The 54,772-nt window shown below is 64.7% G+C and carries 56 protein-coding genes and 1 tRNA gene (1 of these 57 cut by a window edge); 31 read left to right on the top strand and 26 right to left on the bottom strand.

From position 1 onward, the window contains the following. From istB to MOE34_RS18925, 3 genes are all read right to left on the bottom strand, one after another. Positions 1–693 carry the 5' portion of an IS21-like element helper ATPase IstB gene (istB, locus tag MOE34_RS18935; protein ID WP_160788246.1) on the bottom strand. 120 nt of this gene lie to the left of the window's left edge, so 693 of the gene's 813 nt are visible here — the first part of the coding sequence; it begins with the start codon at positions 691–693; its stop codon lies beyond the left edge, outside the window. Beyond that, positions 683–2,209 carry an IS21 family transposase gene (gene istA, locus MOE34_RS18930; RefSeq protein ID WP_160788247.1) on the bottom strand — a complete coding sequence of 509 codons (1,527 nt, stop codon included), beginning with the start codon at positions 2,207–2,209 and terminating at the stop codon, positions 683–685. Before istA ends, istB begins: the two co-directional genes overlap by 11 nt. Before the next feature lie 220 nt (positions 2,210–2,429). Further along, a tRNA-Gly gene (locus MOE34_RS18925) sits at positions 2,430–2,504 on the bottom strand. A gap of 217 nt (positions 2,505–2,721) precedes the next feature. Between MOE34_RS18925 and MOE34_RS18920 the strand changes: the two genes are divergently transcribed. From MOE34_RS18920 to MOE34_RS18905, 4 genes are all read left to right on the top strand, one after another. Then, on the top strand, positions 2,722–3,231 hold the full coding sequence (locus MOE34_RS18920) for a prolyl-tRNA synthetase associated domain-containing protein (protein WP_160787194.1): 510 nt from the start codon (positions 2,722–2,724) through the stop codon (positions 3,229–3,231). Between the two features lie 58 nt (positions 3,232–3,289). Next, on the top strand, positions 3,290–4,252 hold the full coding sequence (trxA, locus tag MOE34_RS18915; protein WP_160787193.1) for a thioredoxin: 963 nt from the start codon (positions 3,290–3,292) through the stop codon (positions 4,250–4,252). Positions 4,253–4,378: 126 nt separating this feature from the next. Next, positions 4,379–5,059 carry an LON peptidase substrate-binding domain-containing protein gene (locus tag MOE34_RS18910; RefSeq protein ID WP_160787192.1) on the top strand — a complete coding sequence of 227 codons (681 nt, stop codon included), beginning with the start codon at positions 4,379–4,381 and terminating at the stop codon, positions 5,057–5,059. A 10-nt stretch (positions 5,060–5,069) separates the two neighbouring features. Next, positions 5,070–5,258: a Trm112 family protein gene (locus MOE34_RS18905; RefSeq protein WP_160787191.1), complete on the top strand. Its 189-nt coding sequence runs from the start codon at positions 5,070–5,072 to the stop codon at positions 5,256–5,258. On the opposite strand, the gene MOE34_RS18900 is transcribed toward MOE34_RS18905, so the two are convergent. Beyond that, positions 5,255–6,475, bottom strand: a complete 1,221-nt coding sequence (locus tag MOE34_RS18900; RefSeq protein ID WP_242224134.1) for a ubiquinone biosynthesis hydroxylase — start codon at positions 6,473–6,475, stop codon at positions 5,255–5,257. The genes MOE34_RS18905 and MOE34_RS18900 overlap by 4 nt on opposite strands. 110 nt (positions 6,476–6,585) lie before the next feature. Here MOE34_RS18900 and tesB point away from each other — a divergent pair, with 110 nt between their 5' ends. The 6 genes from tesB to MOE34_RS18870 all read left to right on the top strand — a co-directional run bounded on the left by tesB (position 6,586) and on the right by MOE34_RS18870 (position 13,929). Then, on the top strand, positions 6,586–7,470 hold the full coding sequence (gene tesB, locus MOE34_RS18895) for an acyl-CoA thioesterase II (protein WP_160787190.1): 885 nt from the start codon (positions 6,586–6,588) through the stop codon (positions 7,468–7,470). A gap of 206 nt (positions 7,471–7,676) precedes the next feature. Then, entirely contained in the window at positions 7,677–8,027 is a 351-nt protein-coding gene (locus MOE34_RS18890) for a P-II family nitrogen regulator (RefSeq protein ID WP_160787189.1), read from the top strand. A gap of 66 nt (positions 8,028–8,093) precedes the next feature. Then, positions 8,094–9,419 (top strand): ammonium transporter, encoded by a 1,326-nt coding sequence (locus tag MOE34_RS18885; RefSeq protein ID WP_380735252.1) that lies wholly within the window; start codon positions 8,094–8,096, stop codon positions 9,417–9,419. A gap of 206 nt (positions 9,420–9,625) precedes the next feature. Next, positions 9,626–12,295 carry an FtsK/SpoIIIE family DNA translocase gene (locus MOE34_RS18880; RefSeq protein ID WP_160787187.1) on the top strand — a complete coding sequence of 890 codons (2,670 nt, stop codon included), beginning with the start codon at positions 9,626–9,628 and terminating at the stop codon, positions 12,293–12,295. Positions 12,296–12,392: 97 nt separating this feature from the next. Beyond that, complete coding sequence (locus MOE34_RS18875) at positions 12,393–13,067, top strand: outer membrane lipoprotein carrier protein LolA (protein ID WP_380735240.1); 675 nt, start codon at positions 12,393–12,395, stop codon at positions 13,065–13,067. A 55-nt stretch (positions 13,068–13,122) separates the two neighbouring features. Continuing rightward, positions 13,123–13,929, top strand: coding sequence for an exodeoxyribonuclease III (locus tag MOE34_RS18870; RefSeq protein ID WP_160787185.1), 807 nt, complete (start codon positions 13,123–13,125; stop codon positions 13,927–13,929). A 3-nt stretch (positions 13,930–13,932) separates the two neighbouring features. Here the strand turns inward: MOE34_RS18870 and MOE34_RS18865 are convergent, their stop codons facing one another. Then, positions 13,933–14,388: a cyclic nucleotide-binding domain-containing protein gene (locus MOE34_RS18865; RefSeq protein ID WP_160787184.1), complete on the bottom strand. Its 456-nt coding sequence runs from the start codon at positions 14,386–14,388 to the stop codon at positions 13,933–13,935. A gap of 20 nt (positions 14,389–14,408) precedes the next feature. Next, a complete protein-coding gene (locus MOE34_RS18860; protein WP_160787183.1) occupies positions 14,409–15,092 on the bottom strand; it encodes a response regulator transcription factor in 684 nt (227 codons plus the stop codon). Between the two features lie 277 nt (positions 15,093–15,369). Here MOE34_RS18860 and MOE34_RS18855 point away from each other — a divergent pair, with 277 nt between their 5' ends. Then, positions 15,370–16,200 (top strand): aldo/keto reductase, encoded by an 831-nt coding sequence (locus MOE34_RS18855; protein ID WP_160787182.1) that lies wholly within the window; start codon positions 15,370–15,372, stop codon positions 16,198–16,200. Positions 16,201–16,267: 67 nt separating this feature from the next. On the opposite strand, the gene leuC is transcribed toward MOE34_RS18855, so the two are convergent. From leuC to rplS, 4 genes are all read right to left on the bottom strand, one after another. Next, positions 16,268–17,677, bottom strand: a complete 1,410-nt coding sequence (gene leuC, locus MOE34_RS18850; RefSeq protein WP_160787181.1) for a 3-isopropylmalate dehydratase large subunit — start codon at positions 17,675–17,677, stop codon at positions 16,268–16,270. 242 nt (positions 17,678–17,919) lie between these two features. Beyond that, on the bottom strand, positions 17,920–18,735 hold the full coding sequence (locus tag MOE34_RS18845; RefSeq protein WP_160787180.1) for an amino acid ABC transporter permease: 816 nt from the start codon (positions 18,733–18,735) through the stop codon (positions 17,920–17,922). A 9-nt stretch (positions 18,736–18,744) separates the two neighbouring features. Then, the gene (locus tag MOE34_RS18840) at positions 18,745–19,542 is read right to left on the bottom strand and encodes a transporter substrate-binding domain-containing protein (protein ID WP_160787179.1); all 798 of its coding nucleotides are present in this window, start codon (positions 19,540–19,542) and stop codon (positions 18,745–18,747) included. Between the two features lie 148 nt (positions 19,543–19,690). Then, positions 19,691–20,209, bottom strand: coding sequence for a 50S ribosomal protein L19 (rplS, locus tag MOE34_RS18835; protein WP_160787178.1), 519 nt, complete (start codon positions 20,207–20,209; stop codon positions 19,691–19,693). A gap of 299 nt (positions 20,210–20,508) precedes the next feature. On the opposite strand from rplS, the gene MOE34_RS18830 reads away from it, so the two are divergent. Beyond that, the gene (locus tag MOE34_RS18830; protein WP_160787177.1) at positions 20,509–21,255 is read left to right on the top strand and encodes a sulfite exporter TauE/SafE family protein; all 747 of its coding nucleotides are present in this window, start codon (positions 20,509–20,511) and stop codon (positions 21,253–21,255) included. Here MOE34_RS18830 and trmD read toward each other — a convergent pair. The 5 genes from trmD to ffh form a co-directional block, all read right to left on the bottom strand. Further along, positions 21,237–21,932: a tRNA (guanosine(37)-N1)-methyltransferase TrmD gene (gene trmD, locus MOE34_RS18825; protein WP_160787176.1), complete on the bottom strand. Its 696-nt coding sequence runs from the start codon at positions 21,930–21,932 to the stop codon at positions 21,237–21,239. The genes MOE34_RS18830 and trmD overlap by 19 nt on opposite strands. Before the next feature lies 1 nt (position 21,933). Next, positions 21,934–22,509, bottom strand: a complete 576-nt coding sequence (gene rimM, locus MOE34_RS18820; protein WP_160787175.1) for a ribosome maturation factor RimM — start codon at positions 22,507–22,509, stop codon at positions 21,934–21,936. A gap of 167 nt (positions 22,510–22,676) precedes the next feature. Continuing rightward, complete coding sequence (gene rpsP, locus MOE34_RS18815; RefSeq protein WP_160787174.1) at positions 22,677–23,042, bottom strand: 30S ribosomal protein S16; 366 nt, start codon at positions 23,040–23,042, stop codon at positions 22,677–22,679. A 31-nt stretch (positions 23,043–23,073) separates the two neighbouring features. Further along, entirely contained in the window at positions 23,074–23,394 is a 321-nt protein-coding gene (locus MOE34_RS18810) for a chorismate mutase (RefSeq protein ID WP_160787173.1), read from the bottom strand. A gap of 10 nt (positions 23,395–23,404) precedes the next feature. Continuing rightward, positions 23,405–24,946, bottom strand: a complete 1,542-nt coding sequence (gene ffh, locus MOE34_RS18805) for a signal recognition particle protein (RefSeq protein ID WP_160787172.1) — start codon at positions 24,944–24,946, stop codon at positions 23,405–23,407. A gap of 313 nt (positions 24,947–25,259) precedes the next feature. Between ffh and dapF the strand changes: the two genes are divergently transcribed. From dapF to MOE34_RS18785, 4 genes are read left to right on the top strand one after another with little or no spacing between them, the layout of a single operon-like run. Next, positions 25,260–26,159 carry a diaminopimelate epimerase gene (gene dapF / locus MOE34_RS18800; protein WP_160787171.1) on the top strand — a complete coding sequence of 300 codons (900 nt, stop codon included), beginning with the start codon at positions 25,260–25,262 and terminating at the stop codon, positions 26,157–26,159. Beyond that, the gene (gene mtaB, locus MOE34_RS18795; protein WP_160787170.1) at positions 26,156–27,445 is read left to right on the top strand and encodes a tRNA (N(6)-L-threonylcarbamoyladenosine(37)-C(2))-methylthiotransferase MtaB; all 1,290 of its coding nucleotides are present in this window, start codon (positions 26,156–26,158) and stop codon (positions 27,443–27,445) included. The genes dapF and mtaB overlap by 4 nt, the downstream gene beginning before the upstream one ends. Positions 27,446–27,457: 12 nt before the next feature. Further along, entirely contained in the window at positions 27,458–29,005 is a 1,548-nt protein-coding gene (ftsY, locus tag MOE34_RS18790) for a signal recognition particle-docking protein FtsY (protein WP_160787169.1), read from the top strand. Continuing rightward, a complete protein-coding gene (locus tag MOE34_RS18785; protein WP_160787168.1) occupies positions 29,002–29,652 on the top strand; it encodes a septation protein A in 651 nt (216 codons plus the stop codon). The genes ftsY and MOE34_RS18785 overlap by 4 nt, the downstream gene beginning before the upstream one ends. 3 nt (positions 29,653–29,655) lie before the next feature. Here the strand turns inward: MOE34_RS18785 and MOE34_RS18780 are convergent, their stop codons facing one another. The 5 genes from MOE34_RS18780 to MOE34_RS18760 form a co-directional block, all read right to left on the bottom strand. Further along, positions 29,656–30,516: an RNA polymerase factor sigma-32 gene (locus MOE34_RS18780; RefSeq protein WP_160787167.1), complete on the bottom strand. Its 861-nt coding sequence runs from the start codon at positions 30,514–30,516 to the stop codon at positions 29,656–29,658. A 242-nt stretch (positions 30,517–30,758) separates the two neighbouring features. Continuing rightward, positions 30,759–31,328: a CarD family transcriptional regulator gene (locus MOE34_RS18775; protein WP_160787166.1), complete on the bottom strand. Its 570-nt coding sequence runs from the start codon at positions 31,326–31,328 to the stop codon at positions 30,759–30,761. A gap of 372 nt (positions 31,329–31,700) precedes the next feature. Further along, a complete protein-coding gene (fdxA, locus tag MOE34_RS18770; RefSeq protein WP_160787165.1) occupies positions 31,701–32,039 on the bottom strand; it encodes a ferredoxin FdxA in 339 nt (112 codons plus the stop codon). Positions 32,040–32,230: 191 nt separating this feature from the next. Further along, on the bottom strand, positions 32,231–32,650 hold the full coding sequence (locus tag MOE34_RS18765) for an RNA-binding S4 domain-containing protein (RefSeq protein WP_160787164.1): 420 nt from the start codon (positions 32,648–32,650) through the stop codon (positions 32,231–32,233). A gap of 3 nt (positions 32,651–32,653) precedes the next feature. Continuing rightward, complete coding sequence (locus tag MOE34_RS18760; RefSeq protein WP_160787163.1) at positions 32,654–35,665, bottom strand: helicase-related protein; 3,012 nt, start codon at positions 35,663–35,665, stop codon at positions 32,654–32,656. A 347-nt stretch (positions 35,666–36,012) separates the two neighbouring features. Here MOE34_RS18760 and MOE34_RS18755 point away from each other — a divergent pair, with 347 nt between their 5' ends. Continuing rightward, positions 36,013–36,561, top strand: coding sequence for a hypothetical protein (locus MOE34_RS18755; RefSeq protein ID WP_160787162.1), 549 nt, complete (start codon positions 36,013–36,015; stop codon positions 36,559–36,561). Positions 36,562–36,579: 18 nt separating this feature from the next. On the opposite strand, the gene thpR is transcribed toward MOE34_RS18755, so the two are convergent. Together thpR and MOE34_RS18745 are read right to left on the bottom strand one after the other, a co-directional pair. Further along, positions 36,580–37,161 (bottom strand): RNA 2',3'-cyclic phosphodiesterase, encoded by a 582-nt coding sequence (gene thpR, locus MOE34_RS18750; protein ID WP_160787161.1) that lies wholly within the window; start codon positions 37,159–37,161, stop codon positions 36,580–36,582. Positions 37,162–37,243: 82 nt separating this feature from the next. Continuing rightward, complete coding sequence (locus tag MOE34_RS18745) at positions 37,244–37,888, bottom strand: arylesterase (protein WP_160787160.1); 645 nt, start codon at positions 37,886–37,888, stop codon at positions 37,244–37,246. Between the two features lie 59 nt (positions 37,889–37,947). Between MOE34_RS18745 and MOE34_RS18740 the strand changes: the two genes are divergently transcribed. The 6 genes from MOE34_RS18740 to ispG all read left to right on the top strand — a co-directional run bounded on the left by MOE34_RS18740 (position 37,948) and on the right by ispG (position 45,729). Continuing rightward, positions 37,948–38,661, top strand: coding sequence for an ABC transporter ATP-binding protein (locus MOE34_RS18740; protein WP_160787159.1), 714 nt, complete (start codon positions 37,948–37,950; stop codon positions 38,659–38,661). Further along, complete coding sequence (locus tag MOE34_RS18735) at positions 38,658–41,210, top strand: ABC transporter permease (protein WP_160787158.1); 2,553 nt, start codon at positions 38,658–38,660, stop codon at positions 41,208–41,210. Before MOE34_RS18740 ends, MOE34_RS18735 begins: the two co-directional genes overlap by 4 nt. 190 nt (positions 41,211–41,400) lie before the next feature. Next, a complete protein-coding gene (locus tag MOE34_RS18730; protein WP_160787157.1) occupies positions 41,401–42,144 on the top strand; it encodes a Bax inhibitor-1/YccA family protein in 744 nt (247 codons plus the stop codon). Between the two features lie 156 nt (positions 42,145–42,300). Continuing rightward, on the top strand, positions 42,301–43,065 hold the full coding sequence (locus tag MOE34_RS18725) for a DeoR/GlpR family DNA-binding transcription regulator (protein WP_160787198.1): 765 nt from the start codon (positions 42,301–42,303) through the stop codon (positions 43,063–43,065). 77 nt (positions 43,066–43,142) lie between these two features. Beyond that, a complete protein-coding gene (locus MOE34_RS18720; protein ID WP_380735225.1) occupies positions 43,143–44,348 on the top strand; it encodes an MFS transporter in 1,206 nt (401 codons plus the stop codon). Between the two features lie 127 nt (positions 44,349–44,475). Further along, on the top strand, positions 44,476–45,729 hold the full coding sequence (gene ispG, locus MOE34_RS18715) for a flavodoxin-dependent (E)-4-hydroxy-3-methylbut-2-enyl-diphosphate synthase (RefSeq protein WP_160787155.1): 1,254 nt from the start codon (positions 44,476–44,478) through the stop codon (positions 45,727–45,729). Here the strand turns inward: ispG and MOE34_RS18710 are convergent, their stop codons facing one another. From MOE34_RS18710 to MOE34_RS18700, 3 genes are all read right to left on the bottom strand, one after another. Beyond that, a complete protein-coding gene (locus MOE34_RS18710; RefSeq protein WP_160787154.1) occupies positions 45,730–46,374 on the bottom strand; it encodes a LysE family translocator in 645 nt (214 codons plus the stop codon). A gap of 115 nt (positions 46,375–46,489) precedes the next feature. Then, the gene (hisC, locus tag MOE34_RS18705; RefSeq protein WP_160787153.1) at positions 46,490–47,545 is read right to left on the bottom strand and encodes a histidinol-phosphate transaminase; all 1,056 of its coding nucleotides are present in this window, start codon (positions 47,543–47,545) and stop codon (positions 46,490–46,492) included. A 4-nt stretch (positions 47,546–47,549) separates the two neighbouring features. Further along, the gene (locus tag MOE34_RS18700) at positions 47,550–48,467 is read right to left on the bottom strand and encodes a polyprenyl synthetase family protein (RefSeq protein WP_160787152.1); all 918 of its coding nucleotides are present in this window, start codon (positions 48,465–48,467) and stop codon (positions 47,550–47,552) included. Positions 48,468–48,567: 100 nt separating this feature from the next. Here MOE34_RS18700 and mtgA point away from each other — a divergent pair, with 100 nt between their 5' ends. From mtgA to MOE34_RS18680, 4 genes are all read left to right on the top strand, one after another. Beyond that, entirely contained in the window at positions 48,568–49,350 is a 783-nt protein-coding gene (gene mtgA, locus MOE34_RS18695; protein WP_206366686.1) for a monofunctional biosynthetic peptidoglycan transglycosylase, read from the top strand. Between the two features lie 71 nt (positions 49,351–49,421). Continuing rightward, positions 49,422–50,069, top strand: a complete 648-nt coding sequence (locus MOE34_RS18690; protein ID WP_160787150.1) for a glutathione S-transferase family protein — start codon at positions 49,422–49,424, stop codon at positions 50,067–50,069. Between the two features lie 146 nt (positions 50,070–50,215). Next, a complete protein-coding gene (gene rpmF / locus MOE34_RS18685) occupies positions 50,216–50,401 on the top strand; it encodes a 50S ribosomal protein L32 (RefSeq protein ID WP_119257782.1) in 186 nt (61 codons plus the stop codon). Between the two features lie 156 nt (positions 50,402–50,557). Further along, positions 50,558–50,965 (top strand): hypothetical protein, encoded by a 408-nt coding sequence (locus MOE34_RS18680; RefSeq protein ID WP_160787149.1) that lies wholly within the window; start codon positions 50,558–50,560, stop codon positions 50,963–50,965. Positions 50,966–51,047: 82 nt separating this feature from the next. Here MOE34_RS18680 and phaR read toward each other — a convergent pair whose 3' ends face one another. After that, positions 51,048–51,626 (bottom strand): polyhydroxyalkanoate synthesis repressor PhaR, encoded by a 579-nt coding sequence (gene phaR / locus MOE34_RS18675; RefSeq protein WP_160787148.1) that lies wholly within the window; start codon positions 51,624–51,626, stop codon positions 51,048–51,050. Between the two features lie 293 nt (positions 51,627–51,919). On the opposite strand from phaR, the gene MOE34_RS18670 reads away from it, so the two are divergent. The 4 genes from MOE34_RS18670 (at position 51,920) to MOE34_RS18655 (ending at position 54,761) form a co-directional block, all read left to right on the top strand. After that, complete coding sequence (locus tag MOE34_RS18670; RefSeq protein WP_160787147.1) at positions 51,920–53,101, top strand: acetyl-CoA C-acetyltransferase; 1,182 nt, start codon at positions 51,920–51,922, stop codon at positions 53,099–53,101. A gap of 87 nt (positions 53,102–53,188) precedes the next feature. Next, complete coding sequence (locus MOE34_RS18665) at positions 53,189–53,914, top strand: beta-ketoacyl-ACP reductase (RefSeq protein ID WP_160787146.1); 726 nt, start codon at positions 53,189–53,191, stop codon at positions 53,912–53,914. Between the two features lie 77 nt (positions 53,915–53,991). Further along, a complete protein-coding gene (locus tag MOE34_RS18660) occupies positions 53,992–54,300 on the top strand; it encodes a 4a-hydroxytetrahydrobiopterin dehydratase (RefSeq protein WP_160787145.1) in 309 nt (102 codons plus the stop codon). 71 nt (positions 54,301–54,371) lie between these two features. Further along, positions 54,372–54,761 carry a YkvA family protein gene (locus MOE34_RS18655; protein ID WP_160787144.1) on the top strand — a complete coding sequence of 130 codons (390 nt, stop codon included), beginning with the start codon at positions 54,372–54,374 and terminating at the stop codon, positions 54,759–54,761. The last annotated feature ends 11 nt before the right edge of the window (positions 54,762–54,772 follow it).

The following is a 54,772-nucleotide window of genomic DNA, read 5'->3' as shown; positions in this document are numbered from 1 at the left end:
GCAATGATGGGTGAGCCGGTCGAGCAGCGCGGTTGTCATCTTGGCATCGCCGAAGACACTGGCCCATTCGCTGAAGCTCAGGTTGGTGGTGATGATGACGCTCGTGTGCTCATAGAGCTTGCTCAGCAGATGGAACAGCATCGCACCGCCTGAAGCACTGAACGGCAGATAACCGAGCTCGTCGAGGATGACGAGATCGGAGTGTGCCAGGCGGTTGGCGATCTGGCCTGAGCGACCTTGGGACTTCTCCTGCTCGAGCGCGTTGACCAGTTCCACGGTCGAGAAGAACCGAACCCGCTTGTGATGATGTTCGATGGCCTGGACACCGATGGCCGTGGCGATATGCGTCTTGCCCGTGCCGGGACCGCCGACCAGGACAATGTTGTTGGCGTCGTCCAGGAAGTCGCAGCGATGAAGCTGACGGGCCAGCGCCTCGTTGATCTCACTGCTGGTGAAGTCGAAGCCGTTCAGGTCACGATAGGCTGGAAAGCGTGCCGTCTTGAGCTGGTAGGCCGTCGATCGAACTTCACGTTCCGCGGTCTCCGCCTTGAGGAGCTGCGACAGGATCGGGATTGCCGCCTCGAATGCCGGCGATCCCTGCTCGGTGAGTTCGCCGACGGCCTGGGCCATGCCGTGCATCTTCAGTTGCCGCAGCATGATGACGACAGCGCCGCTTGCTGGATTATGACGCATGGCGGGCCTCCGTCTTTCTCAGCGCATCGTATCGTTCGACATTGGCCTTGGGCTCGTTGACGAGCGTCAGGGCCTGAGGTGCATCGATGGTGGGCGGTGTGAAGGATTTGCCGTCGACGAGGCGATGCAGCAGGTTCAGCACGTGGGTCTTCGTGGGGACGCCGGACTTCAGCGCCATGTCGACCGCCGATAGCACGGCCTGTTCGTCGTGCTGGAGAACAAGGGCCAGGATATCGACCATCTCGCGGTCGCCACCCGGCTTCTTCAGGAGGTATTGCTGCAAGGTCCGGAACGCGTCCGGTAGCTCGGCAAAGGGTGCACCGTTGCGAAGCGCGCCTGGCTTGCGTTGCACGACCGCCAGATAGTGCCGCCAGTCGTAGATCGTCTGTCCCGGTCGGTCGTGAGAGCGATCGATGACGCGACGATGCTCGCAGACGATCTGGCCTTCCGCAGCAACCACGACACGATCCGGATAGACCCGCAGGCTCACCGGTCGATTGGCGAAGGATGCCGGCACGCTGTAGCGATTGCGCTCCAGATGGACGAGGCAGGTTGGCGTGACCCGCTTCGTATACTCCACGAAGCCGTCGAACGGACGGGTAACAGGCATCAATGCCAAAGCTTCCTCAGCCCAGATGTCGGCAATGGTGCCGCGCATCTGTCCGTGTGGGGTCTTTGCCCAGAATTCCTTGCACCGAAGCTCCAGCCAGTCGTTCAGGGCATCCAATGATGGAAAGCGCGGAACAGGTTGGAAGAAGCGATGACGCGCATCCTGAACATTCTTCTCGACCTGCCCTTTCTCCCAACCAGACGCGGGATTGCAGAACTCCGGCTCGAATACGTAGTGACTGGCCATCGCCAGGAAACGGACATTGACGTCGCGCTCTTTCCCGCGGCCGACCTTGTCGATCGCCGTGCGCATGTTGTCGTAGATTCCGCGGCCGGGGATGCCGCCGAAGACCCGGAATGCATGATTATGGGCATCGAACAGCATCTCATGCGTCTGCAGGAGATAGGCCCGAACGATGAAGGCGCGGCTGTAGCTCAGCTTCGTGTGCGCCACCTGCAGTTTGGTGCGCTCATTGCCGATGATGGCCCAATCTTCCGACCAATCGAACTGGAAGGCTTCGCCGGGGTCAAACGCCAGGGGCACATATGTCCCGCGGCCCGTCGTCTGCAATTCTCTCTGCCGATCATCACGCCATTCCCGAGCAAATGCCGCAACCCGATTGTAGGAGCCCTCGTAGCCAAGGCTCATCAGATCGGCATGCAACTGCTTCATCGTCCGCTTCTGCTTGCGGTTCTTCTTGGATTCGCTCTTCAGCCAGGCAGACAACCGATCAGCAAAAGGATCAAGCTTGCTTGGCCGCTCCGGGACTTTGAACTTCGGCTCCACGCCGTCCAGGCGCAGGTATTTGCGGATGGTATTCCGGGACAGGCCAGTCCTGCGGCAAATCTCCCGGATCGATAGTTCTTCTCGAAAATGCCAGCGTCGGATCACGCTCAATAACGCCATGTCGATCACTCCATAGCCCCCGCTGAAAACATGCGAGGGAAGGTTGGAACATGGGTCAATTCTCAATGGAAATATCAGGCCACGCCGGGTCAGTTCTCAGTGGCAATCAACACCGTGTGGTAACCGCGCTCCCTTCCACCGTTTCCGCGCCTAGCGATTTCCACCGCGCCAAAACGCACAAAAGCCCCGGCGAACCGAGGCTTCGAAACTTTGGAAAGAATGGAGCGGGTGAAGCGATTCGAACGCTCGACCCCAACCTTGGCAAGGTTGTGCTCTACCCCTGAGCTACACCCGCTCATCGTCGACGGCCTGGGGTAGTTCGTGGCCGAAGGTCGCTGCGTTGCGGCGACGGGCGGTATATGGCCTAAGCCATTTTCAAATGCAACAGGGAAATGTCGGATTTTGAAGAAAAAATTGCGGCGCCTTTCGAAGGCCCGGTTTCTCAGGTGGTTGCGTGCGGGCGGGCGAAGCCCTAAGCAGCGGGCGGAGTTATTCGGGACAGGAAACGGGACATGAGCGAAGCGCAGCCGAAGACGGACAAGGATCTTTTTCAGTTTCTCGACGGGCTGGGCATCGCCCATGCGACGAAGGAACATGCGCCGGTCTTCACCGTCGCCGAATCCGTGGCGCTGCGCGACGAGATTCCGGGCGGCCACACGAAAAACCTCTTCGTGAAGGACAAGAAGGACAACTACTTCCTGATGACCGTCGAGGAACATGCCTCGGTGGACCTCAAGACGATCCACACCGTCATCGGGGCGGCAAGCCGCGTTTCCTTCGGCAAGCCGGAGAAGCTGATGGAATATCTCGGCGTCATTCCCGGCGCGGTCACGGCCTTCGGCGTGTTCAACGATGCGGGCGGGAACGTGAAGATCATCATCGATGCGGACCTGATGGAATACGACACGATCAACTGCCATCCGCTGCGCAACGACGCGACCACCTCGATCGGCTCGAAGGACCTGCTACGCTTCATCGAGGCGACGGGGCATGAGCCGCTTGTCTTGAAAGTCACGGCCTGACATACGATTTCTGGCCCAGACACGCATTTGACGGCGCTTTGCGCCACAGGAGAGACCCATGAGCGCAGGCGACAACCCCTATGCACCGTCCTATGGCGGGCAGATGAACGTTTCGGCGAGCTATGGCGGCGCGGCACCGGCGGGCGACCTGATCAAGGACACGACCACGGCGAATTTTTCGCGTGACGTGCTGGAGGCTTCGCGCCAGCAGCCGGTGCTCGTCGATTTCTGGGCGCCCTGGTGCGGCCCGTGCAAGCAGCTCCAGCCGATTATCGAGAAAGTCGTGGGCGAGAGCGCCGGACGGGTGAAGCTCGTCAAGCTCAACATCGACGACCATCCCTCCATTCCCGGCCAGCTCGGCATCCAGTCCATTCCCGCCGTCGTCGCCTTCGTCGGCGGCCGGCCGGTGGACGGCTTCATGGGCGCGGTGCCGGAAAGCCAGATCCGCGCCTTCATCGACAAGATCGCCGGCCCCGCGGGCGCCGACGAGAAGGCCGAGATCGAGGCCATGCTGGCCGAAGCAAAGACGCTCTTCGACGCGGGCGACCTTGCCGGCGCAGCCGATCTCTACGGCGCGCTGCTGCAGGCCGACCCGGAAAACGCCGCGGCGCTTGCCGGCATTGCCGAATGCATGATCGCCGTCGGCCAGCCGGACAACGCCCGCCAGGCGCTCGGCAACCTGCCGGAAGCGCTTGCCGCCGACCCGGCCGTCGCCGCGGTCGTCAAGAAGCTCGACCAGATCGAGGAAGCCCGCAAGCTCGGCGATCCGGCCGCGCTCGAACAGGCGCTGGCGCTGAATGCGGACGACCATGCCGCGCGGCTCAACCTTGCGAAGATCCGCAATGTCGAGGGCGACCGCCACGCGGCGGCCGATCATCTGCTCTACATCATGAAGCGCGACCGCGCCTTCGACGACGACGGCGCGCGCCGGGAACTGCTGCAGTTCTTCGACGTCTGGGGTGCCAAGGACCCGGCGACGATCGCCGCCCGCCGCAAGCTGTCGTCGATCCTGTTCTCCTGAGGCTTTTTTCAAACCCATGGCGCGGCGTCCCTTGAGAAACGCCGCGCCTACCCCACATTCGGGGGAGGGCGCGATGACGAGAGGCGGGAAACATTTCGCCGCGCCGCGAATCGGGAAGGCAATGCCATGCAGGTGGGAAACGCGCGTTATCTGAAGCCGGAGGATCTGCCCGAGGCCGTCCCCGTCTTTCCGCTGACGGGCGCGCTGCTCCTGCCAGGCGGCCAGCTTCCCCTCAACATCTTCGAGCCGCGCTATCTTGCCATGTTCGACGACGCGCTCGCATCGCATCGGCTGGTCGGCATGGTGCAGCCGGTCTTCGGCGAGCATCGCGCGGAGGACCAGACCGGCGAGACGCCGGCGCTCTGCCAGGTCGGCTGTCTCGGCCGCATCACCTCCTTTGCCGAAACCGGGGATGGGCGCTACATCGTCTCGCTCACCGGCATCTGCCGCTACAGGCTGCTTGAGGAGGTGCGGGGCGGCAAGGCCTATCGCAGTTTCCGCATCGCCCCCTTCATCGCCGATCTTTCCGGCAAGGACGATGAGCAGAGCGTCGACCGCGAGGCGCTGCTTGCCGCCTTCAAGGCCTATCTCGACGCCAACAAGCTGGAGGCGGACTGGGAGAGCGTGGAGCGCGCCAGCAACACGACGCTGGTCAATTCCATGTCGATGATGTCGCCCTACGGCCCGGCGGAAAAGCAGGCGCTGCTGGAAGCGCCCGACCTCAAGACGCGGGCGGAAACGCTGATCGCCATCACCGAAATCGTTCTGGCGCGCAGCTATGGCGACGTCGATACGCGGCTGCAATAGGGTCTATGCCATGGATGCCAGCACCAGCCGGGTCGATCCCAAAATGCTTGAACTTCTCGTCTGCCCGCTGACCAAGGGGCGGCTGGTCTATGACGCCAAGGCCGGGGAGCTCGTCTCCGAGAAGGCCAGGCTCGCCTATCCGATCCGTGACGGGATTCCGATCATGCTGATTTCGGAAGCGCGCGAGATCAAGGACTAGATCCTCTGTCCCACCAGCATGCGCGGATGGCCGTTGCCGGTCGTGCCCTCGGCTTGCCGGATGAAGAAGGATTTCAGGCCCGGCAGGCGGTCGACGACGCCGAGGCCGACGTCGCGCAGCACGCGCAGCGGCGTCATGTCGTTGGAGAAGAGGCGGTTCAACACGTCCGTGGTCATGCCCATGCGGACCGTGTCGAAGCGGCGCCAGGTCTCGTAGCGCTCCAGCACCGAAACGGCGCCGATATCGAGGCCGAGGCGGTCGGCTTCCACGATGGTTTCGGCGAGCGCCGCCACGTCCTTGAAGCCGAGATTGAGGCCCTGGCCGGAAATCGGGTGGATGCCGTGGGCGGCGTCGCCCGCCAGCGCAAAGCGCGGGGCGACGAAGGCGCGGGCGAGCGTCAGGCCGAGCGGGAAGGCGCGGCGGCCGTCGACGACCTTCAGCGCGCCGAGCTTGTGGCCGAAGCGGCGCTCCAGTTCTTCCTCGAAGACGAGGTCGTCGCTCTCCACGAGACGGCGGGCATCCTCCGTGCGCTCGGTCCAGACCAGGGAGGAGCGATTGCCGGTGAGCGGCAGGGTGGCGAAGGGGCCGGCGGGCAGGAAGTGCTCTTCCGCCGTGCCTTCGTGCGGGCGCTCATGCTGGAGCGTGGTGACGATGCCGGACTGGCCGTAATCGAAGCGCACCGTCTTGATGCCGGCCATGTCGCGCAGCTTCGAGCGCACGCCGTCGCAGGCGACGAGAAGGCGCGTCTGGCGTTCCGTGCCGCCGGAAAGGCTGACGGTGGTGGAATGCTGGCCGGTCGCAAAGCCTTCCACCGAGGTGGACCAGCGAATCGAGACGCCGAGGGCTTCCGCCTGCTTCAGCAGGCCGGCGGTGATGGCGCGGTTCGGCACCATATGAGCGAAGGGCTGGCCGTCGTCACCGGAGCCGGCGCCCTCGAAGGTGAGGAAGACGGGGCGGACGGGATCGGCGGTGCGCGAATCGGTGATGACCATGCGGCGGATCGGCTCCGCCTCCGGCTCGATCTCGTTCCAGATGCCGAGCACGTCGAGCAGATTGCGCGCGGCGGCGACGATGGCGAAGGCACGCTCGTCCTTGCGCCAGGCGTGGTCCGGCGCAGCGTCCACCACCTCGACGGCTAGGTGCGGCGCGGCCTTCTTGACGGCAACGGCCAGCGAAAGGCCGACATAGCCGCCGCCGGCGACGAGGACGTCGAGCATCTGGGCTTCGGGCATGGCGGTCTCCACGGCGCTTGAGGTCTTTCCTTCCCCTATATAGAGGAGGAGGAAACGCTTTCCTACCTCGGGTCCAAGACAGGAGCCACGTCCAAATGTCGCGCCAGACCGCCAATCCCGCCATGGATGCCCTTCTTCGGACGCTCGATATCGAGCGGCTGGAAACCCGGCTGTTTCGCGGAGAAAGCCCGCAGGTTGGCTGGCAGCGGGTGTTCGGCGGGCAGGTGATCGGCCAGGCGCTCGTAGCCGCCACGCGCACGGTGGAGCAGGAAAACCGCTTCGTACATTCGCTGCACGCCTATTTCGTGCGGCCGGGCGATCCCTCCGTGCCGATCCTCTACGACGTGGAGAATATCCGTGACGGCGGCTCCTTCGCCACGCGCCGCGTCGTCGCCATCCAGCATGGCAAGCCGATCTACTTCATGACCGCGTCGTTCCAGGATGATGAGGACGGCTTCGAGCACCAGACGGCGGTGCCCGACGTGCCGCCGCCGGAAAAGCTCATCGGCGAGGCGGAGCTGAAGGAGCAATTCATGGCCGCCGCCCCGCCGCATATCCGCGCCTATTGGGAACGGCCGCGGCCCATCGAGCTGCGCCCCGTTTCGCTGACGCATTACCTGTCCTCGGAAAAGCTCGATCCGCACCAGAACATCTGGGTGCGCACGACCGGGCCGGTGCCGGCCGACCGGCACCTGCAGGCGGCGGTCCTCGCCTATCTTTCCGACATGACGCTGCTCGACACCTCGCTCTTCGCCCATGGCACCTCGGTGCTCGACCGCTCGCTGCAGGTGGCGAGCCTCGACCATGCCATGTGGTTCCATCGCCCGCCCGTTCTCGACGACTGGCTGCTCTACAGCCAGGACAGCCCCTCGGCCTTCGGCGCGCGCGGCATGACGCGGGGCGCGATCTACACCCGCTCCGGCACGCTCATCGCCTCCGTCGCCCAGGAAGGGCTGATTCGGAAAAAGGCAACTGGCTAAATTTTACGCGATAGTTCGATAGCGACTATTTTTTGAGCATGTGCGGCGGTGATTTTTTGCACTGCAGCATGACTGTCATTTTTATCGATTTAAATTCAGTGATTTAGCCAAGGCGTTCGAATCTGGCACGCCCCTTGAATGTGTATCTCCAGTCGTTGGTTGCCAACGGCCAGAGAGATGGCCCCGGCTGGGGACAAGCACGAAGGATGGGAAACCAGATGAAAATCGTAATGGCCATTATCAAGCCGTTCAAACTCGATGAGGTGCGCGAAGCCCTCACCGCCGTCGGCATCCAGGGCCTGACCGTGACCGAAGTGAAGGGTTACGGCCGCCAGAAGGGGCATACGGAAATCTATCGCGGCACCGAATATGCCGTCAGCTTCCTGCCGAAACTGAAGATCGAGATCGCCGTCGCCAGCGACCTCGTCGACCGGGCCGTGGAGGCGATCGCCGCCGCTGCCAAGACCGGCCAGATCGGGGACGGCAAGATCTTCGTCTACGCCATCGACCATGCCGTGCGCATCCGCACCGGCGAAACCGATACCGAAGCGCTCTAAGCAACCGGCCTTTCAGGGAGCCTTTTCAACATGTCCGCATTCACGTTTACCCGCATTCTCCCCCGCATGGCCGCCGGCGCGACAGCCGCGCTTCTCCCGGTCATCGCCTTCGCGCAGGAAGCTGCGCCGGCCGCCACCGAGGCCGCTGCCGCCGCGCCCGTTCCGGACAAGGCGGATACCGCCTTCATGTTCCTTGCGACGTTGCTCGTCTTCTTCATGCTGATCCCCGGCCTTGCCCTGTTCTACGGCGGCCTGGTGCGCACCAAGAACATGCTGTCCGTGCTCATGCAATGCACGGTCATCGGCGCGCTGATGATGATCGTCTGGGTGACCTACGGCTATTCCTTCGCCTTCGGCGGCTCGACCAGCCCCTATTTCGGCGGCTTCGCCAAGGCGTTTCTCACCGGCGTGACGGTCGAAAGCACCTCGGCGACCTTCACCGACGGCGTCGTCATCCCGGAATATATCTTCATGCTGTTCCAGATGACCTTCGCCGCGCTGACGCCGGCGCTGATCATCGGCGCCTTCGCCGAGCGCATCAAGTTCTCCGCCGTCATCCTCTTCACGCTGCTGTGGTCCACCTTCGTCTACTTCCCGATCGCCCACATGGTCTGGGACGGCAACGGCCTGATCTTCAACATGGGCGCGCTCGATTTCGCCGGCGGCACCGTCGTGCATATCAATGCGGGCGTGGCAGGCCTTATCGGCGCGATCATGGTCGGCAAGCGCACCGGCTTCGGCAAGGACATGATGGCGCCCCACTCCATGACGCTCACCCTCGTCGGCGCCGCCATGCTGTGGTTCGGCTGGTTCGGCTTCAATGCGGGCTCCAACCTCGAGGCCTCGGGCGGTGCGGTGCTCGCCACCGTCAACACCTTCGTCGCGACGGCCGCCGCGATCCTCGCCTGGTCGGTGGTGGAAGTCTTCACCCGCGGCAAGGCCTCGCTGCTCGGCGCGGCCTCGGGCATGATCGCCGGCCTCGTCGCCGTCACCCCGGCTGCCGGCTCCGTCGGCCCGTTCGGCGCCATCGTGCTCGGCCTCATCGCCTCACCGGTCTGCTACTTCTTCGTCGCTGTGGTGAAGAACAAGTTCGGCTATGACGACACGGCCGACGTCTTCGGCGTCCATGGCGTGGGCGGCTTCATCGGCGCGCTCGGTACGGGCATCTTCACCGCGCCGTCGCTCGGCGGCACGGGCGGGGCGGATTTCTCCATCGCCTCGCAGTTCATGACGCAGCTCACCGCCGTCGCCATCACCATCGCCTGGTGCGCCGTGGTCTCGGCGATCCTCTACAAGATCGTCGATCTCACCGTGGGCCTGCGCGTCTCCGTGGAAGCCGAACGCGAAGGCCTCGACCTCTCGTCGCACGGCGAAGCGGCCTACCACTCGTAAAAGCCTTTGGCGGCTGCCGGCCGCCACGCACCGCCTTGGCCCGAACTCCGGTTCGGGCCCTTTTTCATTTACCGCACAGAAACCATGATCCGCCGCCGCATGGTTAACATGGCATTAAGCCTTCCTTCGTAGGGTTCACAGTCAGGCACATTCCGCGATTCGGGCGGAAGCCGTGCGATTCCTTGCGTGGACGATAGGCTGTACCCATGAGCAGAAGCATTTCGGCAGGACTGGACAACCGGCACGACCGTTTCATTCTGTCGGCCTTCGTCTGGCGGCAGGTTCAGGTCCTTGTCGGGCTGTGCATCTTCCTCGGCCTTGCGCTCGCCATCGCTGCGCTCTCCACCTGGAACGTCTCGGACCCCAGCCTCTCCTATGCCTCCAGCGGCGAGCCGGCCAATATCCTCGGCTATCCGGGGGCCGTCTTTGCCGATCTCTTCATGCAGTTCTTCGGCCTTGCCAGCGTGATCGCGTTGCTGCCCGCCGTCGCCTGGGGTCTGGCCATGGTCGGCGGCCGGCGCTTCAGCCGCGTGCCGCAGCGCGCGGCCGCCTGGCTCGGCGGGGCGATTCTTGCGTCCGCCGCGCTCGCCTGCGTGCCCGGCCCGGTGACGTGGCCGCTGCCGACCGGCCTCGGCGGCGTCTTCGGCGACATGATCCTGCGGTTCCCGGCGCTCTTCACCGGCGCCTATCCGACCGGCATGTTCGCCACCGTCATCGGCAGCATCATCGCGCTGCCGGCCGTCTGGCTGATGGTGTTCAGCGCCGGCCTGATCGGTGGCGGCGCCATCGACGACGAGGAGGATTTTGCCCCGGTTCCGGCGCAGAACCGCAGCCGTGCCGCTCAGGACGAGGACGACGAGGATGACGGCCGGGAAGGCCCGCTCACCGTGCTGGCCGGTGCGATGACCCATGCCTGGTATACCGGGCAGGCGCGCGTGCGCCGCATCTTCGGCCTCTCGAACCAGCGCCGCAAGGCGCGCGGCATCGAGCAGCCCTACGATTTCAACGAGGACGAGTTCGGCACGCTGAACGAACCGGTGCGCGCCCGCGCCGCAAGCCGCACTGCCGAGCGCGTCGAACCCTCCATGGACGGCCGCCGCGCCGTCTCCACGCCGTCGATCTCGCTCGACGACGACCTGCCCTTCGACATGGACGACGAGCCGCTTGCCCGCCCGAGCGGCATCCTGCCGGACGAGGACGCCGACGACATCGCCGCCGACTGGGCGCCCCGCCGCGCGCCGGCCCGTCAGGCGGCTCCCGCCGCGGGCGCCCGCGTCGTTGCTCCCGCCGCCCGGCCGAAGCCCGGCCAGCGCGCCGACCGCGAGGCGCAGACCTCCTTCGTCAGCCCGGACGGTTTCCAGCTTCCGCCGATCCACCTGCTCGCCGAACCCAAGGGTCAGGTGCGCGATACGACGCTTTCCGCCGATGCGCTGGAGCAGAACGCCCGCATGCTGGAAGGCGTGCTGGAGGACTTCGGCGTCAAGGGTGAGATCATCCATGTGCGCCCCGGCCCGGTCGTCACGCTCTATGAGCTGGAGCCGGCCCCGGGCATCAAGTCCTCCCGTGTCATCGGCCTTGCCGACGATATCGCCCGCTCGATGAGCGCCATTGCCGCCCGCGTCGCCGTCGTGCCGGGCCGCAACGCCATCGGCATCGAATTGCCGAACCAGAGCCGCGAGACTGTCTTCCTGCGCGAACTCATCGCCAGCCGCGATTTCGAGACCTCGAAGGCCCGCCTCGCCATGGCGCTCGGCAAGACGATCGGCGGCGAGCCGGTCATTTCCGACATCGCCAAGATGCCGCATCTGCTGGTCGCCGGCACCACCGGCTCGGGCAAGTCGGTGGCCATCAACACCATGATCCTGTCGCTGCTCTACCGCCTGAAGCCGGAACAGTGCCGCCTGATCATGATCGACCCGAAGATGCTGGAACTCTCCGTCTATGACGGCATTCCGCATCTCCTCTCCCCCGTCGTCACCGACCCGAAGAAGGCCGTCGTCGCCCTCAAGTGGACGGTGCGCGAGATGGAGGAGCGCTACAAGAAGATGTCGAAGATCGGCGTGCGCAACATCGACGGCTTCAACAGCCGCGTCGAGCAGGCGCTCGCCAAGGGCGAGACGATCACCCGCACCGTGCAGACCGGCTTCGACCGCCAGACGGGCGAGGCGATGTACGAGACGGAGGAATTCGATCTCCAGCCGATGCCCTATATCGTCGTCATCATCGACGAAATGGCCGACCTGATGATGGTCGCCGGCAAGGACATCGAGGGCGCGGTGCAGCGGCTTGCCCAGATGGCGCGCGCTGCCGGCATCCATGTCATCATGGCGACGCAGCGCCCGTCCGTCGACGTCATTACCGGCACGATCAAGGCCAACTTCCCGACGCGCATCTCCTTCCAGGTGACGTCGAAGATCGACAGCCGCACCATTCTCGGCGAACAGGGTGCCGAACAGCTCCTCGGCATGGGCGACATGCTCTACATGGCCGGCGGCGGGCGCATCCAGCGCGTGCATGGCCCGTTCGTCTCGGACGGCGAGGTGGAGGCGGTGGTCGCGCATCTGAAGACGCAGGGCGCGCCGCAATATCTCGACGCCATTACCGAGGACGACGACGAGGACGGCGAGGGCGGTCACGGCCCGGCCGGCACCGCCAACCTCGACGATTCCGACGATCCCTACGACCAGGCGGTGGCCGTGGTGCTGCGCGACGGCAAGGCGTCCACCTCCTATATCCAGCGCCGCCTCGGCATCGGCTACAACCGTGCGGCCTCGCTGATCGAGCGCATGGAGAAGGAGGGCCTGATCGGCCCCGCCAACCACGCCGGCAAGCGCGAGATTCTCGTGCCGACGGAAGACGAGATTACGGGACGATGACCGGGAACGCGGGGCCTTCCGCCGCGTTTCATCCGGCACGTCACGCGTTGCGGGCCGATGCCATTATGGCGCCGCCTTTGGCTCGCATGACAGACGCATGAAGGAGACCGACATGATCCGATCCGAACACGGCCGTGCGAGCGGAACGCTGACCCGCCGCGGCTTTACCGGCCTTATGGCCTTCGCGCTCGCGGCCGGCCTTTCCGTGCTCGCGCCCGCCGACGCTTCCGCGCAGGCCGGCGGCACGGCGCAGAAGATCGCCGACCACTTCGCTTCCGTGAAGACGATGATGGGCGAGTTCGTGCAGTTCGGCCCGCGCGGCGAGCAGACCGGCGGCAAGTTCTACATCGACCGCCCCGGCAAGATCCGCTTCAACTACGAGGATCCCTCGCCCATGCGCGTGATCGCCGACGGCAAGTCCGTCGTCATCGGCAATCGCAAGCTGAAGACCTGGGATATCTATCCGCTCTCCAAGACGCCGCTGAACCTTCTCCTTGGCGACAAGATCGACCTTTCCACCAAGATGGTGCGCGGCGTGAAGGAAGAGGCGGACCTGACGACCATCGTGCTCGGCGACAAGAACATGTTCGGCGATTCGACCATCACCATGATGTTCGACCCGAAGACCTACGACCTGCGCCAGTGGACGATCACCGACGCGCAGGGCAAGGACACCTCCGTGATGATCTTCAACGTCAAGACCGGCGTGCCGCTCGACGAGAAGGTCTTCTCGATCCCCTATGACGAAATCCGCAACCGCGGCGGCAAGTGATTCCACTTCGCCGTAAAATGCTCTAAGACCCCCGGACGATATTCCGGGGGCAGGCATGGCACTTTCGATCGCGACGTGGAACATCAACTCCGTGCGGCTGCGCATGCCGCTCGTCGAGCATTTCCTGAAGACCTATTCGCCCGACATCCTGTGCCTGCAGGAAACCAAGTGCCCGAACGACCAGTTTCCGTCGAAGCCCCTGAAGGCGCTCGGCTACGAGCATATCGTCATGCATGGCCAGAAGGGCTATCACGGCGTCGCCACCGTTTCGCGCCTGCCGCTGACGGAGATCGTCGAGCGGCGCGACTATTGCGGCGTCGGCGATGCGCGGCATGTCTCGGTGGTCTTCCATCATGGCGGCAAGTCGATCCGGGTGCACAATTTCTATGTGCCGGCCGGCGGCGACGAGCCGGACCGCACGATCAATCCGAAATTCGGCCACAAGCTCGATTTCATCGAGGAGATGAAGCTGCTCCATGCGGAAGCCGAGGCGGGCATCTCCTCCATCCTCGTCGGCGACCTCAACATCGCGCCGCTGGAGCATGACGTCTGGTCGCACAAGCAGCTCCTGAAGATCGTCAGCCATACGCCCATCGAGACCGAAGGCCTGATCGACGTGATGACCAAGGGCGCCTGGGTGGACCTGATGCGCCGCAAGGTGCCGGCGGAGGAAAAGCTCTATACGTGGTGGAGCTACCGCTCGGCCGACTGGCAGGCCGCCAACAAGGGCCGCCGCCTCGACCATATCTGGTCCTCGGCCGATCTCGACCCGCACCTTTCCAACATTTCGGTGGTCCGCGAGGCGCGCGGCTGGGAGCGGCCGTCCGACCACGTTCCGGTCATCGCGGAATTCGATTTCTGAGTTTCAGGCGAAGCGGCCGGCAAGGCCGCGCATCTGGCTGATCATCGCGGCCAGATTCTCGCGGATACGGGCGTCGACCAGCACGGCGACGTCCGGATATTCCTCCAGCATGCGCCGGAAGAGCGGACGGTTGATGCGGATGACCTCGCTGTCCTCCAGCGCCACCGCCGTATATTTGCGCTCGACGGCGGAGATCATGGCAAGTTCCGACAGGAGCGTGCCGGACCCTGCGGTGCCCTCGTCGCGCGTCGCGCCGTCGCGCAGCGTCGAGGTGAGCTGGAACGCGCCATAGGCGACAACGAAGCCGCAATCGGCCGAGGTGCCCTCGCGAAACAGCGTCTGCCCCTCGACCAGCCGCCGGCGTTCCGCACCGAAGGCCATCAGGCGCAGCTTGTCGTCGGCAAGGCCCGCAAAGAGCGGGACCTTGGAAAGCAGGGCGATGTCGTCGCTGAGGGCCACGGCGGGCGCTCCTTACTGAATTACGGAACGATCTTGTAACCGCCGTTCTCTGTCACGAGAATCTCGGCATTGGAAGGGTCCCGCTCGATCTTCTGGCGCAGACGATAGACATGGGTCTCCAGCGTGTGGGTCGTGACGCCCGAATTGTAGCCCCAGACCTCTTCCAGCAGCACGTCGCGCGTGACGACCTTCTGGTCGGCGCGGTAGAGATAGCGGATGATCGCCGCTTCCTTCTCGGTGAGGCGGATCTTCTGGCCGTTTTCCAGCGTCAGCAGCTTCTGGCCGGGCTTGAACGTATAGGGACCGACGGTGAAGGTGGCGTCCTCGCTGCTCTCGTGCTGGCGAAGCTGCGCGCGGATGCGCGCGAGCAGCACGGCGAAGCGGAAGGGCTTCGTCACATAGTCGTTGGCGCCGGCTTCCAGACCGAGGATCGTGTCCGAATCGGTGTCATGGCCGGTCAGCATGATGATCGGCGCCTTGAAGCCGCCCTTGCGCAGGAGCTTCACCGCCTCGCGGCCGTCCATGTCCGGCAGGCCGACATCCATGATGAGAAGGTCGATCTGGTTCGCCCGCGCGGTCTGGATGCCCTTGCCGGCCGTCGTTTCCTCGAGCGTTGCGAATTCCTCGTAGAGCGAAAGCTGCTCGACGAGCGTCTCGCGGAGGTCGTTGTCGTCATCGACAAGAAGGATGGTGCGGGATGTCATGCTTTACCTCTCGGCATTCCTACGGAAAGTAAGGGAACTGGCGCTTTTGGCAAGCCCGCCTGTGACTTAGCCAGATACCTTGCCGCATGGCGCGAATATGGCGGACGGGGCGATGCGGATCAAATTCTCCTGAACAGTGCGTGAAGGCGATCCCCGCGGCATCCTTTGAAATGCGGCGACGCGAACCTATATCAGCCTCGACCGTCGCCCGGCTGCAAGGCGCTACGGGAAACCCCACGGGTTCAAGCACGCCATTCCTTTTCATGGAGACATTCTTATGAGCGATCAACCGACGATCCTGTTTCACGACGGCAACAGCATTCCGCAGGTGGGCCTCGGCGTCTGGCAGACCCCGAACGACACGGCCGTGACGGCCGTCAAGGCGGCACTTTCGGCCGGCTACCGGCATGTCGATACGGCGGCGATCTACGAGAACGAGGCCGGCGTCGGCGAGGGCATCCGCGCTTCCGGCATCGCCCGGTCCGAAATCTTCCTGACGACGAAGCTCTGGAACTCCGATCAGGGCTACGATTCGACGCTGAAGGCCTTCGACGCCAGCCTCAAACGCCTCGGCACCGATTATGTCGACCTCTACCTCATCCACTGGCCCGCGCCGAAGCGCGACGAGTATGTGGCGACCTGGAAGGCCTTCATCCAGCTCCAGAAGGAGGGCCGCGCCCGCTCCATCGGCGTTTCCAACTTCTACCCCGAGCACCTGCAGCGCGTGATCGACGAGACGGGCGTGACGCCGGTTATCAATCAGATCGAGCTGCATCCCGATTTCCCGCAGAAAGAGGCGCGGGCCTATCACGAAAAGCACCGCATCGTCACCCAGTCCTGGAGCCCGCTCGGGCAGGGCACGCTGCTGGACAATCCGCTCGTCGCGAAGGTTGCCGCCAAGCACGGCCGCACCCCGGCGCAGGTCATCACCCGCTGGCATATCGACAGCGGGCTGGTGGTCATCCCGAAATCGGTGACGCCCTCGCGCATCGAGGAGAATTTCAAGGTCTTCGATTTCAAGCTCGATGCCGAGGACATGGCGACATTCGGGGCGCTCGAGAAGGACGGCAGGCGCATCGGCCCCGATCCGATGACGGCGACGTTCTGAGCCCTGCACAAACGAAAAGGCCGGGAGCTTGCTCCCGGCCTTTGTCCTGTCGGCGTTCCGGCCGTGTTTACTGCCAGTCGCGGATATCCACGAAATGGCCGGCAATGGCGGCGGCTGCGGCCATGGCCGGAGAAACGAGATGCGTGCGGCCCTTGAAGCCCTGGCGGCCCTCGAAGTTGCGGTTCGAGGTGGAGGCGCAGCGCTCGCCCGGCTTCAGGCGGTCGTCGTTCATGGCAAGGCACATGGAGCAGCCCGGCTCGCGCCAGTCGAAGCCGGCGGCCTTGAAGATCGTGTCGAGGCCTTCCTTCTCGGCCTGTTCCTTCACGAGGCCGGAGCCCGGAACGATCATGGCGCTGACGGTGGACGCGACCTTTCTGCCCTCGACGACGGCGGCGACGGCGCGCAGGTCCTCGATGCGGCCGTTGGTGCAGGAGCCGATGAAGACGCGGTCGATGGCGATGTCGGTAATCTTCGTGCCCGGCTTCAGGCCCATATAGTCAAGGGCGCGCCACTTGGACGAACGCTTGGTCTCGTCTTCGATGTCGTCCGGGTTCGGCACGGTGCCTTCGACGGAGACGACGTCTTCCGGCGAGGAACCCCAGGAGACGATCGGCGGCAGGTTGGCGGCGTCGAGCACGACCACGCGGTCGAAATGCGCGCCTTCTTCCGTGTAGAGCGTCTTCCAGTAGTCGATCGCCATATCGAGGGCCTTGCCCTTGGGCGCGCGCGGCTTGTCCTTGATGTATTCGAAGGTCTTCTCGTCCGGCGCGATGAGGCCGGCGCGGGCGCCGCCTTCGATCGTCATGTTGCAGATCGTCATGCGGCCTTCCATCGACAGCGAGCGGATCGCTTCGCCGGCGAACTCGATGACGTGGCCGGTGCCGCCGGCCGTGCCGATCTCGCCGATGATGGCAAGGATGATGTCCTTCGCGGTCACGCCTTCCGGGAGCTGCCCGTCGACGCGCACCAGCATGTTCTTCGCCTTCTTCTGGATCAGCGTCTGGGTGGCCAGAACGTGTTCCACTTCCGACGTGCCGATGCCGTGCGCCAGCGCGCCGAAGGCACCGTGCGTGGAGGTGTGGCTGTCACCGCACACGATGGTCATGCCCGGCAGGGTAAAACCCTGTTCCGGGCCGACGATGTGGACGATGCCCTGGCGGACGTCCTTTTCCGAATAGTATTCGACGCCGAATTCCGCGGCGTTGTTGGCGAGCGCCTCGACCTGGATGCGGCTTTCCTCGTTCTTGATGCCCTGATGGCGATCCGGCGAGGTGGGGACGTTGTGGTCGACGACGGCGAGCGTCTTTTCCGGCGCGCGGACCTTGCGGCCGGCCATGCGCAGGCCCTCGAAGGCCTGGGGCGACGTCACTTCATGGACGAGGTGACGGTCGATGTAGAGAAGACAGGTGCCGTCTTCCTGGCGGCTGACGATGTGGTCGTCGAAGATCTTGTCGTAGAGGGTACGGGGTGCGCTCATGGCTCTTCATCCGCTGGCATGTTGAAAGGGTCTGGAAATCCGCAGCGTGCGGCTGGCGGGATCGCGTAGGAAGCGGCGATCAGGATAGGCGGCTGATGAGCGCCCCGAAGACACGCGCAAAGAAGCGTGCCGGCAGGCGCTTGTGATCCTGCAGCACGACGACATGCGTTTCCGTGCATCCGAACTTGGATTCCATGGAGCCGCATATAGCGATTTTTGCGGGCCTCGGCAATTGCGAAGAATCAATGCGCGACATTGCGCCTGAGCCGCCTTTCCAGCCCCCGCAGGGCCAGCGACAGGCCGATGGTGAGGATGAGATAGACATAGGCGACGATGGAATAGGTCTCGAAGAAGCGGAAGGAGCCGGAGGCGTAGACCTTGCCCATCTGGGTGACGTCGGCGACGCCGAGCACGGAGACGAGGGACGAATCCTTCACCATCGCCACGAAATCGTTGCCGAGCGGCGGCAGGATGACGCGGATCGCCTGCGGGAAGACGACGAGGCGGAAGCGCTGGACGCGCGAGAGGCCGAGGGCCTTGGCCGCCTCGACCTGCCCCTTGTCGACGGACTGGATGCCCGCGCGAAAAACCTCGCCGATGAAGGCGGAATAGCCGATCATCAGCGCGATGATCGCCCGCCACATCAAGGAGAGGTCGCGCACCTGCATGGGTTCCGTCGTGCCGGCGGCGACGAGCGGGGCGATGACGACGTTGATCGCCGCCACCAGCGCCGGCGCGCCGACGAAGGCTATGTAGAAAAGAAGCACGAGGATCGGCACGCCACGGATGACCTCCGTGTAGAACCGCGCGATCTGCCGCAGCGCCTTGCTCTCGGAAAGCGCCATCAGCGCCACGCCGAGGCCGAGCATGGTGGCGAGCATGAAGGCGACGAGGGTCACGAAGATCGTCACCCACAGTCCCTTCAGCACGACGCTGAAAACCTGCGCGTAGATATCGTTGGTGACGATCACGCCGGCAAGCGCCAGCGCGATCACGGCAAGCGCGACCAGCCACCAGGGATAGTCGTCCTTGCCGGTGCCGGGCGAAACGGGAGCCATGGCTGCCCGCTACTGACCCATCTTGTAGTCGAGGAACCACTTCTTGTTGAGCGTGTCGAGCGTTCCGTCCGCCTTCAGCGAGGCGATGGCGGCATTGACCGGGGCAACGAGATCGGAGCCCTTGGGGAAGATGAAGCCGAAGTCCTCGGTGCCGAGCGGCCCGCCGACCACCTTCAGCTTGCCGCCGGAGGCATCGGTATAGCCCTTGGCCGCGACGCTGTCGGTCAGGACGAGATCGACGTCGCCGGCCTGAAGCGCCTGCACCGTCGCGCCGAAGGTCTCGAACAGCTTGATGCGCGGATTCTGTTCGTTGCCGTCGAGGATTTCGTAGACGGCGGTATAGAAGGGCGAGGTGCCGGGCTGCGCGGCAATCAGGCCGTCCTTGAATTCGCCGAAGCTCTTGGCGTCGGTGAAGCGGGTTTCATCGCCGCGCACCAGCATGAACTGCTGCGAGCGCATGTAGGGATCGGAGAAGTCGACCTTCTCCTTGCGGTCTTCCTTGATGGTGATGCCGGTCATGCCGATATTGTACTGGTTGTCGGAGACGGCCTGGATCATCGCGTCCCAGCTCGCGTTCTGGTACTCGACCTTGAAGTTCAGGCGCTTGGCGATCTCGTCCATCGCGTCGTATTCCCAGCCGATCTGCTTGCCGGTCTTCGGGTCGACGAACTGCAGCGGCGGATAGGCGTTCTCCGTGACGACGACGACGGTCTTGCCGCCGAGATCGGGAAGGTCGGAGGCGAAGGCGACGGCGGGCATGAGAGCGGCGGCGGCAAGGCCTGCAAGAACGGCGCGGCGGGAAAACATGGGATATGCTCCTGAATTGTGGCGGCGGAACACTGTCACAGGTCAGGGCCGGCAACAAGCATGGGGCTTGCGCGCAAAGGGTTTTCCGTAAAACAAAAAAGCCGCCGGCAAGGGGCCGGCGGCTTTCGATAGAGTATGCGCTGCCGGATTATTCGGCGGCGGCTTCTGCGGCCTTTGCGGCTTCGGCAGCTTCTGCTGCTGCCTTTTCAGCGGCGAGCGCCTGAGCTGCTGCGACCTTCTCGGCTTCGAGACGTGCCTTTTCCTCGGCAATGGCCTGACGCTCGGCGTCGTTCAGCTTGCGGGCGCGCGTGCCGGTGTTCTCGACGATACGAGCCGACTTGCCGCGACGATCGCGCAGGTAGTAGAGCTTGGCGCGGCGGACCTTACCGCGGCGGACGACGTCGACGCTTTCGACGAGCGGCGAGTAGACGGGGAAGACGCGCTCGACGCCTTCGCCGTAGGAAATCTTGCGAACGGTGAAGCTCTCGTTGATGCCGCCGCCGGAGCGGGCGATGCAAACGCCTTCATAGGCCTGAACGCGGGTACGCGTGCCTTCCGTAACGCGCACGTTGACGCGGACGGTGTCGCCCGGGGAGAATTCCGGGAGCTGGCGCTTGGCTTCGATCTTCGCGGCCTGTTCGGCTTCGAGCTGCTGGATGATGTTCATCGGTCTAACCTTCGGTTCTTCTGAAACAGCCAGAGCGCTCGACGGTGGCCTTCGAGGTCATGCCTCTCGGGTTAGTCCGTTGCCGGACGGAGCGGATTCGCCATTCTTTGCTTGCAGGTCGGCTGGGTAATCCCAAATCCGAGCGGGCCAATACACCAATCGGGCCGGCTTGTCATCCCCCGGCGGCAAAAGAATCCACCCGCGCGTGGCGGATTTCCGGGTCTTGCCGGCCTTCCGGTGCCACGCTATCACGCCTTGAAGGAGCGGGCGCGGCCCCTGTCGCCGCCCGGGGGAGTGCCATGACCGTTTTCGATGCCATCTTTCTGTTCGTCGCCGGCTTCCTGTCCGGCGTGGTGAATGCCATTGCCGGCGGGGGTACGTTCCTTACCTTCGGGGCGATGTCGCTGATCGGCCTGCCGCCCATCGTCGCCAACGCCACCTCCTCGATCACGCAGTTCCCGGGCTATGTCACCTCGACGCTCGCCTATGCCAAGGAAATCCGCGCCGACTGGAAGGAAGCGCTGCTGCTCGGCGCGCTGTCGCTGGTCGGTGGCCTTGCCGGGGCGCTGCTGCTGCTCTCGCTCTCCAATCCCTCGTTCCGCGCGCTGGTGCCCTGGCTGCTGCTGGCGGCGACCGCGATTTTCGCGGCCGGGCCTTACCTCAAGCCGAAGACGCTCAGCCCGGAAAAACCGATCTCGCCGCTCGGCCTTGCCGGCCAGTTCGTCACCTCCATCTATGGCGGCTTCTTCGGCGCGGGCATGGGCATCATGACGCTCGCCGTGCTGGGCCTCACCAAGGGCGGTGACTATCACCGGCTGAACGCGCTGAAGAATTTCGTCGCCGTCGTCATTGCCGCCATGGCGGTTATCGTCTTCGCCAGCGGCGGGGTGATCGGCTGGCCGCAGGCCGCCGTCATGGTGCCGGCGGCGGCGCTTGGTGGCTGGTCCGGCGTATGGGCGGCGCGGCGCGTGCCGCAGCCGGTGATCCGCGTGCTGGTGGTGGCGGTCGGCCTTGCGCTGACGGTCTATTATTTCCTGAAGGGCTGATCGGTCAGAAGATCGGGCCGGCGCTCGCGCGTCAGCTTCTCCGCCTCCTCGCGCCGCCATCGGTCGATGGCGGCGTGGTTGCCGGAGGTCAGCACGCCGGGGATTTCTTGGCCTTCGAAGACCTGCGGGCGCGTATAGTGCGGATGCTCCAGCAATCCGCCTTCAAAACTCTCATGCTCACCGGAAAGCGCATTGCCCATGACGCCGGGCAGGATGCGCACGATGGCATCCAGCAGGATCATCGCCGCCGGCTCGCCGCCGGAGAGGATGTAGTCGCCGATGGAGACTTCTTCGAGCTGCCGCCCGTCGATCACACGCTGGTCGACGCCCTCGAAACGGCCGCAGACGATGATCGCGCCCTCGCCGGCCGCAAGTTCGCGCACGCGCTTCTGCGTCAGCGGTTTTCCGCGCGGGCTCATCAGGAGGCGCGGGCGGTTGTCACCCTCGGAGGCATGGTCGATGGCCTTGGCCAGCACATCCGGCTTCAGCACCATGCCCGCGCCGCCGCCGGCCGGCGTGTCGTCGACGGTGCGGTGGCGGTCGGTGGTGAAATCGCGGATCTGCAGGCAGTCGAGCGACCAGTCGCCGCGCGCCAGCGCCTTGCCGGAGAGGGACTGGGCGAGAAAGCCTGGAAACATCTCCGGGTAGAGCGTCAGGATGGTGGCGCGGAAAGCCACGTTATTCTCCCTCGCCCTGCGGCGGGCGGCGACGACGGCTGCCGGGGCCGTCCTTCTCGTCGTCGACGAGACCGGCGGCGGTGGCGTCGATCAGGAGGCGGCCGCCTTCGAGGTCGATTTCCAGCACCGCGGCTTCGGAGAAGGGAATGAGCACGGGGCGCTTGCCCGGCCCCTTGAGTTCGAGCAGGTCGCCCGCGCCGAAATCGAAGATGCCGGTGACGGTGCCGTGGCTGCGGCCGGTCGTGTCGACGGCTTCCAGGCCTTCGAGGTCGGCATAGAAGAACTCGTCCTCGTCCAGTTCCTCGTCCGGCAGGTTGTCGCGCTCGATATAGAGTTCGATGCCGTTCAGCGCCTCGGCGGCGTTGCGGTCGTTGACGCCGCGAAAGCGCACGACGACGACGTTCTTCGCCTCGCGCACCTCCAGCACCTCGAAGGACCGGCCGTCCTCGGTGTGCAGATGGCCGTAGTCGCCGATGGAGGTCGGGTCGATTGTGTAGGATTTCACACGGACCTCGCCGCGCAGGCCCTGTGCCGCGCCGACGGTGCCCATGAGGACGGGATTTTCCAGTTTCGCCATGGTTCGGTTCCGTGTGGTCTTGCAAAGCCTCTTACGACGTTCGCGCGGAGGCTCCTAGAGCAATTCCAGCAAAAGTGTGCAGCGGTTTTGCGTCCGGAATTGCGTCAGACAAAATGAAAACGGGCGGCATGAAGCACGCCGCCCGTCTCCATAAAAGTCGAGGCAGATTATTCGCCAGCGGCGGCAGCAGCGGCGTCTTCTTCCTTCTGCTTCTTCTCGGCGGCGCGCTCGAGAGCCTTCTTGCCCGGCTTTGCCTTGTCCGGGTTGTTGCGGGCTTCGCGCTTCAGAACGCCGGCTTCGTCGAGGAAGCGGGCAACGCGGTCGGTGGGCTGTGCGCCCTTGGCGAGCCATTCCTTGGCGCGGTCGGTGTCGATCTGGACGCGGTTTGCGTCGTCCTTGCCGAGCATCGGGTTCCAGGCGCCGAGCTTCTCGAGGAAGCGGCCGTCACGCGGGGAGCGGGCGTCGGCAACGACGATCTGGTAGTACGGGCGCTTCTTGGAACCGCCGCGGGCGAGACGAATCTTCAGGGACATGTCATTTCTCCTTGGGTAGATGGGCCGCTTTTCAAGCGGTGTGGTTTGCGCCGCCATGTTCGGCGGCAATGGCTTCATGATGCCGGATCACCTCGCGGATGATGAAGTTCAGGAACTTCTCCGCGAAATCCGGGTCCAGATTGGCATCCTTCGCCAGGCGGCGAAGGCGCTCGATCTGGTATTCCTCGCGCGCCGGATCGGCCGGCGGCAGTTCATGCGTCGCCTTCAGCACGCCCACCGCCTGGGTGCAGCGGAAGCGCTCGGCGAGCATATGCACAAGGGCAGCGTCGATATTGTCGATCGACTGCCGGTATTCTCCCAATTGCTGCCTGACCTTCGGGTCGATCGTCATGCGGCGTTCCTCACTTCTTCTTCGGCAGGCCGGGCAGGCCCGGAAGGCCGCCGAGACCGGGCAGGCGAAGACCGCCGCTGCCGCCGAGGCCCGGCAGGCTGCCCGGCTTGATGCCGGCGGCTTCCGCCTGTTTGGCGAGCGCCTCGAGCTGCTTGGGGTCCATGCTGGAAAGATCGGGCATGCCGCCGCCGAGGCCACCGAGGCCCATCTTGCCGGCAAGGCCGCCCATCATCTGCTTCATCATGCCGCCCTTCTTGCCGCCCATCATCTTCATCATGTCCGCCATCTGGCGGTGCATCTTGAGAAGCTTGTTGATGTCGGCCGCATCGGTGCCGGAGCCGGCGGCGATGCGCTTCTTGCGGGAATGCTTGAGCATGTCCGGGTTGGCGCGCTCGGCCTTGGTCATCGAGTTGATGATGGCGATCTGGCGGCCGAAGAGCTTGTCGTCGAGGCCGGCGGCGGACATCTTGTCCTTCATGCCGGCCATGCCGGGCATCATGCCCATGATGCCGCCCATGCCGCCCATCTTCTGCATCTGGCGAAGCTGGTCGGCAAGGTCGTTGAGGTCGAACTTGCCCTTGGCCATCTTGGCGGCCATGGCGGCCGCCTTCTCGGCGTCGATGTTCTCCGCCGCCTTCTCGACGAGCGAGACGATGTCGCCCATGCCGAGGATGCGGTCGGCGACGCGGCGGGGATGGAACTCCTCCAGCTCGCCCATCTTCTCGCCGACGCCGATCAGCTTGATCGGCTTGCCGGTGACGGCGCGCATGGAGAGGGCCGCACCGCCACGGCCGTCGCCGTCCATGCGGGTCAGCACGAGGCCGGTGATGCCGACGCGGTCGTCGAAATTGCGGGCGAGGTTGACGGCGTCCTGACCGGTCAGCGCGTCGGCGACGAGCAGGATCTCGTGCGGATTGGACTTCCGCTTGATCTCCGCCATCTCGATCATCAGCGGCTCGTCGATATGGGTGCGGCCGGCGGTGTCGAGGATGACGACGTCATGGCCGCCGAGCTTTGCGGCCTGCACGGCGCGCGCGGCGATATCGGTCGGCGACTGGCCGGCGATGATCGGCAGCGTGTCGATGCCGGTCTGCACGCCGAGCTGGCGAAGCTGCTCCTGCGCGGCCGGGCGGCGCGTGTCGAGCGAGGCCATCAGGACCTTCTTCTTCTCGCGCGTCTTCAGCCGGTTGGCGATCTTGCCCGACGTGGTGGTCTTGCCCGAACCCTGGAGGCCCACCATCATGATGACGACGGGGGCGGCGGCGTTGAGGTCGATGGAGACGCCCTCGGAGCCGAGCATGGAAACCAGCTCGTCATGGACGAGCTTGACCACCATCTGGCCGGGCTTGATGGATTTCAGGATTTCCGCGCCGACGGCCTTTTCGCGCACTGCATCCGTGAAGGACCGCACCACTTCCAGCGCCACGTCCGCTTCCAGCAGCGCACGGCGGACCTCGCGCAGCGCCGCCGAGACATCGGCCTCGGAAAGCGCGCCACGGCCTGTCAGTCCATTCAGAATGGAGCCAAGGCGGTCCTGGAGTGTTTCAAACATCACGTCTTCCTTCTTGTTTCCGCGTCACGCGGAAACGTCGGTGCAATCGGCGTCGAAAACAAGACGCAAAGCCAAAAAGCACCCGAGGGCGCATCGCGCTGTCGGGTGTTGACCTCCGGGATCTGTTTATACCGCAATGGGTCCCGGTCGGCGGCTTCAAGCAGTCTCACTTGTCGCAGATGCGCGGCTTAAACAGGAAGAAGGCCGGAAAGTCAAGGATCGAAAGACTCCATCTGGTAATCCGGGGCCGTTTGCGCCATATACGCGCAAGAAATCAAAGACTCCGTGACGGGTCTTTACAGGAACATCCGACATGGCCGCTGAAGCGCAATTCGCCCGTATGAACGGACTGGGAAACATGATCCTGGTCGTGGACATGCGTGGCCGCGCCGATGCCGTGACACCGACGGCCGCCATCGCGCTCAATGCCGATCCTGCGACCCGCTTCGACCAGATCATGGCGATCCACGATCCGAAGGTCGACGGCACGGATGCCTTCATCGTCATTCTCAACTGCGACGGCACCAAGGCGCAGGCCTGCGGCAACGGCACGCGCTGCGTCGTGCAGGCGCTCGCCGCCGAAACCGGCCGCAAGGCCTTCACCTTCCAGACGGTCGCCGGCATCCTCAACGCCACCGAGCATGCGGACGGCACGATCTCCGTCGATATGGGCAAGCCGGTCTTCGAATGGAGCCGCATTCCGCTTGCCGAAGAGTTCTTCGACACGAGCCGCATCGAATTGCAGATCGGGCCGATCGATGCGCCGATCCTGCATTCGCCCGCCGCCATGTCGATGGGCAATCCGCATGCCGTCTTCTGGGTCGATCGCGATCCGATGAGCTTCGATCTCGACCGTTTCGGCCCGCTGCTCGAAAACCATCCGATGTTCCCGGAAAAGGCGAATATCACACTGGCGCAGGTCACCTCGCCGTCCTCCATGACGACGCGGACCTGGGAGCGCGGCGCGGGCCTGACGCTCGCTTGCGGCTCGGCCGCCTGCGCGGCCGGCGTTTCCGGCGCGCGCACCGGCCGGACGGGCCGCAAGGTTGCGATCACCGTCGCCAGCAGCCCGAATCGCGGCACGCTGACCATCGAATGGCGCGAGGACGACCATGTCGTGATGACGGGGCCCGCCGAATGGGAATGGTCGGGCACGCTCGATCCTTCGACCGGCGCTTTCCGCCGCGACGAGACCGGGGCGGCCGCCCTTTGAGCGGCGTTACGGTCATAACCTTCGGCTGTCGGCTCAACACCTACGAATCGGAAGTGATGCGCGCGGAGGCCGAGAAGGCGGGGCTGAACAATGCCGTGCTGGTGAACACCTGCGCCGTCACCGGCGAGGCCGTGCGCCAGGCCCGGCAGGCGATCCGCCGCGCCCGGCGCGACAATCCCCATGCCCGCATCATCGTCACCGGCTGCGCGGCGCAGACGGAAAGCGCCACCTTTGCCGCCATGCCTGAGGTGGACGCCGTGCTCGGCAACGAGGAGAAGCTGAAAAGCGCCTCCTACCGCGCGCTGCCGGATTTCGGCGTCTCGGCGGAAGAGAAGCTGCGCGTCAACGACATCATGAGCGTGCGCGAGACCGCGCCGCAGATGGTGAAGCTGATCGATGGCCATGTGCGCGCCTTCGTGCAGGTGCAGAACGGCTGCGACCACCGCTGCACCTTCTGCATCATCCCCTATGGCCGTGGCAATTCCCGCTCTGTGCCGATGGGCGCGGTGGTCGATCAGGCGCGCAAACTCGTCGAGAGCGGCTATTGCGAGATCGTGCTGACGGGCGTCGACGCGACGAGCTACGGCGCGGACCTTCCCGGTCAGCCGAGCCTCGGCCTGCTCGCCAAAACCTTGCTGAAGCAGGTGCCGGAAATCCGCCGCCTCAGGCTCTCCTCCATCGACAGCATCGAGGCGGACGATCATCTCTGGGACCTCATTGCCGATGAGCCGCGCTTCATGCCGCATCTGCACCTTTCCCTGCAGCATGGCGACGACCTGATCCTCAAGCGCATGAAGCGCCGTCATTCCAGCGCCGATGCGCGGGATTTTTGCGCGCGGGTGCGGATGGCCCGGCCGGATGCCAGTTTTGGCGCGGATATGATCGCCGGCTTTCCGACGGAGACGGAAGAAATGTTCGCCAATGCGGCGCGGCTTGCGGAAGACTGCGGCATCGCCCATCTGCACGTCTTTCCCTATAGCCTGCGCCCCGGCACGCCGGCCGCCCGCATGCCGCAGCTCGACCGCGCGCTCGTCAAGGACCGCGCCGCCCGGCTGCGGGAGACGGGGAAAAGGCTGCACGAGGCCCATCTCGTCTCGATGATCGGCAGGGATGAGACGATCCTCGTGGAGAACAACGGCCTTGCCCATACCGAAAACTTCACGCTCGTCGATGCCGCGGGGCTGAAACCGCGCGATCTTGTGCCGGTGACGATCACCGGACACAATGGCAGGCACCTGACGATGCGGCCCCTCAATGCGGCCGGCGCCGCGTCCCTTCGCAACTAGCGGATACCTTTCATGGCTCTCGGCTTCATCAAGAAGATTTTCACGTTCGGAAAAGACACCGCCACTGAGCCCAAGCCGGAGGCGGAAGCGCCCGTTGTCGAGCAGCAGGCCGCCGAACCGCGGGCTGCCGAGCCGCACATCATCGAGCCCGCGCCGGAAGAGCCTGCCGCAGCATCGGCGCCCCTCTCGGTCGACGAGGAGCGCGATGCGCTGCTCGAAGAGGCGGAGGCCGCCAATCCCGAGGCCGACTACCATATTTCCGAGGATGTCGAGCCGGAGATCTATCCGCTGCCGCATGCCCCGAGCCTCCCGGTTACCGAAGATCCGGTCGTGCCGGCGGAAATGGAGACTGCCGGCGGGCCGGCGGGCGACGAGGCCGTTGCAGAACCTGAAGCCGAGCCGGTGCCGGTAGAGGAGATCGTCGCGGATGAACCGGCCGGATCGGTCGAGGAACTCGTCGAGGAGATCGCCGCCGCCCATGTGGAAACGGTGGAAGCGGAAGCACCGGGCGAACTAGCGGATCCTGTCCTCGAAGAGGCCATCCGCGCGGAAAGGCCGCTGGAAACGCCGGTCCTGCCGAAGGGTTTCGCGTCGTCGGAAAAGGCTGTCGTCGAGGAGGCCGCGCCCGTGGCGCAGCCCAAGCGCACCTGGTTCCAGCGCCTGCGCGAGGGCCTTGCCCGCACCTCCTCGCAGCTCACCGGCCAGATCACCAGCCTCTTCACCAAGCGCAAGCTCGATGACGACACGCTGCAGGACCTCGAGGACCTGCTGATACAGGCTGACCTCGGCGTGGAGACGGCGCTGCGTATCACCGATACGCTCGCCTCCGAGCGTTACGGCAAGGACGTGACCGGCGCGGATGTCTCGCGCATCATGTCGACCGAGATCACCAAGGTGCTCGAACCGGTGGCAAAGCCGCTGGAACTCGACCTCAATCACAAGCCGCATGTCATCCTCGTCGTCGGCGTCAACGGTACGGGCAAGACGACGACCATCGGCAAGCTTGCGGCGAAGCTTTCGGGTGCGGGCCTCAAGGTGATGCTGGCGGCGGGCGACACGTTCCGTGCGGCGGCCATCGAACAGCTCAAGATCTGGGCGGAGCGCACCGGCTCGGACATCGTCTCCTCGAAGCTCGGCGCTGATGCGGCGGGGCTTGCCTACGAGGCCTATGAGCAGGCGAAGCTGAAGAAGAGCGACGTGCTGATCGTCGATACCGCCGGGCGTCTGCAGAACAAGGCGGAGCTGATGGCGGAACTGGAAAAGATCGTGCGCGTGCTCGGCAAGCTCGACCCCGACGCGCCGCATACCGTGCTCCAGACGCTCGACGCCACGACCGGCCAGAACGCGATGAACCAGGTGGAGATTTTCCGCAACGTCGCGGGTGTCTCGGGCCTGATCATGACAAAATTGGACGGTACGGCCCGCGGCGGCATCCTTGTGGCGATTGCGGCAAAACACAAGCTGCCGGTCTATTTCATCGGTGTCGGCGAAGGGATCGACGATCTCGAACCCTTCGAGGCCAAGGATTTCGCGGAAGCGATCGCAGGAGTTGGAGCATGAGCAAGGCAACGCTGGACGCACCGGCCAAGGAAGAGGAGAAGGTCAGCCCGTTCCTCAAGATGGTGCTGGAACTCGGCCCCCTCGTCGTCTTCTTCTTCGCCAATTCGCGCGGCGAGTGGCTGGCCTCGCATTTTCCGGTGCTGTCCGAGATGGGTGGGCCGATCTTCATCGCGACCGGCCTCTTCATGGCCGCGACGGCCATCGCGCTTGTCGTCTCGTGGGTGCTGACGCGCACGCTGCCGATGATGCCGCTGATCTCCGGCCTCGTCGTCTTCGTCTTCGGCGCGCTGACGCTCTGGCTGCAGAACGACACGTTCATCAAGATGAAGCCGACCATCGTCAACACGCTGTTCGGCGCGATCCTGCTCGGCGGATTGTTCTTCGGCAAGTCGCTGCTCGGCTACGTCTTCCACGCCGCCTTCAAGCTGACGGACGAGGGCTGGCGCAAGCTGACGCTGCGCTGGGGCCTGTTCTTCATCGTGCTCGCCGTGATGAACGAGGTGGTCTGGCGCAATTTCTCGACGGATTTCTGGGTGGCCTTCAAGGTGTGGGGCACCATGCCCATCACCATCCTCTTCACGCTATCGCAAATGCCGCTGATCATGCGGCATTCGCTTGAGCAGCCGGAGGAAAACAAGACGCCGTAAGCCTCACGCGTAGGCGAAATCCGTCGTCTTGCTGATCAGCACGGCCCTCAGCTTTTCGAGCGCCCGGTTCTCGATCTGGCGCACGCGCTCCTTCGAAATACCCAGCAGCACGCCCAGCTCTTCCAGCGTCGCGCCGTTTTCCGCAAGGCGGCGGGCGCGAATAATCTTCATCTCGCGCTCATTGAGCTCGCCGAGCGCCGAATGCAGCCAGTGGCGGCGGCGTTCGCCGTCGATGCTGCCTTCGGCCTGTTCGTCCGGCAGGGGGGCGTCGCTGGTGAGGAATTCGATGCGGCTGGAACCCTCGCCCTCGCCCGAGGCAATAGGAGCCTGCAAAGAGATGTCGGAGGAGGAGAGGCGGGCGTCCATGGTGCGCACATCCGCCGTGCTGACGCCGATCGCCGCGGCGATCTCCTGGTGCATGGCCTCGCTGGTGAGGTGGCTGTCGCCGCGGGCAAGCCGGGCGCGCAGGCGGCGCAGGTTGAAGAAGAGCGCCTTCTGCGCGGAGCTGGTGCCGCCGCGCACGATGGACCAGTTGCGCAGCACGTAATCCTGTATCGAGGCGCGGATCCACCAGCTTGCATAGGTGGAGAAGCGCACCTGCCGTTCCGGCTCGAAGCGGGCGGCGGCCTCCAGAAGGCCGATATAGCCCTCCTGCACGAGATCGCCGAGCGGAAGGCCGAAGTTGCGGAACTTGCCCGCCATCGAGACCACGAGCCGCATATGGGCCATGGCGATGCGGTTGCGGGCTTCCTGGTCGTGATTGTCCTTCCAGGCATGGGCCAGTGCCTGTTCCTCGTCGCGCTCCAGATAGGGGGCGGACATGGCGAGCTTGATCATGCGGCGGTCTGCGGTCGTCGTAGCCATGGCGGTGTCTCCACGTGAACCGAACCGGCGCGGGAGAAACCCACGCCCTGACGATGACGTTTCAGACGGGCCGAAGGATCGCCCGAAATCCGCCTTCGGGCAGATTAAAGTGGCGGCACCACCCTTGCGGCCAACCGAAGCCGGTCGTCCTCAACCGCCACAACGGGTGCGCCGCAAAAAAGTTCCAATAAAAAACCCGGCTGTCGCCAGCCGGGCTTTAAATTTCGACGGAGCGCCCTAAATCAGGCGGCTTCGTCCTGGGAGTCGTCTTCCTCGATGGTCTTGCCGCGCTTCGGACCCTTGGCGAGGTTCGTCTCGACGAGACGGACGGCTTCGGTTTCCGACATCTTGTTCACGGCGGCGATTTCGCGGGCCATGCGGTCGAGGGCGGCTTCATAGAGCTGGCGCTCGGAATAGGACTGTTCCGGCTGGTTCTCGGCGCGGTAGAGGTCGCGGACCACTTCGGCGATCGAGATCAGGTCGCCCGAATTGATCTTGGCGTCATATTCCTGCGCGCGGCGCGACCACATGGTGCGCTTCACGCGGGCCTTGCCCTGGACAACCTTCAGCGCGCGTTCGACGAAATCGGTCTCCGACAGTTTGCGCATGCCGATGGAAACGGCCTTGGCAACCGGCACCTTGAGACGCATCTTGTCCTTTTCGAAATCGATGACAAAAAGCTCGAGCTTCATGCCGGCGACTTCCTGCTCTTCGATGGCGACGATCTGGCCGACGCCGTGAGCGGGATAGACGATCGACTCGCCGGTCTTGAAGCCCTGGCGCGTGGAAGATTTCTTCTGCTGGGTCGTCATTCTGTTCAAATACTCCCTGTTACGCTCCCCGACGGGGGTCGGGGTGGGTCCGGGGACCCGGGAAAGACGGGGGCACCTTGGGGGTGTCACCACTCTGGTCCGTCCGCCATGCGCAAAAAGGTCCGCTTCGACGCGTTCACATTTGAGCAACCGGGGTTGCCTATGGGAGGTGAGCGACGTTGAGGGATCGTTTGCTTTCGTGGTGGTGTTCGGGCACGCAAAATGCCGCGATTTGGATCAGTATCCAGACCCTATCACAAAAAAGTGCCGAAATCAATAATTTGCTTCGCATGGGTCATCAAGCCTGCCCTATCGCCTTTCGGCAAGAGGCAGGCTTTTTCCCCAGGATCGATCGCCGCGTGGCGGTGAGGCTCAGTCGCCCTTGCCCGGATTGGGCGAGAAGAACTGCTCGTACTTGCCTTCCACGCCGTCCATTTCCTTGGCTTCCGGCATCGCGTCGCGCTTGACGGTGATGTTCGGCCAGATGGAGGCGAATTCCGTATTGATCTTCAGCCACTTGTCGAGGCCCGGCTCGGTATCCGGCTTGATCGCCTCGGCAGGACATTCCGGCTCGCAGACGCCGCAGTCGATGCATTCGTCGGGGTGGATGACGAGGAAATTCTCGCCCTCGTAGAAGCAGTCGACGGGGCATACTTCCACACAGTCCGTGTACTTGCAGCGGATGCAGTTGTCGGTCACGACATACGTCATGCTTCACTCCAGAATCGTCATAAGGCAGCGGAGGCGGGGCCGTCCGGCGCCGCAAAACCTGTCACGCAGGCGGCTTGCCGGATAGGAGAGGGCCGCGCTCGCGCAGGCTGTCCGGTGGCTGAGGTAAAGGCTTTGCGGGCGCTTTGCAAGCGTAATACATGCGCCGCCGCGCGCATGCGAGGTATAGAATTCTAATCGTCGTCCTCGCCGGGAAAAGCCTGCAGCCGGTCGGTTTCCCGGCGTTCCCGCTTTGTCGGGCGTCCCGCGCCCCGCTCGCGCGTCGCCTGGGCGAAGAGATTGCGCTCCTCGCGGGGCGGCGGGGGCGGCGTCATGTCGCTGTAGAGAAGGCGCGCTTCCTCATAGGGGCCGCGGCGCTCGCCGGGCTGGAGCACCTTCACGACCATGTCGTGCCTGTCGAGCGAGATGACGACGACATCGCCGGGGCGAACGGCATGAGAGGGCTGGCGGATATTCACGCCATTGACGCTGACATCGCCGGATTCCACGGATTTCGCGGCCAGCGAGCGCGATTTGCGCAGGCGCGCGAAGAACAGCCACTTGTCGATGCGCTGTCGCGCCTGACCTGCCGGCTGTTCCTCGTTGCGCGCCATGGCTTACTTCTTGAGCTGCTCCTTGAGCGCTGCGAGCTTTGCGAAGGGTGAATCCGGGTCGATCGGCTTTTCCTTGCGGGGCGGCCGGGCCTCGAATTTTGCCTGCTGCGGTTTGCCGCCGCGTTCGTTGCGCTCGCCGCGATCCGGGCGATTGCCACCCTGCGGCTTTCCGTCGCGGCCCTTCTGGTCCGGGCGGCCGCCACGGCCGCCTTCGCGCCGTTCACCGCGCTCGCCGGCCTGCTGGCCGCGATTGCGATCACCGCCGCGGCGCTCGCCACGGTCCTGACGCTCGCCCTGACGTTCCCCGCCATGGCGGTTGCCGCCCTGGCGCTGGTTGTCGTGGCGCGAGCCGGGACGCCAGAGGAGGACCGGCTTGATTTCGGCCGGCTCGCCTTCGGCGGCGGCTTCCGTCGGAGCCGGGGCTTCGACGGTCTCGGCGGCCGGCGTTTCCGCGGCTGCAACCGGGGCGTCGCTTTCGTCCGAAGCGTCGGCGTCGTGTTCGTCGGAGGTTTCCGCATTCGCTTCCGCTGGCGTTTCGGCAGCAGCCGTGGCCGGAGCCTGCGCGGCGAGGAAGGCGGCAGCCTCTTCAGCCTTCACGCTGTCGGCGCGGTAGCCGAGACCCTTCAGGATCTCTTCCATATCGTCCGGCGTCGCGCCGAGGATGGAGAGCATGGCGGTCGTCGCGGTGAAGCGGCGGCCGTCATAGGCGCCGTCCGGGCGGGGCGTGCCGGGCTTCCACTGAAGGAGCGGGCGGATGAGGTCCGCGAGGCGCTCGAGGATATCGATGCGCACGGCGCGCTTGCCGAGGAAGCGGAAGCCGGCGAGCTTGTAGAAGGCGCGCTCATAGGTCGGATCGGTGACGACCGAGGTGCGGCCGGCAGCCAGAATCGGGATGAGGTCGCCGTAGCCAGGCTTGTCGAGGCCATCGTTCTTCAGCGCCCAGAGGAGCGTGATGAGTTCGGCCGGGGCAGGCTTCAGCAAAGCCGGCATGAAGATGTGGTAGGCGCCGAAGCGGATGCCGTGCTTACGCATGGAGGCGCGGGCGTCCTGATCGAGCGACTTCACATCGTCCGCGACGTCACGGCGGAAGAGCACGCCGAGATTTTCCACGAGCTGGAAGGCGAGGCCCTTGGCAAGGCCCTGCAGGTCTTCCGCGCGGGAAAGATCGTCGAGCGGCTTCAGCACGGTCGCGATGTGATGGTTCACGAAACGCTCGACGCGGGCGGCGACATGGTCGCGCGCATTGCCGGTCAGTTGCTCGTCGGAGAGCAGGATGACGCGCGGGCGCATGATATGGTCGGAGGCGGCGAGGCGCGCGACGGGATCGCCGAGCCAGCGCACGGTGCCGTCGGAGCCGAGCGCGAGGTCGGCATTGCCGGCCGCATGCAGGCGCGCGGCGCGGGCCTCGAACTCCAGCGCAAGCGCCTTCTGCGCAGCCGCCTGCGCGGCCTTCGCATCGGGTCCTTCCGTTCCGGAGGCCAGCGTAAACCGGAAACCGGCCAACTGCCCGACATGATGTCCTTCTACGAAGACATCGCCATTCACACTGATTTCAGCTTCCAGCATCGCATTCTCTCTCAGGCGCTTCATGAGCACAGATGTCCTGCGATCAACAAAGCGTTTCGTCAACCGTTCATGTAGCGCATCGGACAATCGGTCTTCGATTTCCCGCGTCTTTTCCTGCCAGTGTGTCGGATCGGCAAGCCAACCGGGCCGATTCGACACATAGGTCCAGGTCCTTATCTGCGCGATTCGTGCCGAAAGCGTGTCGATTTCGCCATCGGTCCGATCGGCCCGGCGGACCTGGTCCGCCATGAAGTCTTCGTTAACCGTGCCACGCTTTACGAGATCCGCATAGAGCGTCGAGATGAGATCGGCGTGCTGGGCGGGCGCGATGCGGCGGTAATCGGGAAGCGCGCAGGCCTCCCAGAGCTTTTGCACCCGCTCGGGCGTCGTCGCAAGCTCGCGGATATCCGGGTAGCGCGAAAGGTGTTCCAGCGCCTGCTGGTCGACCGCCGGCAGCGCCCGGGTGAGGCCGGGTATCGGCGGCGGGGCATCGAGCGACTGGCGGAGCGCTTGCAGCGAGGAATAATCGAAGTGGGTCGTGCGCCATTGCAGCACCTTGACCGGGTCGAACTGGTGCGTCTCGATGCGCTTGACCAGTTCGTCGTCGAAGGGATCGACGCGGCCCGTCACGCCGAAGGTGCCGTCGCGCAGGTGCCGGCCGGCGCGGCCGGCGATCTGGGCGAGTTCCGCCGGGTTCAGGTTGCGGAACTGGTAGCCGTCGAATTTGCGGTCCTGCGCGAAGGCGACATGGTCGACATCGAGGTTGAGGCCCATGCCGATGGCGTCGGTGGCGACGAGATATTCGACGTCGCCTTCCTGATAGAGTGCGACCTGCGCGTTGCGGGTGCGGGGCGAGAGCGCGCCGAGCACGACGGCAGCCCCGCCGCGCTGGCGGCGGATCAGTTCGGCGATAGCGTAGACCTCATCGGCCGAGAAGGCGACGATGGCGGTGCGCTGCGGCAGGCGGGTGATCTTCTTCGAACCGGCATAGAAGAGCTGCGACAGGCGCGGGCGCTCGATGACATGGATGCCGGGAAGCAGCTGTTCGAGGATTGGCTTCATCGTGGCCGCGCCGAGCAGCAGCGTTTCGTCGCGCCCTCTCAGGTGCAGCACCCGGTCGGTGAAGATGTGGCCGCGTTCGAGGTCGCCGGCAAGCTGCACCTCGTCGATGGCGACGAAGGCGGCGCGCGTCTCGCGCGGCATGGCCTCCACCGTGCAGACCGAGAAGCGCGCCATATGCGGCGTGATCTTCTCCTCGCCGGTGACGAGCGCGACATTGTGCTGGCCGACCTTTTCGACAAGGCGCGCATAGACCTCACGCGCCAGAAGCCGCAGAGGCAGGCCGATGACGCCCGTCTCATGCGCCACCATGCGCTCGATTGCGTAGTGGGTCTTGCCCGTATTGGTCGGGCCGAGCACCGCGGTGACCCCGCGGCCGCTCAAGATCATGGGTGCTTGCGACAAGTCACGCCCCGGCAGGTTTCAGTTTCGGCTCACAGATGCCCATCGGGACGGCCGATGGCAAGAGGGGAGGTGAAATGCGGCGGTTTTCCGGGTGTTTTGGCAAAGGCGTGAACAGGGTGCGAACGAAACGGAGACGAATCGATGACTCGGGGTGATTCAGGGTTTGTTCTGGTGCCTGCTTGAAGGAGATTGCACGCGTATTGCAATCGGGGAGACTTCCTTACCCAGCATTGCATTATCCTGATTCTGCAATCTATTATTCATGCGACGACTCACGATTGATGCCGGTTGAATTTTAGTGTCCGGGAGGGCGGAAACTGAAAAAGCGCTTTTTGCTTCTTGCAGCCTTCTCAGCAGTGGGTGTGTTGCTGCTGATCAGCTTTCTGCCCTTTCTGTTGAAATTTCTGGGCTATGAATATTTTCCCTCTGCCCAATGGGTGACCGATTCCTATCTGCTGAGTCTCGTTACGGGTTTGGTACTTGCAGGCCTTTTTCTCGCTGCAGGTGCCCGTTTCGTATACAAAAGGCCGAAGAGAGGTCGTGACAATACCCCGTATCTGATAATACTTCCCTTTGTTGGGTATGCTTTGGGAAGATTTATCGTCCTTGTGTCTATTCCGATGATAATAACTTTCGTGTCCGGCTATCAGATTGCTCACGTATTTACGATCAGCAAGGCCGACGATCTACCCAGCGGAAAATGCATTTATCCGATTTCTCTCAAGGAGTTGCCGTGGTTCTACGATACGCTCTGTTATATTCCGGAAGATCTTAGAAAGCGAATGGCGCCCGGTCATAAGATCGTCTTGGCCGGGAGTGGCACGCGCATGGGCGTTTTCGTGACAACGTTGGGTGGCTTTTATGGAGAGCCGTCGCCTTGAAAGGTGATCGCCCTCAGTTCAGACCGGATGATCGTGCAGATCCGCCCCATCCCAGCCGCCGCCGGCCTCATAGAGCGGAAACACCTCTTCCGTCAGATACGGCCCGCCGCCGACCGATTCCTTCGAGGACATCAGCACGAAGCGGTTCACCGTGAAGGGTGCGGTGTAGAAATTGCCGCGGCCGGTGAGGTAATGGGCGACGTCCTCGGTGCGGGCGTTGCGCAGGCGGGCGAGGGTGACGTGGGGGGTGAACTTGCGCGGGTCGGCGGGAAGGCCGAGGCGCTGGCAGATGCGCTCGATTTCGGCCTGGAGGGCGTACATTTCCGGCGCCTGCGTGACGCCGGCATAGATGGAATGGGGCTTCTTCGAGCCGAAGGAGCCCATGCCCGAGAGGGCGAGCTGGAATTCCGGGCGCTCGATACGGTCGAGCCTGTCGACCACCTCGTCGGCGGTGCGACCGTCGATATCGCCGATGAAGCGCAAAGTGATGTGGAAGTTCTCGACGTCTATCCAGCGGGCTCCGGGAAGGCCGCCTCTCAAAAGGGAGAGGCTCATGGCGGCATTGCGCGGCACTTCGAGGGCAACGAAAAGTCTCGGCATGGCGACTTCTCCCTACTGGACTATACCGTCAGCGAATCACGCAACGGATTTTTGCGCAACCCTAATTTCGCACCCGCGAGAACTACTCCCCTGCCGAGATGGACTTGAGGAAGGCTTCCGCCGTCGGCAGGATCGACTGAACCATGACGTCCACGCCCGCGGGATTGGGGTGCATGCCGTCCTCGATCTGAAGGTCCGCCTTGGTGACGACGCCTTCTAGGAAGAAGGGATAGAGCGGTACGCCGTGCTTTTCCGAAAGGCGCTTGTAGATGCCGTTGAAGCGTTCGGCATAGTCCGCGCCCATGTTCGGCGGGGCGAGCATGCCGGCGAGCAGAACCGGGATGCCGCGCTCCTTGAGGCGGGTCAGCATGGCGTCGAGGTTCTTTTCCGTCTGTTCGGGGGCAATGCCGCGCAGCGCGTCGTTGGCGCCGAGTTCGAGGATGACGCCCTGCGTGCCATCGGGAATGGACCAGTCGAGGCGGGAAAGGCCGCCGGAGGTCGTATCGCCGGAAACGCCGGCATTGGCGATTTCCACGTCGTAGCCTTTGGCGCGCAGCACCGCTTCCAGCTTCACGGGGAAGGCATCGGCGGCGGGAAGCTGGTAGCCGGCCATGAGGCTGTCGCCGAAGCCGACGAGCTTGACCGGTTCGGCCCGGGCGAGGCCGGCGGATAACAAAGCTGTGATTGCGAGGGAGGCGAAAAATCCGAGCGCCGCTTTAAACGACATAGAGCTATTCCTAGATTGCTGGCATTCCAGTCTTTCCCATACATATAGGGCAGAATTCCTTGGCCAAAACCATCATCGACCTGAAAAAAGCCGATCTCACCCTGGGCCGGGCGGCCGCGTCCGTCCATGTGCTGAAGGGGATCGACCTTGTCATCGATGCGGGTGAATCGGTGGGCATCGTCGGGCCGTCCGGATCCGGCAAGTCGACGCTGCTGATGGTGCTGGCGGGTCTGGAGCGGTTGGACAGCGGCGAGATCCATATCGACGGCGCGGGCCTGCACGGCATGAACGAGGACCGGGTGGCGGATTTCCGTGGCCGCAATATCGGCATCGTCTTCCAGTCCTTCCACCTCATTCCCAACATGACGGCGCTGGAAAACGTCGCGGTGCCGCTGGAGCTTGCCAATGTGCGCGACGCTTTCGAGATCGCGCGGCGCGAACTGACGGCGGTCGGGCTGGGCGAGCGGCTGTCGCACTATCCCGGCCAGCTTTCGGGCGGCGAGCAGCAGCGCGTGGCGATTGCCCGGGCGCTCGCGCCGTCTCCCAAACTGCTGATCGCCGACGAGCCGACCGGCAATCTCGATACAGAGACGGGACGGCAGATCGCCGACCTGCTCTTCGCCAAGCAGGCCGAGCGCGGCATGACGCTGGTTCTGGTGACGCACGATCCGGCGCTTGCCGCGCGCTGCGGCCGGCAGGTCGCCATGCGTTCCGGCGAGATCGTTTCGGGCGCCGTGCCCGTGCGGGTTCAGGCCGAAGCGGTGCCGGCATGAGGGCCGGCGCGGTTTTCCGGCAGGTTCCGCTGGCCCTGCGCCTTGCGCTGCGCGAGATGCGCGGCGGCCTCAAGGGGTTCTATATCTTCCTCGCCTGCATCGCGCTCGGCACGGCGGCAATTGCCGGCGTCAATTCGGTTTCGAGCGCCATTACCCAGGCCATTGCCTCGCAGGGCCAGACCCTGCTTGCCGGCGACGTGCGTTTCGAATTGCGCAACCGTTTCGCAACGCCCGGGGAGATGAAATATTTCGAGGGGCTTGGCGATGTCTCGCAATCGTCGGGTCTGCGCTCGATGGTGCGCCTGCCGGACGGTTCCGACCAGACGCTTGTGGAGGCCAAGGGCGTCGATGGCGCCTATCCGCTCTATGGCGCGCTGGAAACGGAGCCGCAAAAGCCGGCTTCCGAGCTTTTCGCAAAGGAAGGCGATGCCTTCGGGGCCGTCGTCGCGCCGCTTCTGCTGGATCGCCTCGGCGTTGCCGTGGGTGACGAGGTGCTGCTCGGCACGGCGAAGATCAGGATTACGGGCACGCTCACACGCGAGCCGGATGCCGTGTCGGAAGGCTTCGGCTTCGCGCCGCGCCTTATGTTGTCGCAGGAGGCGCTGCGGGCGAGCGGCCTCGTGCAGACGGGCAGCCTCGTCGAGAATTCCTATCGCATCCGCCTCGCCAATACCGAGTTTTCGCCCGTCGCGCTCCGTGCGGAAGCGAACAAGGCGTTTCCGACGGCCGGCTGGTCGATCCGTACTGCCGATAGCGCGGCCCCGGCGCTGACGGCGAACATCACCCGCTTCTCGCAGTTCCTCACGCTCGTCGGCCTGACGGCGCTGATCGTCGGCGGCGTTGGGGTCGCCAATGCGGTGCGGGCCTATCTCGATTCCAAGCGCTCCGTCATCGCGACCTTCAAGTGCCTCGGTGCGCCGGCCTCGCTGGTGGCGCTGGTCTATCTCGCCCAGATCGCGCTGATCGCATCGGTCGGCATCGCTATCGGCCTCGTCATCGGCGCGCTGATGCCCATGGTGGCGATGCAGTTCCTCGGCGGCGTGCTGCCGGTGCCGGCCGAAGCGGCGCTTTATCCCTCGGCGCTGCTGCTGGCGGCGGTCTTCGGCCTGCTGACCGCGCTGGCCTTCGCGGTTCTGCCGCTCGGCCATGCCCGCGAGGTGCCGGCGACGGCGCTCTTCCGCGAGCAAGGTTTCGAGGCGGGCCGCCTGCCGAGCTGGCCCTATGTACTGGGCGCGGCCGTCTTCCTCGCGGCGCTGGCGGGGCTGGCGATCTTCACGGCCTATGACCGCTACATCGCTTCCGTCTTCCTCGGCGCGATCGCCTTCGCCTTCGTCGTGCTGCGCGTTGTCGCAATAGTGATCACGGCGCTGGCGAAGCGCAGCCCGCGCGTCAATTCGCCGGCGCTGCGGCTCGCAATCGGTAACATCCACCGGCCGGGGGCGCTGACTTCCTCGGTCGTGCTGTCGCTCGGCCTGGGCCTTGCTCTTCTCGTCACGCTGACGCTGATCGACGGCAACCTGCGCCGTGAACTGACCGGCAACCTGCCGGATCGTGCGCCAAACTTCTTCTTCGTCGATATCCAGGGCGCGGAGGTCGACGGGTTCCGCGATGTTCTCAAGGCGAACATGCCGGAGGGCAAGATCATCGAGGTGCCGATGCTGCGCGGCCGGGTGATGGAACTGAACGGCGTCGACGTGGCCAAGGTGACGGTGCCGCCGGAAGGGCAATGGGTGCTGCGCGGCGACCGCGGCATCACCTATGCCAAGCGCATGCCGGAAAATTCCACGCTGTCTCAGGGCGAATGGTGGCCGGAGGACTATTCCGGCGAGCCGCTCGTCTCCTTCTCGGCGGAGGAGGGCGGCGAACTTGGCCTCAAGCTCGGGGATACGGTGACGGTCAACGTGCTCGGGCGCAACATCACCGCGCGCATCGCCAATTTCCGCAATGTCGAGTGGGAATCGCTGTCGATCAACTTCGTCATGGTCTTTTCGCCGAATACCTTTGCCGGCGCGCCGCATGCCTGGCTCGCCACGGTCATCGATCCCGCGGCGACGGCCGCGCAGGAGGCGGCGACGCTGAAGGCCATTACCAACGCCTATCCCACCGTCACCAGCGTGCGGGTGAAGGACGCGCTCGATGTCGTCAACGAACTGGTCGGGCAGCTTGCGACCGCTATTCGCGCGGCGGCGGCGGTGGCGTTGATCGCCTCGATCCTCGTGCTTGCCGGGGCGCTTGCCGCCGGCAACCGCGCCCGCGTGCATGATGCGGTTGTGCTGAAGACGCTTGGCGCGACGCGCGCCACGCTGATCCGCGCCTTCAGCTACGAATATTTCCTGCTGGGACTGGCGACGGCGATCTTCGCGCTCTTTGCCGGCGGGGTGGCGGCGTGGTTCGTGGTGAGCCGCATCATGAAGCTGCCGTCGAGCTTCCTGCCGGACGTTGCCGTCATGACCGTGGCGACCGCGCTGGTGCTGACCGTCGGCATCGGCCTTGCCGGCACCTGGCGCATTCTGAGACAGAAGGCCGCGCCCGTGCTGCGCGAGCTTTGAAATAGCGGGGTCCGCGGCACCCGCAGGGGTCGCGGGTCTTGTGCGAGACACAATTCGTGCGCATATTCATGGACAGGCAAGCTGAAGCCCGCAGCGGCTGCCCGGACCCCCGCGAAAGCTTCGAGCGATCGGAGCGAATAAACGGGTACCCGACACCGTTCACGACATGGGCTTGAACCAAGAGGAAACTATGGCTGATCTCCGCAACTACCAGACCCGAACCGCCCAGGCCGGCGCTCAGGCTGGCGCCGTCATCGACGAGGGCCTTCGCGCCTATATGCTTCGGGTTTACAACCTGATGGCTCTCGGCCTCGTGATCACGGGCGCCGTCGCCTACTTCGCCGCCCAGGCCGCCTTCGCCGATGGCCAGTTGACCGCCTTCGGCCAGGCGATCTATCTCAGCCCGCTGCGTTGGGTCGTCATGCTGGCCCCGCTCGCGCTGGTGTTCTTCCTGAGCTTCCGCATCAACACGATGAGCGTCGGTGCCGCGCAGGCGACCTTCTGGGTCTATGCCGGCCTGATGGGCCTGTCGCTGTCGTCGATCTTCCTGATCTATACGGGCGCCAGCATCGCGCAGACCTTCTTCGTCTCCGCCGCCGCCTTCGGTGCGCTGTCGCTCTACGGCTACACGACGAAGCGGGACCTTTCCGCGATGGGCTCGTTCCTGGTGATGGGCCTCTTCGGCCTGATCATCGCCTCGCTCGTCAACCTGTTCCTGCAGTCCTCGGCGCTCGACTTCGCGATCTCCGCGATCGGCGTGCTGGTCTTCGCAGGCCTGACGGCCTGGGATACGCAGAAGATCAAGGAAATGTACTTCGAAGCCGACGACGCCGCCGTGGCCGGCCGCAAGGCCATCATGGGCGCGCTGACGCTCTACCTCGACTTCATCAACCTCTTCCTGTTCCTGCTGCGCTTCCTCGGCAACCGCGAGTAATGCCGGCAGCCGGATGGCTGATCGCAAGAACCCCGCCGGAAACGGCGGGGTTTTTGTTTGCCCGCGTCATGAAACGTGAACCTCCCGTTCATTGACGATTTTGCCGGTTTATGCATATTGTTGCGCAATCATGCATGATCTGGCTTGGCGATGACGATACAGGATCTTCTTCTCGGTGAACGGCAGGCGCTGATCCGCGCGCGGCTCGACCTTTCGGGGCGGGTGATCGCGGCGGAGCTGGCGCAGGAACTCGGCGTGTCGGAGGATACGATCCGGCGGGACCTGCGCGAGATGGCCGCCTCGGGCCTGTGCCAGCGCGTCTATGGCGGGGCGCTGCGCATTTCCCAGTCGCCGACCTCGATGAACGAGCGCATGGGCATCGCCGGCGAGAGCAAGGCGGCGCTGGCGCGGGCGGCGGCGGGGCTTATCCCGGCGGGATCGACCGTGTTCCTCGATGCGAGCAGCACCAATCTTGCCCTTGCCAAGGTGCTGCCGTCCGGCGGGGGCCTCACGGTCGCGACCAATGCGCCGGCCATCGCGGCGGCGCTCGTCGAGCGCGACATTGCGACGATCCAGCTCGGCGGGATGATCGATCCCAAGGTCGGCGGTGCCATCGGCGCCAAGGCGATGCGCGATGCCGAGGCGTTCCGGCCCGATATCCTCGTGCTCGGCGTTTGCGGCATCGATCTGGAGGCGGGCGTCACCGCGTCCAGCTTCGAGGATGCCGAGTTCAAGCGTTTCCTCGCCTCGCGCAGCCGGTCGGTGCTGGTTGCGATCACCAATGACAAGCTCTCCGCCGCCGCGCCCTATTCGGTCGTGCCGCTTTCCCGCGTCGCCCATGCCGTGATCGAGGCGGACGCCGACGAGACGGAAGCCGCCGCGCTGGCCGCGGCAGGCATCGATATCCTCAGGGCCGTCTGAATGTTTGCGCATTTCCGGACGCAAAACCGCTTCGCACTTTTGCTGGAAATGCTCCAGCCGCTCCGAACTCCCAAGCAATGGACCTCCCCATGACGACCCCCGAAACCGCCCTTGCCGAGAAATCCTTCGTCAAGACCTATTTTCCGCCGACGCGGCTCGCCGTCTCCGGGCTTTTCCTGCTGAACGGCACCTTCGCCGGCGCCTGGGCGCCGAAAATCCCGGAATTCGCCAGCCGCCTCGGCCTTACCGAAGGCGGCCTCGGCCTGATGATCATGTGTTTCGGCATTGGCTCGATCATCCTGATGCCGATCGCCGGCATCCTGATCGCCCATTTCGGCACGACGCGCACGGTCAAGGGCGCGACGATCCTGTTCCTGTCCACCATGCTGCTCCTGTCGCTCACGCCGACCATCCTGCTCGGGGCCATCGCCATCTTCTTCTTCGGCGGGCTGATGGGGGCGATGGACGTCGCCATGAACGGCAATGCGGTGGAGGTGGAGAAGTCGATGCGCCGGGCGATCATGTCGTCCTGCCATGCCTTCTGGAGCCTCGGGGCCTTCATCGGCGCGACGACCGGCGGCTTCCTCATGGGCGCGCTCGGCGTGTTGGGCCATGCCGCTCTGCTCACGGTCGCCGGGGCGGTGCTGCTCGTCTTCATCTGGCCGCATATCCTGCACGATGCGCCGCATCCGAGCGAGGAGCGCCAGAAGGTGCGCCTGCCGATGACGCCGCTGCCCTGGCTGATCGGCCTGATGGCGCTGTTCTGCATGGTGCCGGAAGGCGCGATCCTCGACTGGGGCGCGCTCTACATGCGCAAGGAATTGGGCGCGTCGCTCGCCCTTTCGGGTTTTGCCTTCGGCACCTTCTCGCTGACCATGGCCGTCATGCGCTTTGCCGGCGACCATGTGCGCGACCGTTTCGGCGCGGTGAAGACGCTGCGCACCTGCACGGTTATCGCCATCATCGGCATGGTGGTCGCGGGCACGGCGCCGAACGCCTATGTGGCCATGGTGGGCTTCGCGCTCTGCGGCGTCGGTATTTCCAACATGGTGCCGATCGCCTTTTCCGCCGCCGGCAACCTGCCGGGCTTCGCGCAGGGCGTGGCGCTGTCGGTGACGACGGTCATGGGCTATTCCGGCTCGCTCTTCGCCCCGTCGGTCATCGGCTTCATCGCCGAGCATGTCGGCTTCGCGCTGATCTTCGCCCTCCTGCCGGTGCTTTTCCTCGTGGTGCTGCTGCTGTCGCATCATGCGGTGCATGCGGACGTGCGCGAGCGTCCTTGAAAGGCCGACCGCGCGGCGATCAAATCGTCGCGCGTGCCCGCCCCCGCAGTTGACAAGCCACATTTCCTGATCCACCTGAGGGCAAAGGCCGCGTCTGCGCGGCCGCTTTTCGAGCAAGAGGCTCCCAATGTCCTTTTCCTTCGATTTTGAACCGAAGCCGCGGCGCCAGTCCGTCGGCGTCGATGTCGGCGGCGTTCTCGTCGGCGGCGGCGCGCCGGTCGTCGTGCAGTCGATGACCAATACGGATACGGCCGATATCGACGGGACGGTGGCGCAGGTCGCCGCCCTCCACCGGGCCGGTTCGGAGATCGTGCGCATCACAGTCGACCGCGACGAGAGCGCGGCGGCGGTGCCGAAAATCCGCGAGCGTCTGCTGCGTCTCGGTCTGGACGTGCCGCTGGTCGGCGACTTCCACTATATCGGCCACAAGCTGCTTGCCGATCATCCGGCCTGCGCCGAGGCCTTGGCGAAGTACCGCATCAATCCCGGCAATGTCGGCTTCAAGGACAAGAAGGACCGCCAGTTCGCCGCCATCGTCGAGACGGCGATCCGCCACGACAAGCCGGTGCGCATCGGCGTCAACTGGGGGTCGCTCGATCAGGAACTGCTGACGCGGCTGATGGACGAGAACCAGGACAAGGGCTCGCCGCTCACGGCCCAGCAGGTGATGCGCGAGGCGATCTGCCAGTCGGCGCTGCTTTCCGCCGAGCTTGCCGAAGAAATCGGCCTGCCGCGCGACCATATCATCCTGTCCGCCAAGGTTTCCAATGTGCAGGACCTCATCGCCGTCTATGCGATGCTTTCCGCGCGCTCCGACCATGCGCTGCATCTCGGCCTCACGGAGGCCGGCATGGGCACCAAGGGCGTCGTCGCCTCCTCGGCCTCGCTCGGCATTCTCATGCAGCAGGGCATCGGCGATACGATCCGCATTTCGCTGACGCCTGAGCCCGGCGGCGACCGCACCCGCGAGGTGCAGGTGGCGCAGGAACTGCTGCAGGTCATGGGCTTCCGCCAGTTCATTCCCGTTGTCGCCGCGTGTCCCGGCTGCGGGCGCACGACCTCGACGGTCTTCCAGGAACTCGCCCAGAAGATCCAGGACGATATCCGCAAGAACATGCCGGTCTGGCGGGAAAAGTATCCGGGCGTCGAGGGCCTCAAGGTCGCCGTCATGGGCTGCATCGTCAATGGGCCGGGCGAGAGCAAACATGCCGATATCGGCATCTCGCTGCCGGGCACCGGGGAACTTCCCATCGCCCCCGTCTATGTCGACGGCAAGAAGGCGATGACGCTGCGCGGCACCGATATCGCGGGCGAATTCGAGGCGCTGGTCAACGACTATATCGAAAAGCGCTACGGGCAGGGGCAGGCGGCGGCCGAGTAATCAGATCCGGCTCGTCAGCAGCTTGAAACCGGCAAAGGCGAAGAAGGCGGCCATCACGCCCTCTATGCCGCGGCGCGCCTTCAGATAGGCGCGATGCACTGGGCCGAGTGAAAAGACCAGCGCAAAGCCGAGAAAGACGCAGACCCCGATCACCATGCAGCCGGCGATGAAGGTTGCCATGACGCCGCCCGGCGCGCCCGGCGGCATGCCGAGCGATGTCAGCATGATCCAGTTGAAGATCGCCTTGGGGTTGGTGAGGTGGATACCGAGGCCCTTGAGATATTGCTTGCGCGGCGAAAGCGCCGGCAGGGCGGCCATCTGCGCGCGATAGGTTTCCTCGCTCTTGCGGGCCGCGCGATACGCATTCCAGGCGAGCCATAGCAGGTAGCATCCGCCGACGATCTTCAGGACGACGATCGCTTCGCCATAGGTGCGGATGAGGGCGGAAAGGCCGGATGCCGTGAGGATCGCCCAGATATAGGAACCCGTCAGCACGCCCGAGGCAAGCGCCAGCCCTGCGCGGCGGCCCTGGCTGATGGAGGTCGCGATGATGGCGATGATCGCCGGGCCGGGTGAGGCGGTGGCGATGAAATAGGCCGTCCAGGCGACGGCGAGCTGGGGCAGGTAAGGTGTAAGGTCGGTCATGGGCCACCGTGAGATTGCCGGTGGACGATAAGCGAAGGTTTCTGCCGCTCCAAGCGGGAGAATTGCACCACATGTCCCCTTCCCAAGTTGGGGAAGGGGAGCGTTTGGCGTGGTCTTAGAGGATGTCCTCAAGCGCCGCGATCAGGCGGTCGCATTCCTCCGGCGTGCCGATGGTGATACGCAGGAAATCCGAAATGCGGGGCTTGGCGAAATGGCGCACCAGCACGGCGCGCTCGCGCAGGCTCTTCGCCAGCGCCTCGCCGCTGTGGCCCGGATGGCGGGCGAAGACGAAGTTCGCCTGCGAGGGCAGCACCTCGAAGCCGCGCTGGCGCAGCGCGCCCGTCACCCGTTCGCGCGATTCGATCACCTTGCCGCGCGTTGTGTCGAACCATTGCCGGTCGTCGATGGCGGCGGTCGCGCCGGCCTGGGCCACGCGGTCGAGCGGATAGGAGTTGAAGCTGTCCTTGACGCGCTCCAGCGCATCGATCAGCGGGCGCTGGCCGATGGCGTAGCCGACGCGAAGGCCCGCCAGCGAGCGGGACTTGGAGAGCGTGTGGATGACGAGGAGGTTGTCGTATCTCTTCGTCAGCGGGATCGCGCTCTCGCCGCCGAAGTCGATATAGGCTTCGTCGATCACCACCGGCTGGTCCGGGTGTTCGGCGAGAAGCTTTTCGATGGCGGCAAGCGGCAGGCCGATGCCGGTCGGGGCGTTCGGGTTCGGCAGGATGATCGCGCCGGCGGGGCGGTCGTAGTCCGCAAGGTCGATGGTGAAATCGTCCTTTAGCGGGATTTCGACGGGTTCGATGCCGAAGAGGCGGCAATAGGTCGGGTAGAAGCTGTAGGTGATGTCGGGGTAGAGCAGCGGCTTGTCATGCTTGAGAAGGGCGACGAAGGCGTGCGCCAGCACCTCGTCCGAGCCGTTTCCGACGAAGACCTCGTCGGCCTCCACGCCGTAGAAGCGGGCGATGGACTGGCGTAGCGCCAGCGCGCCCGGATCGGGGTAGAGCTTCAGGCTGTCGGCAACGGCGGCCTGCATGGCGGCGATGGCCTTCGGCGACGGTCCGTAGGGGTTCTCGTTGGTGTTGAGCTTGATGAGGTTGGGGATGCGCGGCTGCTCGCCTGCGACATAGGGCTTGAGCGTGGCGACGATCGGCGACCAGAATTTGCTCATGACGTCAGTTCCTGCGATTGGCGATGAAATGGGCGGTTTCGATGAGGATGCCGGCCCGATGGCTGAACGGCGCAAGCAGCGCCTCGGCCTCCGTGACGAGTTCCCTCAGGCGATTTTCCGCCCATGCCTGTCCCCGGCGGGAGACGAGCGTGGCCTTGCCGCGTTCGGCGTCCTTGCCGGTCGCCTTGCCCATGGTCTCAGCATCCGCGGTAAGGTCGAGCAGGTCGTCGGCGATCTGGAAGGCAAGGCCCACCGTTTCGCCATAGCGGCGCAGCGTGCTGCGGTCCCCGGCGGAAGCGCCTGCGACGATCGCGCCGGCCTCGCAGGCAAAACGCAGCAGCGCGCCCGTCTTCATGGCCTGCAAGGCAACGATGCCGTCTTCGTCCGGTGCCTGCTTTTCGGCCGCAAGGTCGAGCGCCTGGCCGCCGGCCATGCCGCCGATGCCGGCGGCGCGGGCGAGCGCCAGAACCAGTGCCGTCTTGGTGGCGTCGGGCAGGCGCGTCTCGGGTGCTGCGACGATGTCGAAGGCGAGCGTCAGCAGGCTATCGCCGGCAAGGATGGCGGCGGCCTCGTCGAAGGCGATATGCACGGTCGGCTGGCCGCGGCGCATATCGTCGTCGTCCATGGCCGGCAGGTCGTCATGGACCAGCGAATAGCAGTGGATGCATTCGAGCGCGGCCCCGATGCGCAGCGCCGTCTCGCGCTCCACGCCCGGGAACAGCGCGGCGGATTCGATGACGAGGAAGGGACGCAGCCGCTTGCCGCCGTTGAGGACGCCGTGGCGCATGGCGGCGAGGAGGCGTTCCGGCCGGGCGATCTCACCGGCCTGCAGATCGGTCGAGAGCAGCCGTTCGAGGAGGGCTTCCACCGCCTCGGCATTGCTCTTGAGAAGGGACTGGAATTGCTGGTGACGCTCGCTCATGGCCGCTCTTTGGCATGGGCACCCGGGCGAAGCAACGGGAATGCCGGGATGGCGGCAAAGAATCGCGGCCCGGCGCTGGTTTTTGAAGCGTCGGGACGGTATGAAGGCGCAACGACGGAAGGACGGACGCCGGCTCTTGGACATCGTACCGGAAACACGGGCAGACATGGAGGTTGAGACCGGTGGGAGGGACGGCTGGATGAGCCGGCTTCGCCGGAACTGGCGACGCCTCGTGTTCGTCGTGGCCGCTTTCGTCGCGCTGCCCTATGTGCTGATCTTCCTCTATGCCGTCCCCTTCGTGCGCCCGGTTTCCACGCTGATGCTGCGCGATCTCGTGCTGCTGCGCGGCTACGACCGGCAATGGGTGGCGTTCGAGGATATCTCGCCCAATCTCGTGAAATCGGTGATGATGTCCGAGGACGGGCAGTTCTGCCGCCATGCCGGCGTCGACTGGGGGCAGATGCGCGCGGTGGTGAGCGAGGCGCTGGCGGGCGAGCAGACGCGCGGTGCAAGCACGATCCCGATGCAGACGGCCAAGAACCTCTTCCTGTGGAACGGCCGCTCCTTCGTGCGCAAGGCGATGGAGCTGCCGCTGGCCGTGGCGGCGGACTTCGTCTGGAGCAAGCAGCGGCTGATGGAAATCTACCTCAATGTCGCCGAATGGGGGCCAGGCATCTACGGCATCGAGGCGGCGGCGCAGCATCATTTCAACGTGCCGGCGGCAAAGCTCACGCGCCGGCAGGCGGCGCTTCTTGCCGCCTCCCTGCCCAATCCGCGCGAGCGCAATGCCGGCAAGCCGGGGCGCGGATTGCAGCGTCTGGCGCGGCTGATCGAGCGGCGGGCGAGCGGTTCGGGCGACTATATCAAATGCCTTTATGAGTGACTTCAGGCCTTTTCATTGGCGCTTTCCCCGGTGACGGCCTAGGGTCCGATGCTCTCAGGGAGCATTGAAACATGTCGGAACTCATCCTCTACCTCGGCAACAAGAACTATTCGTCCTGGTCCTTCCGCCCATGGATCGCCATGGAGGCTGCGGGCGTGCCCTTCACCGACAGGGTGATCCCTTTCGATTTTCCCGCCGGAAACCCGGAAATCCGCAAGGTCTCGCCGTCGGGCAAGGTCCCCCTGCTGCATCACGGCGATGTCAGGGTCTGGGAATCGCTCGCCATCATCGAATATGTCGCCGAGCTTTTTCCCGATGCCGGCATCTGGCCGAAGGACCGGGCGGCGCGGGCCGAGGCGCGGGCGATCTCCATGGAAATGCTCGCCGGCTTCCATGCGCTGCGCAGCGCCTGCCCCATGAACATCCGCCGCAAGCCGGGCGCAATCGATCTGCCGACGGGCGTGATGGCCGACGTCGCGCGCATCGAGACGATCTGGAAGGATGCGCTCGCCCGTTCCGGCGGGCCGTTCCTGTTCGGGGACTTTTCCGCTGCGGACGCCATGTATGCGCCGGTCGTCAACCGGCTGGAAATCTATTGCCTGACGAAGGACGAGGCGGTACTGGCCTATGTGGAGCGCATGAAGGCGCATCCGGCCTGGCGGAAATGGCAGGCGGCGGCTCTTGCCGAGCCGTGGATCGTGCCGGAAGACGAGGTCTGAAAGGCAGAGTCGAAAAAATCCGCGCGGGGACTGGTCAAGCAGGGTTTTGCCATGTATAAGCCGGCCCAATTTCCGAGAAAAAGGCATGTCCTGTCGCCCGTCCGGTGCCGTAGGGATGTGTTTGCCCGATAAGTGGAGTTAGTCAAATGGCTGTACCGAAAAGAAAAACGACCCCGTCCAAGCGCGGTATGCGCCGTTCCGCAGACGCTCTGAAGGGTTCGACCTACGTTGAAGACAAGAACTCGGGCGAACTGCGTCGTCCGCACCACATCGACCTGAAGACCGGTATGTACCGCGGTCGCCAGGTTCTGACGCCGAAGGAAAGCGCATAATCCTGCGTTTCCGGCATCAGCCGAGATCGAGGCCCCGGAAACGGGGCCTTTTCTTTTTTGCGCGGTTTCCGCCGCAAAGCGGCTGCGCAGGCTTGCGGGACATGCTCTAAGAGGGCTGGAACGCCGCCGTGAACGCGCGGCCAAAGGGAGCTTCACATGCTTTTGGCGACCCCGCTGCTGATCATCCCCTTCGCCCTCTACAACCTCGCCATGGCGGGCCTTTTCGGCGATGGCGGCGTCGGCGTGCTCGACAACGAGGTGATGTCGGTCCACATGCTCTCCGGCACGGACTGGACGATGGCCTTCGGGGACCTCCTCATCCTGATCGCGCTCGTGCTGCTCTTCGTGGAAATCCTGAAGGCCACGCGCCCCGGTTCGCGGGCGCTTCTCGATCACATGCTGTCGATGGTGCTGTTCGTGGCGTTTCTCGTCGAGTTCCTGCTGGTGCAGGGCGCGGCGACGCAGATCTTCTTTATCCTGATGACGATCGCCTTCATTGATGTCATCGCAGGCTTCGCCGTCTCGATCCGCACGGCGGGGCGCGACCTTTCCATCGGGCTCTGAGAAGGCGCGGGAAAGCCCCGCGCCGCACCGGCCTGTTCAGGCCAGCCTTTTTTAAGCTCAGCCCTCTTCAGCTCGGCCCTCTTCAGCTCAGATTGTCGAGCTTGGTCTGGAGTGCGCGAAGCTGCTCCTTCAGTTCGTCGAGATCCTTGGGCTCGGCCTTGCGGGTTTCCTTTGCCGGGGCCGCATTGGCGAAGGGCGAGAACATCTTCATCGCCTGCTGGAACATTTCCGTATTGCGCCGCACTGTCTCCTCGACGAGCTGCATCGGCACCTGCAGGTTCTTGCCGAGCGGGGTGTCGCCGAAGGTCTTGTTGATCTGCTCGCGCATCTGCGACTGCTGCTCGGTGAAGGCCTGCATGGAGTGCTCGAGATAGCTCGGCACGACCATCTGCATCTGGTCGCCGTAATAGGAGATCAACTGGCGCAGGAACGAGATCGGCAGCAAGGTGTTGCCCGTCTTGGATTCCTGCTCGAAGATGATCTGCGTCAGCACGGAATGGGTGATGTCCTCGCCGGACTTGGCGTCCTGCACGGTGAAATCCTCGCCCTTCTTCACCATGACCGCGAGATCGTCGAGCGTCACATAGGTGCTGGTGCCGGTATTGTAGAGCCGCCGGTTGGCATATTTCTTGATGACGATCTGACCGTCGTTCCTGGCCATTAGGGTCTCCTCATCCCCGTGTTCCTGTTTTCTTTTTTGAGCCTTGCGAGTATCCGCAAAAAGACGCTTCCTGACAATCGAATTGTGCGATGCGGCGAGGGATGCTGCGCAACATGGATTTTCATGCTGCGCGGCCCCCCGCATGAAATTTTAGCGCCGCGGGATATCCCGTTTGACTCTCCTTCTCCGCTTTGCCAGTTTTGATTTCGGGAGAACCGCCGGGCTCGCGCCGTTCGTGCGCCGGACCCGGTTCCAAGGCCGGCCGCAAGGCTGCCAGAACTGAGGAAGCACATATGAGCACCCCGTCCATCGTCATCGCCAGCGCCGCCCGCACCGCGGTCGGTTCCTTCAACGGCGCTTTCGCCAACACGCCCGCCCATGAACTCGGGGCGACCGTGATTTCGGCGGTTCTCGAGCGCGCGGGCGTTGCGGCGGGCGAGGTGAACGAGGTGATTCTCGGCCAGGTGCTGCCGGCCGGCGAAGGCCAGAACCCGGCCCGCCAGGCCGCCATGAAGGCCGGCGTGCCGCAGGAGGCGACCGCCTGGGGCATGAACCAGCTTTGCGGCTCGGGCCTGCGCGCCGTCGCGCTCGGCATGCAGCAGATCGCCACGGGCGATGCGAGCATCATCGTCGCCGGCGGCATGGAATCCATGTCCATGGCCCCGCATTGCGCGCATCTGCGCGGCGGCGTGAAGATGGGCGATTTCAAGATGATCGACACGATGATCAAGGACGGCCTGACCGACGCCTTCTACGGCTACCACATGGGCACGACCGCCGAGAATGTCGCCAAGCAGTGGCAGCTTTCCCGCGACGAGCAGGACGCCTTCGCCGTCGCCTCGCAGAACAAGGCCGAGGCCGCCCAGAAGGACGGCCGCTTCAAGGACGAGATCGTTCCCTTCATCGTCAAGGGCCGCAAGGGCGACATCACGGTCGATGCCGACGAATATATCCGCCACGGCGCGACGCTCGATTCCATGGCGAAGCTCCGCCCGGCCTTCGACAAGGAAGGCACGGTGACGGCCGGCAACGCCTCCGGCCTCAATGACGGCGCGGCCGCGGCCCTCCTGATGAGCGAAGCGGAAGCCTCGCGCCGCGGCATCCAGCCGCTCGGCCGCATCGTTTCCTGGGCGACGGTCGGCGTCGATCCCAAGGTCATGGGCACCGGCCCGATCCCGGCCTCCCGCAAGGCGCTCGAGCGCGCCGGCTGGAAGATCGGCGATCTCGACCTCGTGGAAGCCAACGAAGCCTTCGCGGCGCAGGCCTGCGCGGTCAACAAGGACCTCGGCTGGGATCCGTCCATCGTCAACGTCAACGGCGGTGCCATCGCCATCGGCCACCCGATCGGCGCGTCCGGCGCCCGCATCCTCAACACGCTCCTCTTCGAGATGAAGCGTCGCGGCGCCCGCAAGGGTCTCGCCACGCTCTGCATCGGCGGCGGCATGGGCGTGGCGATGTGCATCGAGAGCCTTTAGGCGTCAGCTTATCCAAAACTTTGCCATGACCTGCCGCCGGCAGGGCGACAGGTCGACTCAAAAAATCAGTCTAGGGGAGTGAGCGACATGAGCAGGGTAGCATTGGTAACGGGGGGATCGCGGGGCATCGGCGCAGCCATTTCGATTGCGCTGAAGGCGGCGGGATACAAGGTGGCTGCCAGCTATGCCGGCAATGACGATGCGGCCAACGCCTTCAAGGCGGAAACGGGCATCGCCGTCTACAAGTGGGACGTGTCGAGCTACGAGGCCTGCGTCGAGGGGATCGCCAAGGTGGAGGCCGATCTCGGCCCGATTGACGTTCTCGTCAACAATGCGGGCATCACCAAGGACGCGATGTTCCACAAGATGACGCCCGACCAGTGGAATGCGGTCATCAACACCAACCTCACGGGTCTCTTCAACATGACCCATCCGGTCTGGTCCGGCATGCGCGACCGCAGCTTCGGCCGCATCGTCAACATCTCCTCGATCAACGGCCAGAAGGGCCAGATGGGTCAGGCGAACTATTCCGCCGCCAAGGCCGGCGACCTCGGCTTCACCAAGGCGCTGGCGCAGGAAGGCGCGGCCAAGGGCATCACGGTCAACGCCATCTGCCCCGGCTATATCGGTACGGAAATGGTGCGCGCCATTCCGGAAAAGGTGCTGAACGAGCGGATCATCCCGCAGATCCCGGTCGGCCGCCTCGGCGAGCCGGACGAGATCGCCCGCATCGTCGTCTTCCTCGCCTCGGACGAGGCCGGCTTCATCACCGGCTCGACCATCTCGGCGAACGGCGGCCAGTTCTTCGTCTGATACCGGCCACACGAAACGGAACGCGGCGCCTTCGGGCGCCGTTTTCATGTGGTATGCTGGTCGAAAGGAGAGCCCCGATGAAACAGGAAAAGCTGGATGAGGCGGCGATTGCCGAGGCGCTGGCATCCCTCGAAGGATGGATTCGCTCGGCTGACGGCATCGCCATCGAGAAGCGCTACACGTTCAAGAGCTTCCGCGAGGCGTTCGGCTTCATGACCGAGGGCGCGCTGGCGGCGGAGAAATTCAACCACCATCCCGAATGGTTCAACGTCTACAATCGCGTCGACGTGCGGCTGACCAACCACGATGCGGGCGGGCTGACCGAGCTGGACTTCAAGCTGGCGGCGGCGATGGAGAAGGCGGCGGCCTTTCGCACGAAGAGTTGAAGCGGCGTGAACGCATTCCCATATGATCAGCGCCGGACTGTTCCGGCGCTGCCACCCGAGGGAGGCCTTGAATGGACGATGTGAAGATCGGCGAGATTCTGCTGCCCGGCGACAAGGACGAGCAGGAGCGTCAGGAAAGCCGCGTGAGGCGGCGGTTCTGGCCGGCTCTCAAGCGCGCGATGCGGCAGGTTCCCTTCGCCCGCGATCTCGTCGCGTCCTACTATTGCGCGCTCGATCCCCACACGCCGGCCCGGGCGCGCGGCATCCTGCTGGCGGCGCTCGCCTATTTTGTGCTGCCGCTCGACGGCATACCGGATTTCTTCGCGCTCGTCGGCTTTTCCGACGACGTTGCCGTGCTGACGGCCGCCTTCGCGGCGATCCGCGGCCATGTTCGCGACGACCATTACGCGGCCGCCGACCGGGCGCTTGCGGACGAGCCGGACATGCAACCCTTCGGTTGAGCCGGCCGGCC

It is taken from the genome of Shinella zoogloeoides (genome assembly GCF_022682305.1).
Taxonomy (GTDB): domain Bacteria; phylum Pseudomonadota; class Alphaproteobacteria; order Rhizobiales; family Rhizobiaceae; genus Shinella; species Shinella zoogloeoides_B.
This window is presented reverse-complemented; position numbering and strand designations above follow the sequence as displayed.

Excerpts from the sequence above, each read along its gene's own strand:
- istA (WP_160788247.1), bottom strand. The coding sequence starts at position 2,209 with ATGGCGTTATTGAGCGTGATCCGACGCTGGCATTTTCGAGAAGAACTA.
- MOE34_RS18920 (WP_160787194.1), top strand. The coding sequence starts at position 2,722 with ATGAGCGAAGCGCAGCCGAAGACGGACAAGGATCTTTTTCAGTTTCTC.
- trxA (WP_160787193.1), top strand. The coding sequence starts at position 3,290 with ATGAGCGCAGGCGACAACCCCTATGCACCGTCCTATGGCGGGCAGATG.
- MOE34_RS18910 (WP_160787192.1), top strand. The coding sequence starts at position 4,379 with ATGCAGGTGGGAAACGCGCGTTATCTGAAGCCGGAGGATCTGCCCGAG.
- MOE34_RS18905 (WP_160787191.1), top strand. The coding sequence starts at position 5,070 with ATGGATGCCAGCACCAGCCGGGTCGATCCCAAAATGCTTGAACTTCTC.
- MOE34_RS18900 (WP_242224134.1), bottom strand. The coding sequence starts at position 6,475 with ATGCTCGACGTCCTCGTCGCCGGCGGCGGCTATGTCGGCCTTTCGCTG.
- tesB (WP_160787190.1), top strand. The coding sequence starts at position 6,586 with ATGTCGCGCCAGACCGCCAATCCCGCCATGGATGCCCTTCTTCGGACG.
- MOE34_RS18890 (WP_160787189.1), top strand. The coding sequence starts at position 7,677 with ATGGGAAACCAGATGAAAATCGTAATGGCCATTATCAAGCCGTTCAAA.
- MOE34_RS18885 (WP_380735252.1), top strand. The coding sequence starts at position 8,094 with ATGGCCGCCGGCGCGACAGCCGCGCTTCTCCCGGTCATCGCCTTCGCG.
- MOE34_RS18880 (WP_160787187.1), top strand. The coding sequence starts at position 9,626 with ATGAGCAGAAGCATTTCGGCAGGACTGGACAACCGGCACGACCGTTTC.
- MOE34_RS18875 (WP_380735240.1), top strand. The coding sequence starts at position 12,393 with ATGAAGGAGACCGACATGATCCGATCCGAACACGGCCGTGCGAGCGGA.
- MOE34_RS18870 (WP_160787185.1), top strand. The coding sequence starts at position 13,123 with ATGGCACTTTCGATCGCGACGTGGAACATCAACTCCGTGCGGCTGCGC.
- MOE34_RS18860 (WP_160787183.1), bottom strand. The coding sequence starts at position 15,092 with ATGACATCCCGCACCATCCTTCTTGTCGATGACGACAACGACCTCCGC.
- MOE34_RS18855 (WP_160787182.1), top strand. The coding sequence starts at position 15,370 with ATGAGCGATCAACCGACGATCCTGTTTCACGACGGCAACAGCATTCCG.
- leuC (WP_160787181.1), bottom strand. The coding sequence starts at position 17,677 with ATGAGCGCACCCCGTACCCTCTACGACAAGATCTTCGACGACCACATC.
- MOE34_RS18845 (WP_160787180.1), bottom strand. The coding sequence starts at position 18,735 with ATGGCTCCCGTTTCGCCCGGCACCGGCAAGGACGACTATCCCTGGTGG.
- MOE34_RS18840 (WP_160787179.1), bottom strand. The coding sequence starts at position 19,542 with ATGTTTTCCCGCCGCGCCGTTCTTGCAGGCCTTGCCGCCGCCGCTCTC.
- rplS (WP_160787178.1), bottom strand. The coding sequence starts at position 20,209 with ATGAACATCATCCAGCAGCTCGAAGCCGAACAGGCCGCGAAGATCGAA.
- MOE34_RS18830 (WP_160787177.1), top strand. The coding sequence starts at position 20,509 with ATGACCGTTTTCGATGCCATCTTTCTGTTCGTCGCCGGCTTCCTGTCC.
- rimM (WP_160787175.1), bottom strand. The coding sequence starts at position 22,509 with ATGGCGAAACTGGAAAATCCCGTCCTCATGGGCACCGTCGGCGCGGCA.
- rpsP (WP_160787174.1), bottom strand. The coding sequence starts at position 23,042 with ATGTCCCTGAAGATTCGTCTCGCCCGCGGCGGTTCCAAGAAGCGCCCG.
- MOE34_RS18810 (WP_160787173.1), bottom strand. The coding sequence starts at position 23,394 with ATGACGATCGACCCGAAGGTCAGGCAGCAATTGGGAGAATACCGGCAG.
- ffh (WP_160787172.1), bottom strand. The coding sequence starts at position 24,946 with ATGTTTGAAACACTCCAGGACCGCCTTGGCTCCATTCTGAATGGACTG.
- dapF (WP_160787171.1), top strand. The coding sequence starts at position 25,260 with ATGGCCGCTGAAGCGCAATTCGCCCGTATGAACGGACTGGGAAACATG.
- ftsY (WP_160787169.1), top strand. The coding sequence starts at position 27,458 with ATGGCTCTCGGCTTCATCAAGAAGATTTTCACGTTCGGAAAAGACACC.
- MOE34_RS18785 (WP_160787168.1), top strand. The coding sequence starts at position 29,002 with ATGAGCAAGGCAACGCTGGACGCACCGGCCAAGGAAGAGGAGAAGGTC.
- MOE34_RS18780 (WP_160787167.1), bottom strand. The coding sequence starts at position 30,516 with ATGGCTACGACGACCGCAGACCGCCGCATGATCAAGCTCGCCATGTCC.
- MOE34_RS18775 (WP_160787166.1), bottom strand. The coding sequence starts at position 31,328 with ATGACGACCCAGCAGAAGAAATCTTCCACGCGCCAGGGCTTCAAGACC.
- fdxA (WP_160787165.1), bottom strand. The coding sequence starts at position 32,039 with ATGACGTATGTCGTGACCGACAACTGCATCCGCTGCAAGTACACGGAC.
- MOE34_RS18765 (WP_160787164.1), bottom strand. The coding sequence starts at position 32,650 with ATGGCGCGCAACGAGGAACAGCCGGCAGGTCAGGCGCGACAGCGCATC.
- MOE34_RS18760 (WP_160787163.1), bottom strand. The coding sequence starts at position 35,665 with ATGATCTTGAGCGGCCGCGGGGTCACCGCGGTGCTCGGCCCGACCAAT.
- thpR (WP_160787161.1), bottom strand. The coding sequence starts at position 37,161 with ATGCCGAGACTTTTCGTTGCCCTCGAAGTGCCGCGCAATGCCGCCATG.
- MOE34_RS18745 (WP_160787160.1), bottom strand. The coding sequence starts at position 37,888 with ATGTCGTTTAAAGCGGCGCTCGGATTTTTCGCCTCCCTCGCAATCACA.
- MOE34_RS18735 (WP_160787158.1), top strand. The coding sequence starts at position 38,658 with ATGAGGGCCGGCGCGGTTTTCCGGCAGGTTCCGCTGGCCCTGCGCCTT.
- MOE34_RS18730 (WP_160787157.1), top strand. The coding sequence starts at position 41,401 with ATGGCTGATCTCCGCAACTACCAGACCCGAACCGCCCAGGCCGGCGCT.
- MOE34_RS18720 (WP_380735225.1), top strand. The coding sequence starts at position 43,143 with ATGGACCTCCCCATGACGACCCCCGAAACCGCCCTTGCCGAGAAATCC.
- ispG (WP_160787155.1), top strand. The coding sequence starts at position 44,476 with ATGTCCTTTTCCTTCGATTTTGAACCGAAGCCGCGGCGCCAGTCCGTC.
- MOE34_RS18710 (WP_160787154.1), bottom strand. The coding sequence starts at position 46,374 with ATGACCGACCTTACACCTTACCTGCCCCAGCTCGCCGTCGCCTGGACG.
- hisC (WP_160787153.1), bottom strand. The coding sequence starts at position 47,545 with ATGAGCAAATTCTGGTCGCCGATCGTCGCCACGCTCAAGCCCTATGTC.
- MOE34_RS18700 (WP_160787152.1), bottom strand. The coding sequence starts at position 48,467 with ATGAGCGAGCGTCACCAGCAATTCCAGTCCCTTCTCAAGAGCAATGCC.
- mtgA (WP_206366686.1), top strand. The coding sequence starts at position 48,568 with ATGAAGGCGCAACGACGGAAGGACGGACGCCGGCTCTTGGACATCGTA.
- MOE34_RS18690 (WP_160787150.1), top strand. The coding sequence starts at position 49,422 with ATGTCGGAACTCATCCTCTACCTCGGCAACAAGAACTATTCGTCCTGG.
- rpmF (WP_119257782.1), top strand. The coding sequence starts at position 50,216 with ATGGCTGTACCGAAAAGAAAAACGACCCCGTCCAAGCGCGGTATGCGC.
- MOE34_RS18680 (WP_160787149.1), top strand. The coding sequence starts at position 50,558 with ATGCTTTTGGCGACCCCGCTGCTGATCATCCCCTTCGCCCTCTACAAC.
- phaR (WP_160787148.1), bottom strand. The coding sequence starts at position 51,626 with ATGGCCAGGAACGACGGTCAGATCGTCATCAAGAAATATGCCAACCGG.
- MOE34_RS18670 (WP_160787147.1), top strand. The coding sequence starts at position 51,920 with ATGAGCACCCCGTCCATCGTCATCGCCAGCGCCGCCCGCACCGCGGTC.
- MOE34_RS18665 (WP_160787146.1), top strand. The coding sequence starts at position 53,189 with ATGAGCAGGGTAGCATTGGTAACGGGGGGATCGCGGGGCATCGGCGCA.
- MOE34_RS18660 (WP_160787145.1), top strand. The coding sequence starts at position 53,992 with ATGAAACAGGAAAAGCTGGATGAGGCGGCGATTGCCGAGGCGCTGGCA.
- MOE34_RS18655 (WP_160787144.1), top strand. The coding sequence starts at position 54,372 with ATGGACGATGTGAAGATCGGCGAGATTCTGCTGCCCGGCGACAAGGAC.